At 60.0% G+C, this 56,476-nt stretch carries 50 protein-coding genes and 4 pseudogenes; 19 read left to right on the plus strand and 35 right to left on the minus strand.

Features of this window, described 5'->3' with window-relative positions; all coding sequences use genetic code 11:
• Positions 1–141: 141 nt before the first annotated feature.
• Positions 142–522, minus strand: coding sequence for a hypothetical protein (locus tag PQQ95_RS04680; RefSeq protein WP_408435351.1), 381 nt, complete (start codon positions 520–522; stop codon positions 142–144).
• Positions 523–975: 453 nt separating this feature from the next.
• Here PQQ95_RS04680 and PQQ95_RS04685 point away from each other — a divergent pair, with 453 nt between their 5' ends.
• Positions 976–1,944: a DUF5655 domain-containing protein gene (locus tag PQQ95_RS04685; protein ID WP_408435353.1), complete on the plus strand. Its 969-nt coding sequence runs from the start codon at positions 976–978 to the stop codon at positions 1,942–1,944.
• A gap of 369 nt (positions 1,945–2,313) precedes the next feature.
• On the opposite strand, the gene PQQ95_RS04690 is transcribed toward PQQ95_RS04685, so the two are convergent.
• The 3 genes from PQQ95_RS04690 to PQQ95_RS04700 all read right to left on the minus strand — a co-directional run bounded on the left by PQQ95_RS04690 (position 2,314) and on the right by PQQ95_RS04700 (position 5,374).
• The gene (locus PQQ95_RS04690; RefSeq protein WP_408435355.1) at positions 2,314–2,721 is read right to left on the minus strand and encodes a hypothetical protein; all 408 of its coding nucleotides are present in this window, start codon (positions 2,719–2,721) and stop codon (positions 2,314–2,316) included.
• A gap of 91 nt (positions 2,722–2,812) precedes the next feature.
• Positions 2,813–3,970 carry an FAD-dependent oxidoreductase gene (locus tag PQQ95_RS04695; RefSeq protein WP_408435356.1) on the minus strand — a complete coding sequence of 386 codons (1,158 nt, stop codon included), beginning with the start codon at positions 3,968–3,970 and terminating at the stop codon, positions 2,813–2,815.
• 507 nt (positions 3,971–4,477) lie between these two features.
• Positions 4,478–5,374 carry an AraC family transcriptional regulator gene (locus PQQ95_RS04700; RefSeq protein ID WP_408435358.1) on the minus strand — a complete coding sequence of 299 codons (897 nt, stop codon included), beginning with the start codon at positions 5,372–5,374 and terminating at the stop codon, positions 4,478–4,480.
• Between the two features lie 97 nt (positions 5,375–5,471).
• Here PQQ95_RS04700 and PQQ95_RS04705 point away from each other — a divergent pair, with 97 nt between their 5' ends.
• Positions 5,472–6,215: an SDR family oxidoreductase gene (locus tag PQQ95_RS04705; protein WP_408436093.1), complete on the plus strand. Its 744-nt coding sequence runs from the start codon at positions 5,472–5,474 to the stop codon at positions 6,213–6,215.
• Positions 6,216–6,502: 287 nt separating this feature from the next.
• On the opposite strand, the gene PQQ95_RS04710 is transcribed toward PQQ95_RS04705, so the two are convergent.
• The 4 genes from PQQ95_RS04710 to PQQ95_RS04725 form a co-directional block, all read right to left on the minus strand.
• Positions 6,503–7,252 carry a transporter substrate-binding domain-containing protein gene (locus tag PQQ95_RS04710; RefSeq protein WP_408435360.1) on the minus strand — a complete coding sequence of 250 codons (750 nt, stop codon included), beginning with the start codon at positions 7,250–7,252 and terminating at the stop codon, positions 6,503–6,505.
• A gap of 257 nt (positions 7,253–7,509) precedes the next feature.
• Positions 7,510–7,986: a hypothetical protein gene (locus PQQ95_RS04715; RefSeq protein ID WP_408435362.1), complete on the minus strand. Its 477-nt coding sequence runs from the start codon at positions 7,984–7,986 to the stop codon at positions 7,510–7,512.
• Between the two features lie 301 nt (positions 7,987–8,287).
• Positions 8,288–9,400 carry an NADH:flavin oxidoreductase/NADH oxidase gene (locus PQQ95_RS04720; protein WP_408435363.1) on the minus strand — a complete coding sequence of 371 codons (1,113 nt, stop codon included), beginning with the start codon at positions 9,398–9,400 and terminating at the stop codon, positions 8,288–8,290.
• Positions 9,401–9,522: 122 nt separating this feature from the next.
• The gene (locus PQQ95_RS04725) at positions 9,523–10,269 is read right to left on the minus strand and encodes an SDR family NAD(P)-dependent oxidoreductase (RefSeq protein WP_408435365.1); all 747 of its coding nucleotides are present in this window, start codon (positions 10,267–10,269) and stop codon (positions 9,523–9,525) included.
• A gap of 226 nt (positions 10,270–10,495) precedes the next feature.
• Between PQQ95_RS04725 and PQQ95_RS04730 the strand changes: the two genes are divergently transcribed.
• Positions 10,496–11,404: a LysR family transcriptional regulator gene (locus tag PQQ95_RS04730; protein WP_408435367.1), complete on the plus strand. Its 909-nt coding sequence runs from the start codon at positions 10,496–10,498 to the stop codon at positions 11,402–11,404.
• Positions 11,405–11,797: 393 nt separating this feature from the next.
• Here PQQ95_RS04730 and PQQ95_RS04735 read toward each other — a convergent pair whose 3' ends face one another.
• Positions 11,798–12,559 (minus strand): molybdate ABC transporter substrate-binding protein, encoded by a 762-nt coding sequence (locus PQQ95_RS04735; protein WP_408435369.1) that lies wholly within the window; start codon positions 12,557–12,559, stop codon positions 11,798–11,800.
• A gap of 461 nt (positions 12,560–13,020) precedes the next feature.
• Between PQQ95_RS04735 and PQQ95_RS04740 the strand changes: the two genes are divergently transcribed.
• A complete protein-coding gene (locus PQQ95_RS04740; protein ID WP_408435370.1) occupies positions 13,021–13,590 on the plus strand; it encodes a cysteine hydrolase family protein in 570 nt (189 codons plus the stop codon).
• Positions 13,591–14,318: 728 nt separating this feature from the next.
• Here the strand turns inward: PQQ95_RS04740 and PQQ95_RS04745 are convergent.
• From PQQ95_RS04745 to PQQ95_RS04775, 7 genes and pseudogenes are all read right to left on the minus strand, one after another.
• Positions 14,319–15,032 carry an NYN domain-containing protein gene (locus PQQ95_RS04745; protein ID WP_408435372.1) on the minus strand — a complete coding sequence of 238 codons (714 nt, stop codon included), beginning with the start codon at positions 15,030–15,032 and terminating at the stop codon, positions 14,319–14,321.
• Between the two features lie 167 nt (positions 15,033–15,199).
• Entirely contained in the window at positions 15,200–15,571 is a 372-nt protein-coding gene (locus PQQ95_RS04750; protein ID WP_408435374.1) for a VOC family protein, read from the minus strand.
• Positions 15,572–15,837: 266 nt separating this feature from the next.
• Positions 15,838–17,282, minus strand: a pseudogene (locus PQQ95_RS04755) (IS1182 family transposase).
• Positions 17,283–17,432: 150 nt separating this feature from the next.
• Positions 17,433–17,966 carry a GNAT family N-acetyltransferase gene (locus PQQ95_RS04760; RefSeq protein WP_408435375.1) on the minus strand — a complete coding sequence of 178 codons (534 nt, stop codon included), beginning with the start codon at positions 17,964–17,966 and terminating at the stop codon, positions 17,433–17,435.
• 465 nt (positions 17,967–18,431) lie between these two features.
• On the minus strand, positions 18,432–18,938 hold the full coding sequence (locus PQQ95_RS04765) for a GNAT family N-acetyltransferase (protein WP_408435377.1): 507 nt from the start codon (positions 18,936–18,938) through the stop codon (positions 18,432–18,434).
• Between the two features lie 43 nt (positions 18,939–18,981).
• A pseudogene (locus PQQ95_RS04770) lies at positions 18,982–19,785 on the minus strand (lipid II flippase Amj family protein).
• Between the two features lie 67 nt (positions 19,786–19,852).
• The gene (locus tag PQQ95_RS04775; protein ID WP_408435378.1) at positions 19,853–20,494 is read right to left on the minus strand and encodes a dihydrofolate reductase family protein; all 642 of its coding nucleotides are present in this window, start codon (positions 20,492–20,494) and stop codon (positions 19,853–19,855) included.
• Positions 20,495–20,960: 466 nt separating this feature from the next.
• On the opposite strand from PQQ95_RS04775, the gene PQQ95_RS04780 reads away from it, so the two are divergent.
• From PQQ95_RS04780 to PQQ95_RS04795, 4 genes are all read left to right on the plus strand, one after another.
• Positions 20,961–21,542 carry a sigma-70 family RNA polymerase sigma factor gene (locus PQQ95_RS04780; RefSeq protein ID WP_408435380.1) on the plus strand — a complete coding sequence of 194 codons (582 nt, stop codon included), beginning with the start codon at positions 20,961–20,963 and terminating at the stop codon, positions 21,540–21,542.
• 12 nt (positions 21,543–21,554) lie between these two features.
• On the plus strand, positions 21,555–21,863 hold the full coding sequence (locus PQQ95_RS04785) for a hypothetical protein (protein WP_408435382.1): 309 nt from the start codon (positions 21,555–21,557) through the stop codon (positions 21,861–21,863).
• A 56-nt stretch (positions 21,864–21,919) separates the two neighbouring features.
• A complete protein-coding gene (locus tag PQQ95_RS04790; RefSeq protein WP_408435383.1) occupies positions 21,920–22,636 on the plus strand; it encodes an O-methyltransferase in 717 nt (238 codons plus the stop codon).
• A 136-nt stretch (positions 22,637–22,772) separates the two neighbouring features.
• Entirely contained in the window at positions 22,773–23,336 is a 564-nt protein-coding gene (locus PQQ95_RS04795; RefSeq protein ID WP_408435385.1) for a cysteine hydrolase family protein, read from the plus strand.
• 3 nt (positions 23,337–23,339) lie between these two features.
• Here PQQ95_RS04795 and PQQ95_RS04800 read toward each other — a convergent pair whose 3' ends face one another.
• The 5 genes and pseudogenes from PQQ95_RS04800 to PQQ95_RS04820 all read right to left on the minus strand — a co-directional run bounded on the left by PQQ95_RS04800 (position 23,340) and on the right by PQQ95_RS04820 (position 28,326).
• Entirely contained in the window at positions 23,340–24,794 is a 1,455-nt protein-coding gene (locus PQQ95_RS04800) for a DEAD/DEAH box helicase (RefSeq protein ID WP_408436094.1), read from the minus strand.
• A 26-nt stretch (positions 24,795–24,820) separates the two neighbouring features.
• Positions 24,821–24,913, minus strand: a pseudogene (locus tag PQQ95_RS04805) (histidine ABC transporter permease); the annotation flags it as partial.
• Between the two features lie 23 nt (positions 24,914–24,936).
• A complete protein-coding gene (locus PQQ95_RS04810) occupies positions 24,937–26,091 on the minus strand; it encodes a DUF2817 domain-containing protein (protein WP_408435387.1) in 1,155 nt (384 codons plus the stop codon).
• A gap of 29 nt (positions 26,092–26,120) precedes the next feature.
• Entirely contained in the window at positions 26,121–27,251 is a 1,131-nt protein-coding gene (locus PQQ95_RS04815; protein ID WP_408435389.1) for an FAD-binding oxidoreductase, read from the minus strand.
• A 1-nt stretch (position 27,252) separates the two neighbouring features.
• Positions 27,253–28,326 (minus strand): aromatic ring-hydroxylating dioxygenase subunit alpha, encoded by a 1,074-nt coding sequence (locus PQQ95_RS04820; protein ID WP_408435391.1) that lies wholly within the window; start codon positions 28,324–28,326, stop codon positions 27,253–27,255.
• A gap of 169 nt (positions 28,327–28,495) precedes the next feature.
• On the opposite strand from PQQ95_RS04820, the gene PQQ95_RS04825 reads away from it, so the two are divergent.
• Entirely contained in the window at positions 28,496–29,449 is a 954-nt protein-coding gene (locus tag PQQ95_RS04825) for a LysR substrate-binding domain-containing protein (RefSeq protein WP_408435393.1), read from the plus strand.
• A 39-nt stretch (positions 29,450–29,488) separates the two neighbouring features.
• On the opposite strand, the gene PQQ95_RS04830 is transcribed toward PQQ95_RS04825, so the two are convergent.
• The 4 genes from PQQ95_RS04830 to PQQ95_RS04845 form a co-directional block, all read right to left on the minus strand.
• Entirely contained in the window at positions 29,489–30,652 is a 1,164-nt protein-coding gene (locus tag PQQ95_RS04830) for a porin (protein ID WP_494471475.1), read from the minus strand.
• Between the two features lie 33 nt (positions 30,653–30,685).
• Positions 30,686–31,534, minus strand: a complete 849-nt coding sequence (locus PQQ95_RS04835; protein WP_408435395.1) for a phytanoyl-CoA dioxygenase family protein — start codon at positions 31,532–31,534, stop codon at positions 30,686–30,688.
• Between the two features lie 40 nt (positions 31,535–31,574).
• On the minus strand, positions 31,575–32,351 hold the full coding sequence (locus PQQ95_RS04840) for an ABC transporter substrate-binding protein (RefSeq protein WP_408435397.1): 777 nt from the start codon (positions 32,349–32,351) through the stop codon (positions 31,575–31,577).
• Between the two features lie 78 nt (positions 32,352–32,429).
• Positions 32,430–33,593: a M20 aminoacylase family protein gene (locus PQQ95_RS04845; protein ID WP_408435399.1), complete on the minus strand. Its 1,164-nt coding sequence runs from the start codon at positions 33,591–33,593 to the stop codon at positions 32,430–32,432.
• Between the two features lie 145 nt (positions 33,594–33,738).
• Between PQQ95_RS04845 and PQQ95_RS04850 the strand changes: the two genes are divergently transcribed.
• Positions 33,739–34,689 (plus strand): LysR substrate-binding domain-containing protein, encoded by a 951-nt coding sequence (locus PQQ95_RS04850; RefSeq protein ID WP_408435401.1) that lies wholly within the window; start codon positions 33,739–33,741, stop codon positions 34,687–34,689.
• A 52-nt stretch (positions 34,690–34,741) separates the two neighbouring features.
• Here PQQ95_RS04850 and PQQ95_RS04855 read toward each other — a convergent pair whose 3' ends face one another.
• The 3 genes from PQQ95_RS04855 to PQQ95_RS04865 form a co-directional block, all read right to left on the minus strand.
• Positions 34,742–35,521 (minus strand): ABC transporter substrate-binding protein, encoded by a 780-nt coding sequence (locus tag PQQ95_RS04855; protein WP_408435403.1) that lies wholly within the window; start codon positions 35,519–35,521, stop codon positions 34,742–34,744.
• Between the two features lie 391 nt (positions 35,522–35,912).
• Positions 35,913–37,373 carry an MFS transporter gene (locus tag PQQ95_RS04860; protein WP_408435405.1) on the minus strand — a complete coding sequence of 487 codons (1,461 nt, stop codon included), beginning with the start codon at positions 37,371–37,373 and terminating at the stop codon, positions 35,913–35,915.
• A gap of 136 nt (positions 37,374–37,509) precedes the next feature.
• Positions 37,510–39,540: an aconitase family protein gene (locus PQQ95_RS04865; protein WP_408435407.1), complete on the minus strand. Its 2,031-nt coding sequence runs from the start codon at positions 39,538–39,540 to the stop codon at positions 37,510–37,512.
• Positions 39,541–39,888: 348 nt separating this feature from the next.
• Here PQQ95_RS04865 and PQQ95_RS04870 point away from each other — a divergent pair, with 348 nt between their 5' ends.
• The 5 genes from PQQ95_RS04870 (at position 39,889) to PQQ95_RS04890 (ending at position 46,320) form a co-directional block, all read left to right on the plus strand.
• A complete protein-coding gene (locus PQQ95_RS04870; RefSeq protein WP_408435409.1) occupies positions 39,889–42,246 on the plus strand; it encodes a TonB-dependent hemoglobin/transferrin/lactoferrin family receptor in 2,358 nt (785 codons plus the stop codon).
• Positions 42,247–42,310: 64 nt separating this feature from the next.
• A complete protein-coding gene (locus PQQ95_RS04875) occupies positions 42,311–43,387 on the plus strand; it encodes a hemin-degrading factor (protein ID WP_408435411.1) in 1,077 nt (358 codons plus the stop codon).
• A 29-nt stretch (positions 43,388–43,416) separates the two neighbouring features.
• Positions 43,417–44,325, plus strand: a complete 909-nt coding sequence (locus tag PQQ95_RS04880; protein WP_408436098.1) for a heme/hemin ABC transporter substrate-binding protein — start codon at positions 43,417–43,419, stop codon at positions 44,323–44,325.
• Positions 44,325–45,413 (plus strand): FecCD family ABC transporter permease, encoded by a 1,089-nt coding sequence (locus PQQ95_RS04885; RefSeq protein WP_408435413.1) that lies wholly within the window; start codon positions 44,325–44,327, stop codon positions 45,411–45,413. Before PQQ95_RS04880 ends, PQQ95_RS04885 begins: the two co-directional genes overlap by 1 nt.
• A 31-nt stretch (positions 45,414–45,444) precedes the next feature.
• The gene (locus PQQ95_RS04890; RefSeq protein WP_408435415.1) at positions 45,445–46,320 is read left to right on the plus strand and encodes a heme ABC transporter ATP-binding protein; all 876 of its coding nucleotides are present in this window, start codon (positions 45,445–45,447) and stop codon (positions 46,318–46,320) included.
• A gap of 9 nt (positions 46,321–46,329) precedes the next feature.
• On the opposite strand, the gene PQQ95_RS04895 is transcribed toward PQQ95_RS04890, so the two are convergent.
• The gene (locus tag PQQ95_RS04895) at positions 46,330–47,235 is read right to left on the minus strand and encodes a LysR family transcriptional regulator (RefSeq protein WP_408435417.1); all 906 of its coding nucleotides are present in this window, start codon (positions 47,233–47,235) and stop codon (positions 46,330–46,332) included.
• 385 nt (positions 47,236–47,620) lie between these two features.
• Between PQQ95_RS04895 and PQQ95_RS04900 the strand changes: the two genes are divergently transcribed.
• The 4 genes from PQQ95_RS04900 (at position 47,621) to PQQ95_RS04915 (ending at position 52,873) form a co-directional block, all read left to right on the plus strand.
• A complete protein-coding gene (locus PQQ95_RS04900; protein ID WP_408435419.1) occupies positions 47,621–48,352 on the plus strand; it encodes a gluconate 2-dehydrogenase subunit 3 family protein in 732 nt (243 codons plus the stop codon).
• A complete protein-coding gene (locus PQQ95_RS04905; RefSeq protein ID WP_408435421.1) occupies positions 48,352–50,130 on the plus strand; it encodes a GMC family oxidoreductase in 1,779 nt (592 codons plus the stop codon). Before PQQ95_RS04900 ends, PQQ95_RS04905 begins: the two co-directional genes overlap by 1 nt.
• Before the next feature lie 14 nt (positions 50,131–50,144).
• Complete coding sequence (locus PQQ95_RS04910) at positions 50,145–51,500, plus strand: c-type cytochrome (protein ID WP_408436100.1); 1,356 nt, start codon at positions 50,145–50,147, stop codon at positions 51,498–51,500.
• A gap of 179 nt (positions 51,501–51,679) precedes the next feature.
• Positions 51,680–52,873, plus strand: a complete 1,194-nt coding sequence (locus PQQ95_RS04915; RefSeq protein WP_408435423.1) for a porin — start codon at positions 51,680–51,682, stop codon at positions 52,871–52,873.
• A gap of 6 nt (positions 52,874–52,879) precedes the next feature.
• Here PQQ95_RS04915 and PQQ95_RS04920 read toward each other — a convergent pair whose 3' ends face one another.
• The 6 genes and pseudogenes from PQQ95_RS04920 to PQQ95_RS04945 form a co-directional block, all read right to left on the minus strand.
• The gene (locus tag PQQ95_RS04920) at positions 52,880–53,737 is read right to left on the minus strand and encodes a helix-turn-helix domain-containing protein (protein ID WP_408435425.1); all 858 of its coding nucleotides are present in this window, start codon (positions 53,735–53,737) and stop codon (positions 52,880–52,882) included.
• A gap of 152 nt (positions 53,738–53,889) precedes the next feature.
• Positions 53,890–54,438 (minus strand): carboxymuconolactone decarboxylase family protein, encoded by a 549-nt coding sequence (locus tag PQQ95_RS04925; RefSeq protein WP_408435427.1) that lies wholly within the window; start codon positions 54,436–54,438, stop codon positions 53,890–53,892.
• Between the two features lie 119 nt (positions 54,439–54,557).
• On the minus strand, positions 54,558–54,746 hold the full coding sequence (locus PQQ95_RS04930; protein ID WP_408435429.1) for a hypothetical protein: 189 nt from the start codon (positions 54,744–54,746) through the stop codon (positions 54,558–54,560).
• Between the two features lie 28 nt (positions 54,747–54,774).
• Positions 54,775–54,921: pseudogene (locus PQQ95_RS04935) on the minus strand (SDR family oxidoreductase); the annotation flags it as partial.
• 135 nt (positions 54,922–55,056) lie between these two features.
• On the minus strand, positions 55,057–55,626 hold the full coding sequence (locus PQQ95_RS04940) for a phasin family protein (protein WP_408435431.1): 570 nt from the start codon (positions 55,624–55,626) through the stop codon (positions 55,057–55,059).
• Positions 55,627–55,736: 110 nt separating this feature from the next.
• Positions 55,737–55,934, minus strand: a complete 198-nt coding sequence (locus PQQ95_RS04945; protein ID WP_408435433.1) for a hypothetical protein — start codon at positions 55,932–55,934, stop codon at positions 55,737–55,739.
• Positions 55,935–56,476 lie beyond the last annotated feature (542 nt).

Genomic DNA, 56,476 nt, shown 5'->3' on the forward strand with positions numbered 1-56,476 from the left:
GCGTCTCAAACTGGCCGCACGGAGCCCGACGACAACCGGCTCAGCACGACCCTGAGCGGAAGTGGCGGATACGAGACTCGCAGCCGCAGAGCGGTCAGTCGAGTGGCTCGCGCCGCGTGTGGCCGTCCTAAGGGATAGGACCTACGACGACTCGCCGCCACCGCGAGAGAAAGGCCGGAGCGCGTCTTCTCGGGGCAGTTCTGCAGGAGCATCGCCTGCGAGTCCGTAGACCTCGATGCCACTCAACAAACCGCCGCTCTCGAATATGAATATCCCGGCTGGTTCATCGTCCGGACCAAAAATAAAATCGCCGAGAATGTGTACGCCCGGGGGTGCAGGGTCGCGACCCTTGATCTGAAAATTAATGCACCCACAGCCGCAAGGACAGCGCCATGGCGTTACCTCGGCCGCTGCGAGTTGTTCAAAAAACTCTCGCGCCTTCGGCTCACCGTGCTCAAGCATCCAACGAGCGAGAGACATCTCGGATGCAGACAATGGGCGGTTTTTTTCGAGAGTATCCATGGAGCGAGAGTTCAGTCGGTGCCTGCCAGTTTAACAGCCCGGTATAGGTGGTTATCCGCTCTCACCAGGGACACCCAAAGCGGACGCTGGTGAATGACTCAAACTGGCCGAACCCGGTCCGACGGTGAACCGACAGACTGGGCCGCCGTTGATCGGTCCGCGTCCGGCAGAAATCGACCCGTTGCGGTCCTTCATCGAGTACCGACAAACATCCGCTTTGCATACGGACTGAGATGGTCGCACAACGCTCAGAAGGATTTTGTCTGGCGAGTGCACATGGACGGCTGACCACCGCACTTTGGTCGCTGCTTAACTGCTCACAATTGTGATTGCCGAATCAAGGAGTTGCGCTGGCTGGTCCTCGCGCCACCTAATTGGTTTGCTCCGTGGATCGCCTCGCGCGAATTCGCGATAATGGCAGGCATACTTTCTCGAATAAAAACAGGGAGCCTTATGAGTGACATTCAGCTGTTTCGTCTCGCGAATGGAACGGCGAACGAACTACCGAGCCAAGTCGCGAAGCTGGAGAAGCACCTGCAAAGTTTGATGGAAGCGAACATGCAAACGTTACTTGGCGTGCGCTTCCTCGCCACCGAATACACAACCGGCAAGACCCACCGGGGCCGCATCGATTCTCTGGGCCTGGACGAGAATGGATGCCCGGTCATTGTCGAGTACAAGCGGCATGGTAACGAAAACGTCATCAACCAAGGGTTGTACTACTTGGACTGGTTGCTCGACCATCAAGCGGAGTTCCGCTGGTTGGTAATGGACAAGCTCGGAAAAGATGAGGCCGACAAGATCGAATGGGCAGGCACGCGCCTGTTGTGCATCGCTGCCGACTTCACGCGCTACGACCAGCATGCCGTTCAGCAGATCCCGCGAAACGTCGAACTGATTCGGTACAAACTGTTCGGAGATGACTTGCTGCTACTGGAACTGGTCAACGCGCAAAGCACCCCTGAAAGTGCTGCGAACAAATCAGCGTCGACCGGCGTAACCGCTCCGGCTGAACCGGTCTCTGCGGTGGAAGTAGGCACCATGTCAGACATCGCTAAATCAGCAGGAAAGGACAAGACGGTTGACGAGCAACTCGCGCTTGCTTCTCAGGAAATACGTGATCTCCACGCAAATATCGCCAGTTTTCTGCTGAGCCTGGGTGACGACGTGCAAGAAAAGCGGCTAAAGCTCTATACCGCGTTTCGCCGCCTGAAGAATTTTGCATGTGCGATTCCTTATCCGAACAAGATATTGATGATCCTGAGGCTCGACCCCATCACGGTCGCGTTGGAGGAAGGCTTTTCTCGGGACATCAGCCAGATCGGTCATTGGGGCACCGGGGACGTCGAATTGACGTTGCGCAGTCAAGCCGATTTCGCTCGAGCCACGGCATTGCTCGAGCGCAGCTATACCGAGGCCTGAGCAGCGCCATCACACGCGGTGATTGGTCAATTCCGATCGAATATGAGCTGACCGCTGTTACGGCCAAGTAGTCAAACGCGGCATGGCTGCCACCCTCAGTGCGAATGGCGTTGGTTCGTCGAGCGCGTCAACACGGGTCCTCTTCAAGGTCAGATGTGAGGTGCTTGATTCGTCTACCCGCAGTCTAGCCGTTATCGAAACGACAGCGGCCAGTCGACCAGCGCGAGCGAATGACGCTTCATGGCCGAACCCGGTCCGACGGTGAACCGACAGACTGGGCCGCCGTTGATCGGTCCGCGTCCGGCAGAAATCGACCCACTGCGGCCAGTCGCGGCTTCCCAAAGCGGCCGTTCACGGTCTCGCTCCCTTTCAAGTAGGTAGGAGCTTGCACGCGCAAAAACCACAATCCGTTGGTGAAAAAAACGAGAACCCGAACTCGACGAGCGCAGACCGCAGTCGCTCAGTTAGCGATACGCCATAAACCTCCAGGATCGAATAAGCCGGATCGCGCGAGTGATAATTGTGGTGATCGTCGACAGAATCCAGGATTGCCTCGCACCAGCTTTCTCGATTCACCCCATATTGAATGAACGTGGTAACGCCGCCTTCCGTGTTGAGCCCGGGCGGGTTCGGCGATGCTCTCCAGATTTGCTCGGCAACGGCAACATTCGCAGGAGTAGCAACGACCCATGTGTGTCGCACTCTCGCGGCCACCTCTTGAATACGAGCGCTGAAATCAGGATCTACGATAAGTGCGACCGTGTCGTTCGTCGGCATTCGCCTCTCCCGTTGCTTGCAACTATCCCCTCAGGAACAGGCGGATTGAAAGAATTCGATGGCAATTGTCGACGATCCAGCCAGTACGCGTCTAGCGCGTAGAGAACAAGTCCACCACACTCTGAGGTGCGTCGTTGCCGAAGAAACGCTGATGATTGCGGGCCGTCAGTGCGGCGACAGTGGCGCTCCGAGGAAAGAGAGCGGCTTCATATTCCGCGAGTGCCGCCTCTATATCGCCCGGATGATCACAAAGCGCCCTGCCCAGCATGGCCCCGTCATAGATGGCGAGGTTGGCCCCCTCCCCGGCAAACGGCGACATCAAATGACCGGCATCCCCCACAAGCGTAACGCCCGGTACTCTTTCCCACCGGTGGTTGATCGGCAACGCATGGATGAGCCTCACAATGGGATTTGTATCGCTATTCGTGACCAACGCCCTGAGCTCTGATGCCCAGCCCTCGAATTCGAAGGCAATTTCACGAAGCGCAGCCGTTGGACGGCTAAAGTCGACGGCACCCATCCAAACTTCCGATTTGTTTAATGCGACGTAAGTGTGCAGGGTGCCATTTGCGTACCGGTGCGCCAATATGCCTTTGCCGGGTTCGACGGCCATCAACGTACCACCGCCGATGGCTTTGGCGCTGGCGCTGAATCGCGTGTCCCCATCGAAGAGATTGTTCTCGATGAAGGCCGTCCCGACGTATGTTGGTTTGGCTTGGGACAGCAGCGGACGAACCTTCGACCAAGCTCCGTCGGCACCCACGAGCAGATCAGTCGTCGCCGTCGCCCCGTCGGCGAAGCCCAGTTCATATTGCCCCTCACGAAGCCTTCTGGCCTGCACAAGCTTGTGGCCCCATCTGATCGCTTCGGCCGGCAATGACTGCACCAGAAGCCGGCGCAGCGCGCCACGATCCACCTCAGGCCTGGCCGTGCTGCCGGAGCCAGGCAAGTCGAGCAGGACGTTGCCATGCTTGTCTACTACGCGCTTGGCATCTTCGCCTGGCAGGGCAAGGGCAACGAACTCGTCATGAAGGCGGGCAGCCTTCAAACCGAGTTGGCCGTTGTATTCGTGAATATCCAGCAAGCCTCCTTGCGCTCGCGCTTCGAGCGAGGCCTCAGCTTCGTAAATCGTCGCAGGCACGCCGTTGATGTGCAGGACACGGGCGAGCGTCAGTCCGCCGAGACCGGCGCCGACAATGACGATGCGCGGCTGTGCCGAAGGTGAATGGGAAACGGGGTAGCTGATCATGGTGCGTTCCGATAATCGCGAACATGCGCACTTACGCGCGACAATTCGCAATGAGCCGACAGATGTCGGGGGAAACGCTGGCCAACCTGCTAGGAATGCTGGGTGACGTGTACGCGGCTGTCGAGTGGCGGAGCGGAGCACTGCGCCGATACCGACGGCCGTTTTTCGCGGTCTATGGCAGCGGATGATCGCACAGGTTTGAATCTGCGGCAACATTCGCTCCGACTTGCCAATCGTTGGACTGAGCCAGAAGCCCGAGCTTGGGTTGGCCGCCAATCCCGTCTTCGCACCAGCGCCGACGACCGAACGCTGCGTCCTGGGCGGGAGGCCCACGCTGTATTATTTTGAAACGACGGCGATCGGCTGAAGTTGGATGCAAATGACCGCCGGCCCAAACAACCCTAGGACTGAGTAACTGACCGAAGCCTGTCCGATGCCTGCATCGCATAAACTCGCGGGCCGCGCATAGACCATAAGCAGACGTTATACGCCTCGCACCATGACGCGCTAAACCCCGCGCGCGTATCGGCCTGGAGGCTGGCCGACATGGCGCGTGAACGCGGTGCTGAAGGTGCTGGCCGAACTGTAGCCGACGCGCTCGGCTACCTCGACTAACTTGAGATCACGGCCGCGGAGCAGGTCTTTCGCGACCGCCATGCGCCAAACAAGAAGATACTCCATCGGCGGCAGGCCCACGGCGCGGATGAACCGCTCGAAGAACGCTGAACGCGACAACGCGGCCTTCTTCGCAAGCTGCGCCACTGTCCATGAGCGCGAGGGATCGCCATGCATATGTCGCATCGCTGCCGCGAGTCGCGCATCGGCCAACCCGCGTAACATCCCGGGAGGCGCGCCATCGCCCGGCACTGAGCGCAGGGCCTCGATCAACAGCACTTCTACAAGGCGCGTCAATACGTGGTCGCGGCCGGCCCTTAGCTGATTCGTTTCCTCGCTGATCAGACTCACTAGCACCGAAAGGCGTGCGACATCGCGCACATGCACCAGCGCCGGCAGCAACGTCACCAGCAACGCGGTATCGGGCGAGTCGAACACGAAGTACCCGCCGAGCAAACGCACATCGGGAGGGCCCTTGCGCGTACCGTGGCGAACTTCGGCCGTCGACGCACGCGTCGCCTTCGGGTCAATGCGCTCGGGCGTCACTGGCTTAAAACCAGACAGCGTGAAACCGGGCGTAGCAGGCAGGAACAAAAAGTCTCCCGTCTCCAATGTGACGGGATCCTGCCCGTCGACGGCAAGAAGACAGCGGCCCTCAAGCACCACGCAGAAGCTCGGCTGACCGAAGTCGGTATAGCGCACTCCCCAGCGACCGGCGCCGCTGATTCCCTTCGAGAACACAGCGCGCGGCCGAAGCAGCGTAATGACCTCCGAGAGTGGATCACGCATCTCTGGACTATTGCAAATGAAATGTGGACTCCAGATTGTAGAACGTCCACTCCGGAATCGCTATCGTGACGTCTTCGACACCAGCAAGGGAAACGCAATGAAGACTGTATTGATTACCGGTTGCTCGTCCGGTTATGGCCTTGAGACCGCGCGCCACTTTCATTCTCAAGGTTGGAACGTGGTCGCCACCATGCGGACGCCTCGCGAAAACGTGCTGCCCCGTTCGGAACGGATCCGCGTGCTGTCGCTGGACGTGACGCAGCCAGAGAGCATCGCTGCTGCACTCCAGGCGAGCGGGCCGATCGATGTGCTGGTGAACAACGCGGGCATCGGGATGCTCGGCGCTTTCGAGGCTACGCCGATGGCCACGATCCGCGAGGTGTTCGAGACCAACACCTTTGGCGTGATGTCGATGACCCAGGCGGTCCTGCCCGGGTTTCGGGAACGCAGGTCGGGTGTGGTCGTCAACGTGACCTCGAGCGCCACGCTGGCGCCGATGCCGTTGGTGGCCGCCTACACCGCGAGCAAGACGGCCATCGAAGGCTTTACTGGATCGCTCGCGCACGAACTCCGTGCGTTCAATGTTCGAGTCAAGCTGGTTGAGCCAGGCTATGGGCCCACCACTCGATTCACGCAGAACGGGGAAGCGCGCATGGCGGGGCTAATTCCGGAGGCCTATGCGCCTTATGCGCAGTCCGTCTTCGCTGCCTATACGCAGCCAGCTGAAGTCACGACAGAGACCGACGTGGCCGAGGCAGTGTGGCGCGCCGCGAACGACGCATCGCAGCAGCTCCGCTTCCCGGCAGGTGTCGACGCGATGGCACTGGCTCAATCGAAATAAACGACCGTCGCGCCGTAGCCCGATCCAAGGGCGCGTCGCGAGCACATGGCGAATGTCTCTTCCATGGCTAAATCCTGTCCAATCTCGCTCGCGCTTGATAGCGGACACTCGCAGTCACCTGCTTCGCTGTCTGACGCCCGCTTCGGCCGAGAGGCTCACCTTGGGCATTGGCCAGATTTCGGGGTGGACCTCTGCCGTTCAAGTGACGGCTCTCTGCGATGCGCGAGCGTCAACAATTGGCCGACTCCGGAAGCTGGAAGCTGGAAGCTTTCCGGCATTCGTGCAACTCAGTCCCCGAGTTTCCTGAAGGATTCAGCGACGAGCGCGGGGTCGATCTCCTTGTGCGTGATGCCGAATTTCGACATACGAGCCCGGTGATCGGGAGTGCCACGATATAAGCGAAGTTGCTCGTTCACAGCCCTAAGCAGTTGGCGGTTGTTCTTGTTAAACGAAAATGCTCCCGTCGGGAGAGGTTGCTTGCCATCCTTTCGGGTGTCATGTTCAACGGCCTCCAGCACCGAAGCGCCGATGCGGCCGGCCAGTACGCGATTTCCCACGGCAGTGCTAGCGTAGGCATCGATCGTTCCTACGCAAAGCGCTTCTATTGCGTCGGACTGTTGCTCGAAGATGACGATCTGGTCCTCGCTCACGCCCGACGCTCTGGCCGACGCGTGTTGCACCTGTCCGGCAATGATGCCTAGCCGGGCACCGTGGCACTCGGCAAGCAAGGCATAGCTATTGAGCGCTTTCGGATTTCCCGCCCGGACCAGGAAACCATCGCCGATCGCCCACACGGGTAAGCTGAACGCAACCTTGCTGGCCCGTTCAGGCGTAACGAAGAGTGGAACGTTCATATCCCAGCGCCCAGCCTCGACGCCGGGCAACAGTTCAGCGAACGTAGTCAGGTGATGCTCGATATCGTTGACGCCGATTGCCCGAAGGACGGCTCCCGCCAACTCAACGTCCGCTCCTGTCGCCTGATTTGATTCTGTCCAGCCAAATGGAGGTTCTTCGATGTACGCGATTGTCACCTTCATTGTTTCGCCTCACCAAACGGGAACGACCGGAATGCGGTCCATCAGATCCAAGGTGCCGATTATCGACGATTCTACTTGCATCAGTGAACGTCGACTGTTGGCCGGACGCAGCCAGACAAGAACCGGCCCGAGGCAACCCAGACTGTATAACCGACGATCTGCGGTCGCTGGAGTCACATCTAAAACCGCCGTTCCATGGGGTCGTCTTTTATATCATCCATCGTGATTGGCATGTGAATGTCCGCATGCGGCACTTCTCAAAGGCATGGCTCACCTTGGAAACGGTCAAGGACCTGGCCTTCCTCATTGCGTCTCGCCACGTCGTAGGCCTCAAAGCGCTCCCGGGAATTGAGCATCATCGCGAGAACGACTTTCTGTCTTGCGACGTTTGAATCACCGAACACTTTGATACCGCACTGTATTGCGCGGACGACACCGGCAGCTGCGTGCTTTGCCCCCGCTACTGTGTTCCCACTAACAATAAGCCGCGCATATGCTTGAGCAAACTGGATCATCGCTGCATGCTGTTGCGCATCACGGTAACTTCTATCGATGTAGTCATCGATATCGTCCCGGACCAGATTGTTATTCGCATCGAGACCAATTAGCCGGGTATAACCAGCATCGGCTGATGAACTTATTCCTTCAAAGCCCGGTTCGGCAAACGCATTAACGGAGAGCAAAAGAGCAATTGCCACGAAGGAAATGAGCCCGCGAGCAAACCCGAAAGTCATTGCGTGTGGATCCCTTTACAGATGTCGTAAGAGAATACACTGCCCATGATCACACGATAGTGTCTTAACGCATGAATGTCGCCAATCCGCGCTGCCGTGTCGAAAATCTGTTTTTGGCCGATCACTGCGCCATACTAAAGACATCGACTGCTTGACACTCGCACGACCGCGACCGTCTGCACCCGCCCCCCCAAGAAACTTCAACCGTCTTGTCAGCGGACGGTCGGGCGCGATGACCGTGATTGTTCGCCCGCGCGATCGGAGAACGCGAGGCGAGCCATGTCAGGCATCGAACCACCCTTCATCGTGCACCGTTCACAACTTCGCCGAAAACGGCAGCATGCATCTGCGGGGGCGCGCGCCAGTATTGCCGGGGGGCTTCGACAGTACCGCCGAGAGTCGCCGCCGCGTGCCACGTCCAACGTGGGTCGTAGAGCATGCCTCGAGCGATAGCCACGGCATCCGCCTGGCCACTCGATAGAATTTCCTCAGCCTGCTGCGCGTCCGTTATCAGACCCACACAGATAGTCGTCACGCCAGTTGCGCTTTTGATCTGGTTGGCGAACGGAACCTGATAGCCCGGGCCCAACGTAATTTTCTGCAGGGGAGAAATTCCACCTGAGGATACGTCGATCCAGTCAACTCCACGCGTCTTCAGTGCCTTCGCGAATTCGATGGTCTGCTCTATGTCCCACCCTGCGTCCATCCAGTCCGTCGCCGAAACCTTGACACCAAGCGGCTTGTGCTTTGGCCAAACAGCGCGCACTGCGTCATAGACTTCCAACGGAAAGCGCATTCTATTCACGAGGGTCCCCCCAAACTCATCGGTCCGCCTGTTTGAAATCGGGGAGAGGAATTCATGAAGCAGATAGCCATGGGCACAATGCAATTCAATCGCGTCGATGCCAAGCCGGTCCGCGCGCCGCGCGGCCGAAACGAAAGCATCTCGAATGCGGATCATCCCTGCACGATCCAACTCACGCGGTAACTCCTCGCCTTCTTTCTGCGGCACCGCCGAGGGGGCGTCGGTGATCCAGCCGCCATCAGCCACGGCGATCTGCTGGCCGCCTTTCCACGGCACTTCACTGGACGCCTTCCGTCCCGCATGCCCCAACTGGATGGCCAGACGAATGTTCGAGTGGCGACGCACGGCGTCGACGATCGGTTTCAGCGACATTTCGGTTTCGTCGTCCCAGAGTCCCAGGTCGCCCGGAGTAATACGGCCGCCTGGCTCTACCGCCGTTGCTTCAATGCAAAGCAAGCCTGCACCCGAGTTGGCCAGACCACCAAGGTGAATCATGTGCCACGCGGTAGCTTTACCTTCTTCGGCAACATATTGGCACATTGGCGCAACCATGACTCGATTCGCAAGCTTGAGCTCCCCCAACTCAAGTGGGGAAAACAGGATACTCATTTTCGTTGACCTCCAGTAAGACTGGCCGCAGATGCCTGATCTTTGTTATCGGGCGGCACGGATACCACTCGACGTTATTCGAGTCACGCGCGCAAAAAATGCGTCGCGTGGCTCGTGCAATGTCACGCGCTATATCCACCGTCTACAGGAATAATCGCTCCGGTGACGAAGCTCGCAGCAGGACTGGCGATGAAGGCGACCACCGCAGCGATCTCTTCCGGGCGACCAAAGCGTCCGAGCGCAGTTGCAGCGGCTTGTGCTTCTGCAAAGGGACTATTGTCGGGGTTCATCTCGGTATTGGTCGACCCGGCGCCGATGACATTTACAGTAATGCCCTTCGCGCCGAGATCCCGAGCGACTCCTTTGGTATAGCCCTCGATCGCGCGTTTCGTTGCGCTATAGTCGGCCAGGCCGGGCCAGGTTGATCGCAGCGCGAGGGCCGACGAGATCGAAATAATCCGGCCGCCGCTAACCATCACTCGCGAGGCTTCGCGAATCGCGGTCACCACGGCTTCGTAGTTGATTTGCAGTTGTCGGTCGAAGCCCGATGTATCCACGGTCTCGGCGACCGTGCCCGTTTCGAAAACGCCCGCGTTATTGACCAGAATGTCGATCTTGCCCAAGCGCGTGACGACTTCTGCAATCAATGCCTTGACCGCAGTTGCGTCCGACTGGTCAGCCTTCAGGGCAATAGCCTTGCCACCGGACGCCTCGATTTTCGCGATGACTTCCTTGGCTGCGTCCTCACTATTGGAATAACTGAGTGCTACGGTGGCGCCTTCCGAGGCCAGTTGGATAGCGGTTGCGGCACCGATACCGCGTGAGCCGCCCGTCACAAGAGCGATCTTTCCTTGAAGCGTATTTGCCATGATTTCGTCCAATAGGGTGTGGGTCCGTCGTGTCCGACACCGGCACGCAGGTCGCCCGGATGTTTTTCATGACGCTTGAGACCCAAGTCAAAAGTTGCGGCTAGCCGGAAATTTGCTACCGGCTTCTGCCGTGGTGACTAAAGAGTACTGGCGGCCCATCAGCCCGTCTAATCAATGATTAGAGGGTGTATCATCATTCTGCGTGATGACAAATGACGGGCAAAACATGAAAGACCTCGATCTCCATTTGGTTTCGATATTCGATGCAGTCATGACCGAAGGATCTGTGACCAAGGCGGCGGACCGTCTGGCGCTAACCCAGTCCGCCGTCAGCAACGCAATCGCCCGCATGCGAGTGGTCTGGGACGATCCGCTGTTCACCCGGTACGGCCGTGGCATTAAAGCCTCCGCCAGAGCGCAAGAGCTTTGGCGCGAAATCCAGGAACCGCTTGCGGCAATCCGCATGGCCGCGTCACCCATCCGATTCGACGCGACCACATCGACCCGTGCATTCCGCATCGCAGTGACCGATTACATGTCAGGTTCCCTGTGGCCTTCGCTGCGTCGGCATATTGAGCAGCACGCCCCCGGAATTCGAATCCTCGCAGTGCCCTACACCAGTCAGGAAACGAGTGCCAGGCTACGAGACAACGATATCGACATATGCATTGGTGGACTTCAGCACATGGGGGATGAATTCAAGCTTCAGCGGCTTTTCCTGGAGGGCTGGGTCTGCGCAATGAGGCCGGACCATCCGCTCGCGCAGTCTCCACTGACTGAGAAGAAGTTTCTCGACGCCGAGCACCTTCTCGTATCCCTTTCGGGTAATCCGGTTGGCGTTGCGGATGCAGCGCTGGAGCGCGCCGGAAAGCGCCGTCGAGTCGCGATGACGTTGAACAACTTTTCAGGCGCGCCATCGCTTCTTCTCTCGTCTAACCTGATCGCCGTGCTCCCCGCAGGGGTGGTGCGAACCCATCCCCTCAAAGACCTGATTTACTCATGCGATGTACCGCTGACGATCGCACCGTTCGACTGTCAAATGGCCTGGCATACCCGATACGATCGGGATGCGGCTCACAGGTGGATGCGCGCGCTCGTCGTTCAAACCTGTGATCAGATATGGGAAGCGAGTTAGCCCGGATCAGGACACAGATTATTTTCTCGTTGCTTGTGAAAAGTACCCTCATGCTCTATGACGAACGATGCAGGAAAGTGAGGGAACGCCGCTAGCCGATGAAACGGTATAGGCGAATTGAAAACAATTTCGGGCTGGTACATGGTCGTTGCGTCAGCCTGCTCTCCCGGATGCAGGTTGTCAGATCGTCAGCAATCCAGGTCGCGCAGTTGACTGACCGCTACTAACCGCTACTGGCCGCTTTGAGACGGATGACGATCGCCCCAGTTCGACCCGCTGCCGTCCTTCTACACCGCGCAGACTAAACGACTGGTCCCAAGGACATACCTGCCGTTTGCGCATCGCGTCGGGCGGCTTGTGCCCAGTCGTCGAATTATTCGGTGAGCTGTTATTTCACTTCGCACCGTTTGCGGCGAAAGTTTTCTTTGCCTCTGGTGACGCCAGGAACTGGATGAACCCTTCGGCTGTATCGCGTTGTGAGGTGTTCGCCATGAGCACAGCGGTGTACGTAAGCGTGCTCTGCAAATCGCCGGGCAGCGGACCCAAGAGCTTTATGCCGGGTGTTGTCGCGATGAGCGGTATCGTACCCGCCACCATGTCGTCGCCCTTGCCCTTTAACACAGGCTCAAAAATCCCATTGGGGGCCGTGCGTACAATCTTCGGCTTGAGTGTTTCTGCAATCCCCAGTCGCTCAAGGACGTTTGCAAAGGCCTGCCCCGACTTAACGCTGTTAAAAACAAGAAGGTCTGCACCGAGCAAAGTGTTCCTGAATTTTTCAACAGTTGAAATGTCGTGCGCCGGACCGTCCTTGCGGTTACCGAGGCCGACGCCAACGTGTGCGATTATCGGTCTGTCCCCGGCACTCACCTTGCCCGACTTCGTCAGATCCTCAGCAAAGTCCGGCTGAACGATAACTACGTCGGCCGTTTCGCCGTCTTCAATCCTTTTCTTCACAACGGGCGATGGGTCGAACACCAGGCTGACCTGGTTATGCGTGTGCTGGCGGTAAAGATCGACGACCTTGGTCAACGCTGGTTCAAGGGGACTATCGCTCATGACCTTAATGTCGGCTGCCTGGACTGTCGTCGCCGCGAATATGGACAATGAGCCGATCAGGAAGGTGCTCAGGCCGATACGCTTAAGTTTTGCGTTCATTGGATTCTGCCTCCGGTTGACGGATGCCCGGCGTTGGCCAGGACGCGTAGAAGTTCTGCAAAGGATTCACCTGGACAACCCACAGTCGTCCTCCATCGCTGATCGAGCCAAAACCCAGCATTTGCAAATGCGCTACCGGCGCGCTCCGCGCATCGCGTTCGGGAATACGGCATAGGGTGTCCGACCGGCATCAAGTAACGATAGCCAGCCTACCTGCCACCAACGCAGCCGTGTAAAGGCGGAGACCTTAAATCGCGCGCGATGGACGTTCAATTTCGGCGTTTATCCCCGGGGCCCAGCGATCAGAGGCGATTGATTTTGGGTGCAGGTAGCGTACTCCCGCGTTAAGCGGCTGGCAAACCCATCGGCGTTCGGCGAATGACGGGATGTGGAGCAGCGCTCGCCTGCGCGACCAACTCGGCGACAAACCCCTTAAGATGTGGATTCGCTACGAATGCCACATGCCCATGACTACGCTTGCCGACCGACCCCATACCGCACTCATCGTCATCGATCTTCAAAACGGCGTTGTCGCGAATGCCTATCGACGCCAGGAAGTGCTTTGCGTCGTCAACGCGCTCGTTGAGCGAGCACGCAGCGCCCATGTACCGGTCGTCTGGGTCCGTCACGCCGACGAAGACCTGGAAGCTGGAAGCGATGCGTGGCAGATCGTCGACGAACTTTCGCCAGAACCGGCGGAAATGATTATCGAAAAGCATTACCGCGACGCGTTCGATGCCACCGACCTTGAACAGGCCTTATCGACACTCGGCGTTGGCAAACTTATCGTGACCGGAGCGCAAACGGACATGTGCATTCGCTCGACAGTGCACGGCGCGCTTGTGCGCGGCTATGACGTAACGCTGGTCAGCGATGCGCACACGACCGAAGACATGACTCAATGGGGCGCACCACCGCCGGACAGCGTGATCGCGCACACAAATCTGTACTGGAGCAATCAACGCGCGCCGGGGCGTGTGGGCGGCATAGTGGCGAGCAAAGACGTCGATTTTGGACTCATCGCCGGTTGATGGAAAAACGAACGAAATAAGCTGCCCTGGCATCGAGGGTAGCGGACATTCGCCACGCGCTCCGATGCCCTCAAACCATTGAAGTCACAGCGTGTGCAACGCTAAGCGAATTGAATGACTTGGCATGCCGTTTCCGTGCACATTTTCTTCGGCCGGGATAGAAGAATGCGTAGCAGTTGTCGATATCTGAGTGTACGGTAGAATGGATTAATCTAAAAAAGGAAAAGGCTGATGACAACAGCTCAAAGAAGAATGGGGTTCAGTCTTTACGTTTTGCAGGCCATCGGGGCCATCGGCGTCCTGCTTTCGCTTGCTAGCCACAGATTCACTGGGATTTTTATTTTCGGCATGCTAACGGGACTTAGCGGCATGTTCATTAATCGCATCGCGCGCAAGAATCCTGGCGTGCTTCAAAGGTCTGGATTTATCACCCGGATACAACTTCTATTTTTGTGGTCCGTCATAGGATGCATAGCTTTGCTTTTGATTGGACTGCCCGTGCTCAGACTTCTACATCAGCATCGTTAAGAGCACTGAACTAACCGTCTTATCGAGTGACTGCGACGTTTAGTGTTTGGATCAAGTTGTCAACCATCCCGATCAGTCGGGCGAACGGCCAAACTGAGTCGGACAGCAATCGGCCCAGATCGACCCTGAGCCGTCCTTCAAATCTCCCGAAAACGGTCGTTCATCAGGGGGCCGTGCGCATAAGCCTTTCGCTTACCCTGTCACCTGACTTTAACTTGCAGGTGATGCACGACTCCGGATGCGTCGGGTGTATCTTTACATTCCAAGTAATGTTGCTTACGCACCAACTCACCGAGCTTTGCAAATCCATAGTTTCGAGGGTCGAAAGATGCGTTGTTCTTACCGATAAATGAGCCCACAGCCGATAGCGGTGCCCATTCACCGTCGCGCGACGTTTCATTTATCGCGTGAATCAATAGACCCTTTAAATCCGGCAGATCGGCAACTTTCATCGCAGTAGCCGGTTCCCCGCTCTTCCTCAACACTTCAAAGAAAATGAACTTGTCGCAGGCAGCAATGAACGGCTCAGGTGTCTTTCGCTCCCCGAGCCCGTACACTGCCTTGCCAGATTCCCGGAGGCGGGTCGCGAGTCTTGTGAAATCGCTGTCACTTGAAACGATACAAAATCCGTCAACGCGACCGGCATATAGGAGATCCATTGCGTCGATGATGAATGCTGAATCCGTCGAATTCTTACCTTTTGTGTATGCGAACTGTTGAATGGGTTGGATCGCGTAACGATGTAACTGGTCCTTCCATCCCGCCAAATTCGGCGTGGTCCAGTCTCCATAAGCCCGCTTAATTGTTGCTGTTCCATACCTCGCCACCTCCTCCAAAAGCTCTTTTACAACGGCTGCCGACGCATTATCCGCATCAATCAGCACAGCAAGTCTCTGAAGATCCCCGTTCGCCATACCACTGCCTCTCTGTTTGGACAACGACGTTAATATCTGAGGATGCTTGATTGTCGACGATCTACGAATCTATGTCGAACGGCTGGATGTGGCCGCATTCTGCCTCATGCGATCAGCAGTACGCGATCCACGGGGGGCCGTCGAATCGCGTGATACCGGTTTGTCATCTAATCAGCTTGGGAAAGCTGGAAGACGTTTCCCTCGGGGTCCTCTCCATCACACATCAATTGGGCAAAGCCATCGTAACGTTTCAAGTCACGCATCCGGACACCTGCAGCCAACAATTTCTCGCGCAACTCCGATAGCCCTGATTTCACCGAAAAGACGATTTTTGCATTTGAAGTGTTGGGGTGATTTGGTCGCTCGCGATAGGGCTCACCAACTCTGTGGAAAGCAATCTCAATCTCACCCGCCTTCAGCACAGCCCATTCGCCTTCGATTTCTTCGGCGACCGGAAGCGCGAAATGAGTCTGGTAGAAGAACTTCAGCAACTCAACATCCCGGACGTAAAGTATTAACCTAGACATGGAAACCGGCATTGGACTCTCCGAACATGCTGAGATTGGCGACTCTTCAGAATTGTCGTCGATTTTGATGGACCGGTCGACGGTCCGCTTTATGGCCGATCACGGCCCCATGCTGATTGCCTAGGTTGTTCATCAGAGGTCGACTCGCGTCGGACCGAGCTTGTGTAAGAATGCAATTTCTGACGCTAAATGGCCGGTCTCGGTTCAGCTGGATCAAGTTCGGTCGATCTAGCTTACGCCAGTCGTGTCTCGCGAGCCCGGCAAAGCCCCTCCGGGCTCTAGCTTCCCGCAATCTTCATCGCCTTCATCGTTCCCGCGACACCGAGTATGTTGATGACCCGTTTCAGGTTGTAGGTCAATACCTGAAGCTCATCTCCGTACTCACCCGCGCAAGTGTCCGGGTCAGGAAGTGTGCGGGGCCCATCCATTGTTTGAGCGTACCGAAGACATGCTCAACGGTACTTCGGCGGATCGTCATTGCATCGGGCTTCCTGTCGAGACGGCCCTGCATGGCATGCAGTATATTTTCGTGTTCCCATCGCCGGATGCGACGATAGTCACTGGGCGAACATCGTTCCTTGAGGTGGCAGCGAGGGCAGGCGCTGGGCCAGTAGACCTGCAGGATCATGTCATGCTCAACGGTGTTGAACCGATGAATGGCACGCTCGCCCGCGGGACATCGGTACACGTCGCTGGTTGAATCGTAGATAAAATCGGCCTTCGTGAAGAGACCTTTCTTCCTTGATGCAGAAGTCAGCATTTTGGGAACATACGCAGTGATGTTGCCCAGATCGCACACCCGTATCTCTGGGCCACTGTAATAGCCACGGTCGGCCACCACCTTCAGTCTCGTTTTGCCCATCGCCTTCTTCGCGGACGTCGCCATCTTGCTGAGTTGACCGTAATCGTTTCCAACGTTAGTCACCTCGTGCGCGACGATCAGATGATGCTTCGTATCCACGGCGGTTTGAACGTTGTAACCCACTATGCCGGAGCCTCGTCCGCTTGTTGCCATAGACCATGCATCGGGATCCGTCATAGACAACTGTTTGTCCGGTTGTTTCTTCAACTGCTTCCGGACCAGATCGAGTTCGCGCATCTGCTGGCGCAAGCTGGCAATCTTCTCGTACAGGCGCACCGTCTTCACATCGAACCCGGTCGGGCTTGTCCGGTCTGCGCTTTCAATCAGCTCGAGATATCGCTGAACGCTTTCCTCAATCTGCTGCTGGCGCTTGTCGATTTTTCCCATCGTGTAGTTTCTGTCGCGGCTGTTCGAAGCCTTGAACTTGCTGCCGTCGATGGCCACCATGTCACTCGAGAGCAGTTTCAGTCCGCGACACAGTTCGACGAAACGACGGCATACGTTACGAATAGCCGGCCCGTTGTCGCGGCGAAAGTCGGCGATCGTCTTGAAATCGAGAGCCAGACGCCCCGTCAGCCACATCATCTCGACGTTGCGCTGGCACTCGCGCTCAAGACGCCGGCTGGACGGTATCCGGTTCAGATATCCGTAGATATAGATCTTGAGCATCGCGCCAGGATGATAGGACGGGCGACCTGTGAGCGCTGGTGTTGTACCGTCGAATCCAAGTTCCGCAAGATCCAGCTCTTCTACAAAGGCATCGATGACCCTAACCGGATTGTCCTGTCCGATATAGTCGTCGACGCATTCGGGAAGTAGTGCGACCTTCTTGCGGTCATCACCTTCAACGAATCGCTTCATGAGTCACCCGGTATCAGCGCGTTGATTCAGTTTAGGCGATCAATGCGTTTTCACACGGTCTGGACCGGTTCCGGTCACCCCGAAACGGACAATCGTGTCGCTCGAAAACGGACAATCACCGCTGCCATAGCAGATGCAGGACTACATCCTCTATAACTTTGGCGATCTAACGCTGCTGCCAACAATAGCCATCTGCACGATATCGAGAACTAGATCGCCCTTCTTTAAGGCACCCCGCTTGATCCCTTCAACGCTAAAACCCGCTGCCTGATAGAGATGGATAGCACCCGGATTATTGGCAGTCACCTCAAGCTCGATCCGCTCAATAGCGGGCGTGACGCTCGTCCATCGGAGCGTATGTCGAAGCAGCATACGTCCGATTCCCTGGTTTCGATATTCCTTCGAGACATTGAGGGCAAGCGACACCGAATGTTCGCGATTTGGCTGCTCAATGCGGCCGACGCCACCTCCACCGATGAGCCGTCCCTCGTGTTCAGCAATAAATAAGACAGAGTGATCACTCCTTCGGCGCTTAAAAAACTCTGTCCATTGCTCGTCGGTGGGCCCCATGCCCCGGTCTGGTAGTACTGCTAGCCCCTCAGCAAAAAGGTCGGTCATAAATTGCTTGTATGCGGCTTCGTCGGCAGAGCGGACTACGTGGTATTCGATGTTAGCTACGGACATTATTTTCTCTCCACGAACTGAGATCATTTTCAGTAGGCATACATCCTCTGATCCTTACAACCGACTATCGACAGGACTGTGCGACCGATTGTCGGCGATTTTAGCGGCGGATGTCGAACTGTCGTTTCTGGCCAGCACTGAGCTGGAGGACAATTGACTCAGTCGACCCGTCTCGCCCCCTCGCCCTTCTTGATAGCGGCAGTCATCAATGCCGCTCGCATCGTCTACGCCAGTCCGCCCGCGATAAGCGATGCATAACTTGCACCGACAGGTGGTGGTTCGGCGGTAGCGCCGGATGGCTGAAATTGTCGCTTTCGGAACATCGCATGCCGAGCCGCGGCATTACACGCTGTGAACGGACATTGCTAGACGCGGTAACCGAAAAGGTCTCCTGTTGGCCCCGTACCACCCAATACATCCGACATAAATCAGCCACAACAAATCGCTCAACAAGCAGATATCCAATCAATCTGCTTCGTGCACGAAGCCACGGCTACTGAAGAGTCGTTCGGATGCCTCGTTACCGATGGTAACCATCGCGCAGCATTCGGTGTAGCCGAGTGCTGCGAGCGACAACAGCGCTGCATCGATCAAGGTTCCGCCATCGCCCGACCGTTTGCGCGAAGGTGTTGTAGCGACCACGGCGACGACCGGGCAACCATAGGGTTTGTAGTCGCAGACAAGACACGCGGACCGAAGGCTTCCACCGTCTTCAATCACCCAGGATGCCGCCGGTATCCATTCCCCGTATCGGCCGCCAACAATTGCCCTTGCTTTCGACGCATATTGGGTCTCGGTCTCGCCCGCATCGTCAATCGTCCCAAGGAACGCGCTAAAAAAGAGCGTCCCTAAAGCGGGCGTATCTTTCGGCGTCACCGTGCGCAGGTTGCACAGGCTTACCTCGGCTCTGCGATCGGCCGATAAGGTCAGTTTCCAGAGCTGGGCGTTACGCCCGTACGTCGAATTCGACATTACTTCTGCGTCTCCACAAGATAGCGATGTATTACGCTCCGCTCTAAATCAGCTCTGCAACGCGTACGATGATGAGCGCGGCCGGTACGAGCATTATTTGAGCGCACAGGGTCCCGAGAACACGTGCCCCGGCAAGGGTGGTGATAGCGCGCCGGAAGCTGTTCTCGGAGATTCGACCTTCGATTACGTCGTCCGTCATGACGGAAACCTGCGGGTCGATGACCACCGCCAACACCACGGTCGCAAAGCCGTTAATGACCGACGATAGATTGGCGCATGTCACGCGCAAATCCGGTTTTAGGTATCCCGCGTAGAGCGACGCGAAAACACCGACCGTCCAGATAGCCATCGCGAAGATATTGAGCGCTATCACCGTCCCGGAGACACCGGCACCGCTCGCTAGCTGTGAGATGTTTTAGCGCGACGGAACCCGCGCACCGTCCCGCATATAGTTGATACCGCCACGGCTGAAAATGTGGAGCAAAAGCCGCGGCAATGAACGATTAGCCTGGAAGTGCTCGACGGCGCGACTGAAATAACGCTGGAACGTTGGGATCAGCAACGCGCCGACTATGCTTGCTGCTGTGGCTGTAATCAGGAAGAGCCGAAAATCACCGAGCAGGCCGCCCTCAAGATGCCGGGCAATATCAAGCTCCACGCGCTTGGCTATGAACGGCCCCTGAAAGGAGTTCGCCGTTCGGGACACAAGGGCAATGATTCCGAACAGAGAAAACGACACAGCGATACGTCGAGTGCGAACACCGGCGATCCGCACAGCGTAAGCCAGCGTCGCGATGACATGGATTACAAATGTCAATCCGCAGATAATCAAAAGCTGGGCGTCCATACAATCCCGGCGAGGTGGGGCGAGAGTTGAAGTCTACCGGAGCGTCACAGCCAATTGACCCCCACCCCTACCTCGCGAGAACAATATGCGTGGCTCGCTCCGTCGGCACATGCTCGACTGTCCGATATCCCAGAGCGCGAAGATCCAGGCCGCTAAAAAGCGATTCCCCCTGGCCAAGCGCAATTGGCGCAACGGCGAGATGAATCTCATCCACGTAGCCGGCCTCAATGTATTGCTTCACGGTCTCGACACCGCCGCCAATCTTGACGTCCTTGCCGCCCGCCGCATTACGCGCCCTTTCTAGCGCATCCTCAATGCCGTCAGAAACAAAATGAAATGTCGTTCCGCCTAGCATCTCGATTGGCGGTCGTGGATGATGGGTGAGGATGAAGGTCGGCGCGTGATAAGGTGGATTGTCTCCCCACCAGCCTTTCCACTGATCGTCCGGCCATTCCCCACGAACAGGTCCGAACATGTTGCGACCGAGGATAAAGGCGCCAAAACCTTCCATTGCGCGCTGGGCGAATCTGTCGTCAAGGCCAGTTTCGCCCCCTTCGTTTCCCAGCATCTGACGAAAAGTCCGCGTGGGGAAAAACCACTGAAAGAGCTCCTCGCCTCGCACACCAAGCGGATGATCCAGACTCTGAGCGGTTCCCGCAGCAAAGCCATCAAGCGAAACGCCAAACCCGGCAACTTTTACTTTTGTCATTAACGTCTCCAACTGCGCTGTAAGTGAAGTGATCAGGAAGCCAGTTGATAGCTTGGCCCTCATCCACACGACGCGCGATCAGACAACAAATCGACAATAATTCGACTCGGTGAAAACCCGAATGCGGAATGGGTACCTTCGTATTCCGCAAACCGAGATCGTGCTAACCCGTTTTTAACACCAAAATCACCGGCATGCGTGCACGCGAATCACGCCAACGTCAGCAAACGACCATAAAGTCCCGCCAGCTTTCGACTAGCGAATGGCTGTTTGCAGAGTCGCGCGGTCTGTCGAGTATCGCAGGGGCACGTCGGGCGAACGTTCGTCCCTTGCCGGCTAGAGGCTTAGAGGCTGTCATCCCCGCGCGGATCGTCGGGTAAAGTGAAAGCAGCCGTCGCAACTGCTACCGAACATATTTTTTTCACACCGCCCACAATATTCCCCTTCCTGAAACGTCTTCAGACGCATGGAACCGCCACCCACCCCGGACACGATGACCGATCGAGACAGCGACATCACCGCGACCGTGGTGCGTGAGCGCACGAAGCTCGTCAATTTTATCCGGCGTCGCATACGCGATCCCAACGACGCCGAGGACATCCTGCAGGATGTCTTTCACGAATTCGTGCACGCTTACCGCCTCCCCGCTCCGATTGAACAAGCGAGCGCGTGGCTGTTCCGTGCCGCACGCAACCGCATCATCGACCGTTTTCGCAAGAAGAAGGAGCAGCCGTTACCGGACCTGCCACAGGATGAGGACGACGCGAGCAGTGAGTATCGCCTCGATCTTGCCCTGCCGGCGCACGACGCAGGTCCCGAGGCGCTCTACGCTCGCACTGTGTTGCTCGAAGCCTTGCAGGATGCGCTCGACGATCTGCCGCCTGATCAGCGCGAGGTGTTTATCGCGCACGAACTGGAGGGGCGGTCCTTCAAGGACATGGCGGCGGAAAGCGGCGTCACGCTCAATACGCTGCTCGCGCGCAAACGCTATGCGGTCTTGCATCTGCGTGCCCGATTGCAGGCCATTTATGACGAACTGGATATTTAGAGGAGTCGGCGGATGAATTATCGAATCAGATGTGCAGGCAAAGCGCTGCTCGTGGTGATCGGCATAGGCGTGCTCGGGTGCGCGGTCATGATTTTATGGAACTGGGTGATTCCGCCATTATTCGTGGGTGCCCATACGATCGACTTCGCACGGGCACTTGGCTTGCTGGTTTTAAGCCGCATCCTGTTTGGCGGATTCCGCGGACACGGCGGCTGGCACGGGCGCCGGCACTGGCGCAAATGGGATGCCATGACGCCGGAAGAAAGGGAACAGTTCAAGGCGGCCAGATGGTCACGTCCGACTCGGCCCGCGGAAGATTGAGCATGCGCGAGAATTGAAAACCGGCGACAACCGGCACACGCTACCCCGGAGGACGTATGACATTAAATGCCACAATGCTTCTGCAGCGGCTTCACGAACAGAGTCAGACAGAAGTGATAGCCCGCGCACGGGCGCAGTTCCAGGGATCGAACGAGGAGTTTCTGACGCTCGCGGACGAATACGACACGCTCGCACCTCGACTGCGCGGACGGTTTCTCGAAACGCTCGGGCTATCCAGTGAAGATTTCGAATCCTCGCAAGGCACGCCTCTATCGTTAGCCGTGTCTGCCGAGACTGGGCGATTTTTAAGCAACATGGTGCTTTCGCACAAACCGGCTCGAATTCTCGAACTCGGCAGTTCCTGCGGTGTGTCTACGCTGTATTTCGCCGAAGCCCTTCGCACGTTGGGCAAGGGCACGGTTGTAGCGACTGAACTCGACCCCGCGAAGTGCGCACAACTTCGAGCTCATGTCAGAACGGCGGGCGTAGATGCTTATGTCGACCTTCGGGAGGGTGACGTCTTCCAGACTGTTGCCGAATTGGACGGCGCTTTCGACATGGTATTTATCGACGTATGGGCCAACACGTATCTGAATCTGTTCAAGCAGATTGAGCGCCTGCTACGCCCAGGGTCCATCGTTCTCGCCGACAACATGTACACCGCCGAGGATGCCGTTCGACCATACAAGCAGTACCTTGACGACCATCCGCGCTTTTCGAGCACAACGCTGGACTTTGAATCGGGGCTCGAGTTTACCGTCGTCGTTTCTTGAACTGACGTGAAGTATTATTTTCCCCGGCAGCGGAGTCCCCACAGCAATGCGTCGTTTTGACAATAGATGCTTCGCTGCGTTCTACGTTCTCTGGTTGTGCCTATGAACCGCGTGTCGACGTAAAGGAGACGGGTAAATGGAGGCCATCGCGCCGGCGCAAACCGCGCTTGTCGTCATGCATTATCAGACCGACATTCTTGGGCTCTTTCCAGCGGTCGCGCCCGTCTTGCTCGCCAATACACGCGAGCTATGCGACGCGGCGCGGGCCAAAGGCGTCAGCGTCTATTTCGCCAACCTCCGGTTCAGCCCGGGCTATCCGGAAGTCAACCCATTGAACAGGAATGGGCAGGGAATCAAGCAGCTTGGCCTGTTCATCGACGACGGGATCGCGCCGGAGTTGGGCCGGCAGCCCGATGAAGCGCTCATCATTGCGCATCGCGCCAGCGTGTTCTTCGGCACCGATCTGCAGGCACGACTTGTCGCACAAGGTATCGATTCGCTGATCATGGTCGGCATTGCGTCGACCGGTGTCGTGCTGTCGTCGGTCGCGTATGCGAGCGACGCGGACTTCCGTCTGTACACAGTCAAGGACTGCTGCTACGACCCGGATCAGGTGGTGCATGACCATCTGTTCTCCACCGCATTCGATTCGCGCACCACGGTGCTGTCACTCGTGGATGCGTTGCTGCTGCTCGCCTAGCCATCAGGGTTGGCGTTTGCCGCGGCCCCCAGCGGATTTGCCAGCCGGCTTACGTGGACCCGCAGCTGGCTTGCTGGCGGGTTTGCTGCGTGGCTTTTGCACGCTGAATGGGCTACCGCTGGTAAAGCTTGTGCCACTACCCGCGGCCACAGCGCGTTGCGTCGCAGGCTTGCGTTTGTTTTCGCCACTGTGCGGCTGCGGTTTTTTGCTGAGCACCTGTGTGGCGCCTGGCGCAGCTTGCGGCACTTTGGGCTTCTTGGGCTTCTTGGGCTTTTTGGGTTTCTTGATGATCTGACCCGTCGCGCTGGTTTGCGGCACGCGGTGTTCGGCTTCAAAACCCGGTTCTTCTTCACGGCGCAGCGTTTGCCGGATCAGCGCTTCAATCGCGGCCAGTTGCGGCGCTTCATCGGCACACACAAGGGACACCGCCACGCCGCTGGCGCCCGCACGGCCGGTACGGCCAATACGGTGCACATAGTCTTGCGCCACGATCGGCAGATCGACGTTGATCACCAGCGGCAGGTCGTCGATATCCAGCCCGCGCGCAGCCACATCGGTGGCGACCAGCATATGGACTTCGCCCGTCTTGAAGCGCTCCAGCGCACGCAGGCGCGCGGGTTGCGGTTTGTCGCCGTGGATGGTGTCGACCGAATAGCCCGCTTCATCCAGCATGGCCGCGAGGTACTCCACGCCATTGCGGGTCTTGACGAACACCAGCGCGTGCTGCCAGTTGTTCTCCGCCACAAGGTGCATGAAGAGGTCAGGCTTGTTCTTTTTATCCACCGGCACCACCCACTGCTTGATCTTGCTGGCCATGGCGTTGGGCGGGCTGACGCTGATGTTGACCGGGCCGCGCAGAATGCCCGCCGCCATGGTGCGAATCTCGTCGGAAAAAGTGGCAGAGAACAGCAGGGTCTGGCGCTGAGTGGGCAAGGCAGCAAAAACGGCGTTGAGTTCACGCTCAAAGCCCAGATCCAGCATGCGGTCGGCTTCATCTAGCACCAGCGTTTGTACCTGATCGAACTGCACTGCGTTCTGGCGATGGAGATCCAGCAAACGGCCCGGCGTGGCAACGAGCACATCCACGCCTTTGCGCAACTTCATCATCTGCGGGTTGATACTCACACCGCCGTAGGCGGCCAGAAATCGTAAGTCGAGGCCTTTGCCGTAAGCGATAAAGCTTTGCAGCACTTGTTCGGCCAGCTCACGCGTGGGCACCAGCACCAGAACACGCGCGCGGTTGCTGGACACCGCCGGGCCGTGTTGCACTAACCGTTGCAACAACGGCAGCGCAAAACCCGCCGTTTTGCCAGTGCCGGTCTGTGCCCCTGCCATGACGTCCTTGCCGCTGAGCACAGCAGGAATCGCCTTGGCCTGCACCGGCGTAGGTGTCTGGTAATTGAGATCCTGCACATTACGCAGCAAGGGATCGATCAGGCCAAGCGAGGCAAAAGACATTGGCGTATTCCGGGCTAAAGCCGCAATTCTAGCTGTCCACGCGGCACCGGGGGGAAAGAGCCAAGGAAAGTCTCCGTGAAGTCCACACCAGGAATGAATCCGAGCGTGATAACGCCGGCGCAATGTCTTCGCGAAATACGGTCTATCCGCCGGCTGACGAAGCTGCGTGAATCGCCGGCAGCGCCGTAAGCGCGCGCTCCCAGATCTGACGCGTGCGCCGCCACGCGATCTCGCGCCAGTCGCCATCCGCCGGCAAGAACGACTCGAACAACGCACCGCTGATCTTCTTTCCCAATGCATCGCCAGGATCACCATACAGATGCAGCCAGTGATCGTCGCGCAGCGCCGTGTGCATCGGCGCCTCGGGATACGTGCCGCACTCGATGACAAGCTGCATCAGATGCGTCGTGGGCAGCGCGTCGAGCAAGGCCTGCGAGGTGTAGCCGGTTGCACGCGCCACCACGCCCGTCTCGCTGATCGCGGCGTGCGCGCCGGTCAGCAGGGTGTAAAGCCACGGCCCATAAAGCGCTTCGGCTTCCGCGAGCGCGGGATAGCGTGTCTGCGCGATCGCCATCAGCATCGGATGGCCAAAAGCACCGGCCCCGGTGTGCAGATCGAACGCGACAGCCACTTGCACCGGCTGCAGAAAGTGCGCCGCGATATTCCGCAAAGTCCGGTTGGACCAGGTGGCCTCCGCCCCGCCATAGAACAGGCCGTCCGGATGCACGTATTGGCCAGCGCCAACAATTGCGTGAAATTCAGCCCAGCCGATCGACTCGAGTTGCGCCGCCAGCAGTTGATCCGCGCGCTGCCGCTGCGGGCCGTCAAAGTCGCGACAAGTATAGATTTCGTGGATCGCTTCATAACGCGGATTGAGCGGCAGCGCTGCGCCGAAGTCCAGGTAGTTGCGATTCAGGTCCACGTTGTCTTCATTGACGCGGCGCACCCATGCCGTTCCCCACGGATTGATCAGGTGCACCATCAATACCGCGACACCGTCCGGCAGGTCACGAGCGGCAAACTCGTGCAGCCATTCGCTCTGGCATGTTGATCCGTAATACCCTTCCACGCCATGTGTGCCGGAAATCGCCACCAGCACGCGCCGCGCATCTCGCGAGCCGAGCCATGCGACATCGGTAGCGAGTACCTCGCCGCGGGGACCTTTCAAGGGATGCGGATAAGACGTGACCGTGGCTCCTGCGGCGTCAGCGGCTTGCAGGAACTGCGCGCGCAGCTGGTCAAAGCCGGGTTGATCTGCGAAACCGTATTTCATCTGTTCCTCTGCGATGAAGCGCACGGCATGTTCACCGTGCCTGAATCGATGGATCACGCCCGCAAAGGCTGTAACGCGAGCGTGAGCGGCGTGATGGGCCGCGTGCAGCAAAGCAGCACCTCGCCCTCAGGCGGCGGGGCGAGCGGCTCTTCAATATAGTCGACACTGCCCGCTAGAAGCGGGGTCAAACACGCGCTGCAAATACCGGCCCGGCAATTGAAGGGCGGTGCGTAACCGGCTTGTTCGGCCATTTCCAGCAAAGAATGACAGGACGAGTCCCACGGCAAAGGCTCGGCCTGCGGGTGAAACCGTACGGTAACCGCGCCGTCACTCACAGGCACAAGCATTGCCGCGCCTGGCGCTGACCGAACGGAATCGGATCCATCGCCAGCGTGGTCCTCAAGCACAGTAGCCGGACCGAAGAACTCGTAGTGAATCCGTTCGCGTGCGATACCAAGCCCGCGCAATAGACTCCAGTTCGCCTGCATGAAACCCGGCGGCCCGCACAGATAGACTTCGTAATCATCGAGCGGCAGCAGCGATGGAAGCGTCTCTTTCGTCAGCAACCCGGTGCTGTCATAGGATCCGGTACTTTCGTCGTCGGCAAGGGGGTTGCGATAGCAGACGTGTACGTGAATACCGTCACGCGTTGCGGCGAGCCTGCGTATTTCGTCGCCGAATGCATGCACCATGCCGTTCTCACACGCGTGAATAACGTGCACGCGCCGCGCCGACGCATGCGCCAGACGATGCAGCATGCTCACGTGCGGGGTCACGCCCACGCCGCCGCTCATCAGAAGCACGGGCCGCTCGTTGTCCTCGGCACAGACGAATGCGCCTGCAGGACCGGCCAGTTCCAGTTCGTCGCCCACGCCAATGCATTCGTGAAGATGTGTCGAGCCACGTCCCGGCGGCGCACTTTCCAGTTTGACGGAGATGCGCCAACGCGTGGTATCGGCAGGATCGCCAGACAAGCTGTAATGACGCAGCAATGACTCGCCGTTTTGCAAAGTCAGCCGCACCGCAACGAACTGTCCTGCCGCGAACGCGAGAGAACGTTCAGCGTCGGCGGGAACCAACTCGAACGACACAATGGACTGGCTTTCCTGAATCCGCCGAACCACGCGAAAGAGCTCGAAACCCCGTGTCGAAGCGCCCGTCTCACTCACCACCAAAGCCGTCATATCACTTTCCCGCTCCCTGCCGGCCAACGACATGCACCGGCGCGGATGCCGGCCCCGCTGCCTCTTCGCGCTCGATCATCTGCTGAAGCGCACGCCGGAAGCGCAACGGTCCGGAGTCGATCGCCAGATCGATATTCGGTTTGCGCCGTCGCGCCATGCCCTGATGCACTGCCCTCAGCACGACGCGGTCTTCTTCGAACGCATGGCGCACGTCCTCGTCGAACTGGCGCGAGACGTCCTCGTCGTCCGGATCGAAATTGCGCGTCTGGAACCAGTAGTACCGCGTATGCGCGTCGTCCACGGGCGTCATGAAGTTATACGAGTTCATCAGGAACAGATCGGCGTGCGGCGGGGCGTCGTCACTGCCCGTGCCGGCCGGCGTGAAAATCGCCTTGATGATGGCGTGTGAAGGAAAGCGCACTTCGTAATGCTGCTTGCGATCGCAATGCCCCGCGAACCTGACGAACTTCGCGTAGAACGGCGCGACTTCGACATCGCGCATCCAGCGCGACACGGTCACGCCGTTTTCGGCAACGACGGTCTTGAGCGGTTCCGCCTCGCACGCAGCATTGCCAAACGATGACCGATGCACCCAGGCGACGTGTGAAGGATCGAGCAGGTTGTCGGTGACATACAGGTAATGGCAATCCACCGTCATGGCGTCGCCACGATTGACGCCCCAGGCAGGGTCGCCCCACTCTTCGATCTGCACGATCGCGTCCGGGTCCGCAGCGCTCGCGTCGCCCATCCAGATCCACAAAAGACCATAGCGTTCAGCGAGCGGATAGCTGCGCACTTGCGCGCCGGCAGGAATGCGCGACGAGCCTGGCGCCTTCACGCAGGCACCGGAACAGTCGAACGTAAGACCGTGATAGCCGCACTCAAGCGTGTCGTCGATCAGCCGGCCCATCGAGAGCGGCAACTTGCGATGCGGGCAGGCATCTTCGAGCGCGACAGGCGTGCCATCCGCCTTGCGATAGAGCACGATCGGTTCGTCGAGAATCGTGACGGGCAAGAGGCTCTGCGTCACTTCCGTATCCCATGCCGCCACATACCACGCGTTCTTCAAAAACATGTCCACTGCCTCCGGTTCAGTTCGCCCCGGCTACGCCTCACCGGCTTCGCTATCGAGCATGACCGAAGGATAAAAAGCCAAAACATAAAAGAATAGGTGTCTAAAGCTGGCTGTTATTTTAGAATTTCTAAACTCAGATCCCCCACCCCTCCTCGAAGAAGGAAACGCCATGAGCACGCTACCGCCCCTGCGCGCGCTGCAGGTATTCGAAGCCGTGGGCCGTTGCGGCGGCGTAGCGGAAGCCGCCAGACGTCTCGGCATCTCGGCGGGCGCCGTGAGCCAGCAGATGAAGCTGCTCGAAGACACGCTGGGCCTGAGCCTCCTGCAAAAGGACGGCAAACGGCTGCGGCTCACCACGATCGGCCGCCAGTACCACGAAAGTTGCGCGGCGGCATTCGAGAGCCTGCGCGTCGCGCATGCGGAGATCGAGCGCTCGAAAAACGTCCGCAATCTGAGCATCAGCGCATTACCCTCGTTGCTCTCCAAGTGGCTCGCGGCTCGTGTCATGGAATGGCAGGCGCAGTATCCGGAATTGAGCGTCTATCTCGACGGCACGCATACTGAACCGTCGGCCGAGGGCTACGAGATCGATTTCCGCATTAGCTATGGCGACCGGGTCACCGACGTCGAGAACGCCATCGAATTGTTCCGCGATAGCGTCGTGCCGGTGTGCAGCCCGCAATTGCTGCGCGCGAATGCGCCGCTCACCCAACCCGCGGACATCCTCGCGCATCCGCTAATCGCGGTGGACTGGCTGCCGAAGTTCGCGTCGCCGCCGTCATGGCGTGACTGGTTCGAAGCCAGCAAAGTGGACTGCACCACGCTGCAGAACCCTCGGCACGTATTCTCGTTGTCGAGCGTGGCGATTCAGGCGGCGATCGACGCGCACGGCTTCGTGCTCGCGCAAACTTCGATGATCTGCGACGACGTTGCCGCCGGCCGTCTCGTCATCCCGTTCAATCGCGGCCTCGCCTTGCCGTGGCCTTACTTTCTGACGTGGAAGAAAAGCGCTTTCGACCAGCCCCAATGCCGCAGTTTCCATCGCTGGCTCCTGACGCGGGCGAAAGAGCAGCAGCAGGTCAACGACCAGATGCTGCAGGACGCCGGAGAGGCGGTGCAGTAGCGCCGCCTCACACTGCCACGCTGAACAGCGACAATTCGCTCAGAACTTGTGACGGATCCCGACTCGCGCCACCGCCTGCCGGTCATTCGAAGACGAATCGTCAGCGCCGCCCACATAGGCGTTGTCCAACGCAGTGCCGCTGTTCGCACTCACGGACTTCTGCAGACTCGCCATCGCATACACATCCGTGCGCTTTGACAGGTTGTAATCGGCCATCAAGCCGACGGTGTGCCAGCGCGGCTTGCTGCTGCCGCCGGAAGCATCGAGCTTCGACTGTGTGTAGTCGTACATCGCGCCGAGCATAAAGGCCGGTGTGACCTGGTAGGTCCCGTTGAGTTCGAAGTTATCGAATTTCAACGACCTGACGCTCTGTCCGGATGGCACGATCGAACCGCTGATATACGCATACGCCGTCGGATTTTTCAGGTCAGTGTGGCTGTAGACGAAGCCGAGCATCGCGGAGCCGAACGTATAGTTGAGGCCCGCGCCAAACACCCGCTGCCGGTTCGCAATAAAGCCCGCGTCGTCGGTCGTCACCGCGCCGATCGCGTTCGCCCCCGGATTGGTCACGTTCAGATAAGCCAATGCCACCGAGAGTCCACCGAACGTATAACTGGCGCCGGCACTCTGGGCACTATTGGTCGAGAATTGGCCAGGGTTGTTCGAAAACGCATACGTCGCACCGACCTGAAAGCCACCGAAATTCGCCGAGTAGAACTGCACGGCGTTGTTCAGACGGAAGGAGTTGTCAGTGTTATCGTTATCGTACGGGTGCTCTAAAAGGTAACCGCCCCAGTTGCCGTTCGCGGTCAGCGGCGCAAGAAACTCCACCAGGGAGTCGTATTGGCGTCCGAAAGTCAGCGTTCCTATTGAATCTTTCGACACGCCGACAAAAGCCTGCCGCCCGAATTCGCGGCCGCCCTCCATCAAGCGCCCGCTGTTCACGTCGAAACCGTTTTCGAGCTGGAACACGGCCTTGTAGCCACCACCCAGATCTTCCGCACCCTTCAGGCCCCAGCGGCTGCCTTGTGCATCGCCGCTCGATAGCTTCCATTGGCGCTGACCATCCAGATTACTGTTGAAATCCACGCCTTCGTCGATCAAACCGTAGAGTGTCACGGTGCTCTGCGCGTGCGCCGCCGTTACCGTTACCGCCGATGCCGCGGCACCCACCAGATATAAACCCAGTACAGCCTTTTTCATACTGATCTCCACCTTTGTTCTGTTTTTAATTCGTTATGTATTGCGCTCAGCGTTCTGCCAGACGACGGGAAACAGCGGATGCGCCAGCGGCGCGCCTTCGGGCAGCGTTTCTGCGAGCCCCGGAAAGTCGGGAGAGGTGCGCCACCGGCGTGGCGCATGGCGAATGTCATCGCCAACAAAGCGCACCGAAAACGCGCGCCGGCGTGTCTGCCCGCTCACGCCGCCGGACGCATGGAGCGTCAGCATGTTGAAACACACCATGTCGCCGGGTTGCAATGCCCAACCCACGATCGGAAAAGCCGCGCGATCCGCTTCCACGTCCGGCAAATCGGCGAGGCTGCCTTCGGGAAACCACTTGGCCTCGTTGTCCATGAAGGTGCGAGGCATCAGCCAGGGGCCAAGATGCGAACCCGCGACGAACTCCAGGGTCGACTCGCGCGTGACCGGATCGACCGGAATCCACATGCTCACATTGTCATTGCCGACAATGTTGTAGTACGGCTGATCCTGATGCCAGGGCGTACGCTGCCGTGTATTCGGCTCCTTCACCAGCAGATGATCGTGATGCAATCGCACCGTCTGGCAGTCGAGCAACGCACCGGCCACCGCAGGCGCCGCCGAGTTGAAAATAAACGCGCGATAAGCCTCGTTTTCCTGCCAGTTGCAGAAGTCTTCGAAGAACCAGCCCGGGTCGTCAGGCCGGCTTGCTACCTTTGCGCGCGGGCTCGGCGTTTGCAGATTGCGCTCGATGCCGGAACCCAGCAGCGCGACTTCGTCTTCCGTAAAAATGTTACGGATACATACTGCGCCATCGCGGCGAAAATCTTCGATCAACTGCGGCGTCACCGCTCGCGCGATACGCGCGCTCACACTATCCAACATGCCTGACTCCATTTGAAAGAGGGTCGATGGGACACTGACGTCAGTCGCCGTAGATATTGAAATTGAAGTACTTCGCGGCGACCTTCTGATACACACCGTCGTGACGAATCGTGTCGATCGCCTGATTGATGCGCGCCTCAAGCGGTGCGTCGCCCTTGCGGATGCCGATCGCCACGTCGCCGGACACACGGCTGTCTGTCACCGGCTGGCCTGCGAGAACAAAGCCCTTGCCGCGTGGCGTCTTCAGGAAACTGAAGTCGACTTGCACTGCAGCCTGAAACGCCGCGTCGAGACGCCCGGTCACCAGATCCTGATAGATCTGATCCTGCGTCTGGTACGCGACGACCGTCACCCCCTTCGGCTCCCACTCAGCCTTGGCGAAGTTTTCCTGCGTCGAACCCTGCACGACACCAACGCGCTGTCCCTGGAGCGCCTGTGCCGTGGGCTGCAGCTTCGAACCGGCGCGCGCGATCAACGCAGACGGACCGTTGTAGAGTCGATTCGTGAAATCGATCTGCTGACGCCGCGCTGCCGTGGCAGACATCGCCGAGAGAATCGCGTCGAACTTGCGAGCCTTGAGCGCGGGGATCATGCCGTCGAAATTCTGCTCGACCCAGACGCACTTCTGATGCAGGCTCGCGCAGATCGCATTGCCCAGATCGATATCGAAGCCCACCAGCGAACCATCCGGCGCCTTGGATTCGAACGGCGGATAGCTCGGGTCCACCCCGAAGCGGATTACCTGTTGATCCTGGGCATGGACCGCGGCGGGCAACATCGCCAGTCCGCACAATGCCGAGAGAAGAAGCCGTTTCATAAAGTCTCCTGTTGCTCTGTTGATATCGAATGGACCGGCACGCCGGCGCCAGTGCCGGCGCTTGCCGGGCGATAAAAATCAGGCGAGAAAGCGTTCGACGAGCCGGACCCAGTAGCCCGCGCCGGTCATCAGAATGTCGTCGTTGAAGTCATAGCCCGGGTTGTGCACCATGCAACTGCCTTCACCGTCACCGTTGCCGATGATCAGATAGCAACCGGGGCACTTCTGCAGGAACCACGCAAAATCCTCGCTGCCGGTAAGTGGCTGCAGATCGGCGATCATCCCTTCGTCACCCACCCAGTCGCGCGCCACGCCGCTCGCAAATTCGGTCATCGCGGCGTCGTTGACGAGCACCGGATAGCTCGCTTCGTAGGTCACTTCGGCACGCGCGCCGTACACGGCCGCCTGAGCCTGCACCACGTCGCGAATACGCTGTTCGAGCGCGTCGCGAACCTCGGGGCGTAGCGCCCGCACCGAGATGCTCATGTTCGCCTCGTCGGGAATCACGTTGGACGCTTCGCCCGCGTGAATCGCGCCGATCGTGATGACGGCCATGTCGAGCGGCGCCACGTTGCGCGACACAATGGTTTGAAGCGCAAACACAATGGCGGCGCACACCACGATCGGATCGACAGTCTTGTGCGGCATGGCGCCATGACCGCCGTAGCCGATCACGCGCACCGTGACCTGATCGGCGGAGGCCATGAACGGCCCCGCGCGAAATCCCAGTTTGCCTGCGGGAAAACCCGGCATGTTGTGCATCGCAAACACGGCGTCACACGGGAATTGCGTGAGCACGCCGTCTTCGAGCATGCGGCGTGCGCCGGCCAGGCCTTCCTCCGCGGGTTGGAAAATCAGATTGAGCGTGCCGTTGAAGGCGCGTGTTTTCGCCAGTTGCTTTGCCGCGGCGAGCAGCATCGCCGTGTGGCCGTCATGGCCACATGCGTGCATCTTGCCAGGATGAACGCTCGCATAGGGCAGCCCGGTTTGTTCGTTGACAGGCAGTGCATCCATGTCCGCGCGCAAACCGATGCTGCGCGTGCCGTCACCCGCTTTCAGCGTGCCGACGAGGCCGGTGCCTGCGAGACCGCGCTGCACTTCGTAACCCCACTCAACGAGCCGCTCCGCGACCAGATCACTCGTCATGAACTCCTGATAACCCAATTCAGGATGCGCATGAATGGCCTGGCGCAACTGGATCATTTCCTCGGTACTTGCCTGCATATCGCAATGGGTATTCATTCGCTGCCGTCCCTGGTTTATTTTGAAACGTGTTCGAGTGGCGCTACCGTATCGCGACAGAATGTGACGAGGGAGAGCTAGAATCGTGAACGTGGCAACCCGAAGCGAACACGTCGTTGCAATAGATCCTTACCGTTGAGACCGCATGAAACTCCATCAACTCAGTACGTTGGTTGCCATCGCCGACGCAGGCGGTATTCGCGGCGCGGCGCGGGCGCTGAACGCCTCGCCCGCGGCCATTACTAAAAGCCTCCGTCAACTCGAAGAAAGCGTTCAGATGTCGCTGGTGGTGCGCACGTCCTCGGGGGTTACCCTCACCGCAAGCGGCCACGCGCTGCTGGTCCACGCGCGCCTCATGGTCGGCGAGATGGCGCGCGCTCATGAAGCCATGAATACCCTGCGCGGCGCGCCCCAAGGCAAGCTCGCAGTGGCGGTGACGCCGTGGATCGCCATGACTTTTTTGCCTGAGACGGTGACGCGTTTCTGCGAACGGATGCCCGACATCCGGCTCGAGTTCTTTGAAGGCTTGCTGCCCATTGCCAATCCGCGTCTGCGCGACGGCAGCCTGGATTTCTTCATCGGCAGGCCGACCCCAGGCGCCTTGGGTGTTGAATTCCACTACCGTCCGCTGTTTTCTTCTTCTTGCGCACTCGTGGCGCGCGCGGACCATCCGCGTGCGAATTGCCGCTCACTCGCGGAGTTGACCGATCTGGACTGGATACTGACGTGGGACCCGGCCAACGACAGTCCGCAGGCGGATAATATTTTCACGCGCCATAGCGTGCCCGTGCCCCGAAAAATTCACCTGGCCCATTCGTTTTCGATCGCGGTTGCGCTGCTCAGAAAGACGGACATGGTCAGCGTATTTCCGTGGCCGCTGGTGGAAGTGAGCGCGGTGCGGGAAAACCTCTGCGTCTTCCCGCTGCGTGAGCAGCTTGAAGACGCGATGGTTAGCGTGATCTCGCGCAGCGGCCATCCGTTAAGCGCTGCGTCCGAGTGCTTTATCGAATGCCTGATCGAAACGATTCGTGAAGGGTTCAACTCCACTTCGCCGCAAACGCGCAACGTGCTGCAGTCAGTGGAGTTGTTGATTTGAAGGCGACGAGATCTGGCAATCTGCCGGACACTGCCGGCACGGCGCGAATTGATCAGGGTGCCGCAATATCGAAATCGAAGTAGCGCTGTTCGATTTTCTTGTAAGTGCCGTCCTTGACCATCGAGGCGATTGCGCCGTCGATTTTCTCGCGTAAGGCTGTATCGTCTTTGCGCATGCCGATACCGGCGCCTTTGCCAAGGGTTTTGGCATCGGTCACGGGGTCGCCGAGAAACGCGTAGTCCGCGCCTTGGGGTGTCTTCAGAAATCCCTGATTGCCGGCAATCATGTCGGTCAGCGTGACGTCGATCCGGCCAGAGCGCAGGTCGGTGTAAACCTGCTCCTGATTGGCATACGACACCACGTCAATACCCGCAGGTGCCCAGTAAGCCTTCGCATACGCTTCCTGCGTGGAACCCTGAGCAACGCCGACACGCTTACCGCGCAACGAATCGACCGTCGGCCTGAGGTCACGCCCGCGCCGGCCGATTAACCGGCTCGGCGTATTGAACAAGGGCGTCGAGAAAGCAACCCGGGCCTCACGCTGCGGCGTGATGGACATCGCGGACAGAATCGCTTCGAATTTTCTGCCCTGGAGCGCCGGAATAATGCCGTCGAATGCCGTCTCGACCCACACGCATTTGACATTCAGCCGGCGGCATATTTCATTGCCGAGGTCGATCTCGAAGCCGACCAGTTGTCCGGATGGCGCCTTCGATTCGAACGGCGCATAAGTGGGATCGACGCCGAAGCGAAGCTGCGTCGCATCGCTCGCGTTGGCGTTGGCACAGAACGCGGCCAACAGTAATGCCAGACCAGCAATCGCGTTTTTCATGAGCGCTCCAGTTCGCATGCACAGCAGCGCTCATCGAGGCCAAGGCGGGCTCGGGGGACGCGGCTGTCAGGTTGACGGGTGAAAGAACCACGGCCTCTTGTTGTCATCGACCGTGACCTAGCTTAGAAACTCAAAAAAATGGCGAACAGGGGGGTCTTCCTGTGCCATCGTTAAGTTTTTCTAAAGTCACTCGTCCGCGAATGCCGGTCCAGGTGCAACGCCGGACTTTCGGAAAGAGGCGCTGAATGACGGCCAAGGCCGAAGACGCGGCCCCGTTCTCAGCAATTGACTGACCGCTTGCGGAATGAAGCGGTCTTTCCGATTGTTTGATCCATACGTCGAGCGAAGGTCCCTTCCTGGCTCGTTCCCTGCCCCCTCGCCCCTCACTCGACTACCTGGAAATCTTCTCCAACTCAAGCCCTTTCGTCCGTGGCCCCATCAGCCCAATCGCCAGCATCACGATCAGCATCGCCCCAGCGATGAACACGAACACGCCAGTCGTTCCAAAGTGCTTCAACACGGCCGCGATCAGAAACGCCGTGAAAATCGCCGAAAACCGGCTCCACGAATAAACAAAACCCACCGCGCGCGCCCGGATGCTGGTCGGAAAGAGCTCCGTCTGATACGCATGGTAGCTGTACGAAATGATATTGCCCGCGAGCGTCAGACACACACCGAGACTCACCAGCAACACCGCGCCAGACGCCTGACTAAACCACAACCCACACACGATATTGACAGCCGCCATCACCACGATCACCGTCTTGCGCTCAAAGCGGTCGCCGATAAAGAGACCAATCACCGGACCAAGCGGCGCCGCCAACGCAATCACGCTCGAGTACATCAGGCTCGTCGTAATCGTAATGCCCTGCTTGATCAGCAGCGTCGGCACCCAGTTCGCAAAGCCGTAGAAGCCGACCGTCTGGAAGATATTGAAGATCGTCATCATCAACGTGCGGCTGCGGTACGGCGGCACCCACATATCGCGGAAGCTGCCGCGCGGCGCGACCGGCACCGGCGGTGCGGGCGGCGGCAACTCACGGCCGTATTCGCTGCGCACTTTCGCTTCAAGCTCGCTCATCACGCGATCAGCTTCGGCGAGACGCCCTTGTTGTGCGAGCCAACGCGGGCTTTCCGGCAATGCGCGCCGGATCCACCACACGAACAGCGCGCCGTGTGCGCCGATCAGCACCACCCAACGCCAGCCATCGAGGCCGAGCAACGTGCGCGGCACCAACAGATAAGAGAGGAAAGCCACCACCGGCACGGCCGTGAAACCGACCGCCTGCTCGCACGCGAAAGCGCGGCCGCGAATCTGCTTGGGCACCAGCTCCGAGATATACGTACCGATCGTCACCAGCTCGACGCCGATGCCCACCCCCGCCACGAAGCGCCAGAAGTTCAAACCCGTCGCCGTTTCCTGAAACGCCATCACGACGTTGGCCGCCGTGTACCACAGCAGCGAATACGTGAACACGGCGCGGCGTCCAAAGCGATCCGCCAGAAAACCGCAGGCGATCGTGCCGATGAACAGCCCGCTGAACAAGGCCGCAATGAAACTCGCGACACCGGTCGAACCGAACAAACCGTGCGTCGTCGCGGTCAGCAGGCCGCTTTTGACGAGGCCCGGCGCGACATAGCCCGAGTACAGCAGGTCGTACAGTTCGAAGAAAAAGCCGAGGCTCAGCAGCACCACCAGTTTCCAGATGGAACGCGTGGCAGGCAGCCGGTCGAGGCGCGCGGAAATGCTGCCGGCGTCGAGCGTCGCTGACGTGGTGGACGCCACACTTGCGGCAGATGCTGCGCCGCCGGCGCTGCGCGCGACGGACCCGGCGTGATCGGGGGATGCCATATTGTTTGTCTCCTGGTGATGCGGATCAAGCGGGCGATGCACGATGATGCTCGCCGCGGCCGGTCTTGTGCCGGCCTTTCGTACTTTCGCGTATGACGCGCACCACGATGCCGGGCCGCAAGGTCCGGCCAGCATTCTAGCCGCGTGCGCGCTTCAGTTGTTCGAAGGTGGTAATTTTTCCGGCCAGCGCGCTCGCGGCAACGGTGTACGGACTCGCGAGCCACACATTGCCCGGACCCGAACGACCGGGGAAATTGCGGTTGATCGCGCTGATCGTCACCTCGTTCGCATCGGCCGACTGCCCCGGTCCGCAATTCGCGCACGAACCGCAACCGGGCATTACGAGCGTCACGCCCGCGCGCTCGAAAACCGGCAAATAGCCCTGGTTCTCGCAATAGGCACGCACCGCCATCGTGCCGAACTGCAGGAAGAGGCGCGTGCCCTCGGGCACATGCATGCCCTGCTCCACGCCCCAGCGCAATACCTCATGATAAAAGTCGAAGTCTTCGCGCTTGCCTGCCGTGCACGAGCCGCCGTACGCGATGTCGATCGCGACGTCCTGCTCCAGTTGCGGTGCCGGCACGCCGTTGCCCGGATCGCCTGGACGCGCGAGCATCGGTTCGATTGCGGTAGCGTCGATGCAGATCGTGTCGCGATACGTGGCGCCCGGATCGCTTTTCATCCAGTTTTCAAGAGTGAAATCGACACCGCGGCGCTCCTTCAGAAACGCCACCGTGCGTTCGTCCGGTTCCACGATGCCCGTGAAGCCGCCCAGTTCGGCGACCATGTTGGTCAGCGTGGCGCGCTCGTCGATCGACATTGCGCGCACCGCCGCGCCGCCGTATTCGAACACGAGGCCGATCGCGCCGCCCGAGCGGATCGCGTCCATCTGCAGCAGATGCAGTACGACATCCTTCGCGGTGACACCGTCGCGCAATGCACCGTCGATTTCAATGCGCAAAGTTTCCGGCACTTTGCAGCGCACGTAGCCCGTCACCCAGCTATTGGCGATTTCCGTTGCGCCCGCACCGAACGCGAGGCAGCCGAGCGCGCCTGAATGCGGCGTATGCGAATCGGTGCCGCACGCAACCTGCCCGGGCAATGCGTACTGCTCGGCCATCAGCGCATGACAGATGCCTTCGGAACCCGGCGCGTTGTCGAGCGCGCCGTGCGAGCGCACGGGATAGTCGCGCGAAAACGACGTGTGCCCTTCCATCAGATTGGCAACGCCCGGCAGCAATCCGTCGCGTACATGTGGAATGCTTTGCGATGCGAGCACCAGATGATCCTGGAACGCGATGATGTGATCCGGCGCATGCAGCGGTGCGGGCTTGCCAAACGCGCGATGCATCAGATGCGCGCACATGCCGGTGAAATAGTCGTGGCTGAAACGCCAGTCGGCCGCGATGAACACGCCGTCGCCGCGCTGCGCGCTTTCAATGCCAGGATGAAGATGGCGCTCGATGATCTTTTCGACCAGCGTCTTCGGCTCGGGGGCGTTTGCCACATTCGACGCGTTGGCCGGGTGAGCCGCGCTAGCTGCATTGGCCGTATTAGCCGTATTAGCCGTATTAGCCGTATTAGCCGTATTAGCCATTCTCCTCACACGCGGTGCGGGCCAGTCCGCGAACTTGCTGTACGCGAGCAATCCGCCGCTGCGAATGATCTGTTGCGTGAGCGCGTCGCGGCCTTTGAGAAACTCGTCGATCGGAACCGCCTCTCCCGCGATCAGTCGATCGAGCACGGAGAAATCGGTGGTGGTGAGAATACCGATGTTGTCGCAATTCTGCTGATAGATGCGCTCGAAACTCTCGGCGACGATGAGGCGAATGCCCGCCGATAACTCCGCCAGCGGGCTCGATTCACGCGACGAACCCTTGCCGTAGCGCTTACCCGCTACCGTCACCTGGAAGCCGCCATTCTTGATCGCATTGCGTCCGATCGGCATGCGCTCGCCCGCCTTGAAGCCGACGTACGGATACTGGCCGAGGCGTTCGTCATAGGTGAGCATGACGGTGACGGGCGTGATTTCGTCGGTGGAGACGTTATCGCGCAGCGAACCGGCGCTCGCGAGGGTGAAGTTTTCGCCGGCCAGTTGTGCCTCGATCACCGCGGGGTCCTGAGACAAGTACAGCACACGGCCGTCCAGACGAATCGTATCGCTCATATGCAATCTCCTTGCGCTCACTATACGGCGCGCACGGGCGATGCCGAAGTGCCAGTCGGGCAACGCAGACGTCTCGTTTGGCGATGATCGGCGCCCGATGTTCGCCGTTCAGCTCTCACTGCTCGCCATTCATTGTTCACCGTTCGCACCGCTTCCCGCCTCGCACCTCGCAGAAATTTACGCCCACCCAGTTGACATTGATTCTCATTTGCAATAAATTTGTAAGGCTTTCGTTACCTCCATTTATCCACTTCACATACACAGTCCGCACATCGATGCGAACTGCCAGCCAGGTGCTTCTCGTCACCCAGCCAGCTATACGGGCTTGTTTGATCGGGAGAACCACACGTGCATCACCTCAATACAGCGCGACGTCCGCTGTGCGCCATGCTGTCCGGCGTTTTTGGCGTCGTCGGGTTATGGGCCGCGCAGCCCGCTAACGCAGCAGAGACCACGCAGCCTCAGGACAATGCCGCGCCACAGATAGCGCAAGCCTCACCATCGAATCAATCGAATCAATCGAATCAATCGAATCAATCGAATCAAGCAGCGCAATCGGCCCAGGCACCGCTGCAACTCGCGTCGGCTCGACTGCTTGATCCGTTGACCGTCACCGCCACGCGCACTGCTTCGGCCCAGAGCCGCACGGCCGCAACGGTGTCGGTCATCACCGACGAGGACCTCGAAGAACAGCAGTCCGAAAACATCAAGGACGCGCTGCGCTACGAGCCCGGCGTTACAGTGCGCCGCGCCCCCTACCGGCCCTCCTCAGCGGCCATGGGCGGCGGCCGCGACAACGATTCGAGCATCAACATCCGCGGCCTTGAAGGTAATCGGATTCTGTTGATGGAAGACGGCATCCGCTTGCCCTATTCGTTCACCTTCGGCCCGCTCGAAGCGGGTCGCGGCGACTATGCGGATCTCGGCACGCTCAAGCGTATCGAGATCCTGCGCGGCCCGGCCTCGGCGCTATACGGCAGCGACGGCCTGACCGGCGCGGTGAACTTCCTGACCAAGGACCCGCAAGATCTGCTCGACATCTACAACAAGCGCACCTATTTCTCGCTGCGCCCGAGCTACGACTCGACCGACCGCAGCTTCGGCGCGACGGTGCAGGCAGCCGGCGGCAACGACATGATCCAGGGCATGCTGATCGCCGACGGCCGGCGCGGCCATGAAGTGGACAACCAGGGGAGCAACAACTCCGGCAGCACGAAACGCACCACGGCAAATCCACAGGACACCTACTCCGAAACGCTGCTCGGCAAGCTCGTGGTCAAGCCGACCGCGCACGACACGTTCAAATTCACCGCCGAAACCGTACGCGAGCGGATCGACACGAACGTGCTGTCGGCCATCAATCCGCCCACCACGCTCGCCCTGACCGGCAACGACAAGCTCGAACGCAACCGTTATAGCGTCGACTACGACTTCAATAACGACGCTGCCCGCTTTTTCCAGACCGCGCATGTTCAGGTGTACTACCAGGATGCGTGGCAGGATCAGAATTCGTACGAGACGCGCGGCTCCTCCGCTTCGCGCAGCCGTGTCAGCCAGTATGGCGAGCGTGTCTTCGGCGGCTCGGCGTTTGCGGAGAGCAACTTCCGCACGGGAATGCTTGCGCACAAGCTGCTGTATGGCGGCGACGGCAGCCTCGATCGCGTGACGGCACTGCGCGACGGCACTGTGCCGGGCGTGGGCGAAGCGGCCTTCCCGAACAAGCCGTTCCCCGATACCGACTATCGCCTGCTCGGCGCATTCATCCAGGATCAGATCAGCTATGGCGCGTTGACCGTCACGCCGGGCTTGCGCTTCGACACTTACAATCTGAGCGCTAAAACCGGCGATCCGCAGTATCTGGGCAACCCGGTTTCGTCGAGCGACAACGCGTTGTCGCCGCGGCTGGCGGTACTGTATGAAGTGTCACCCGCGCTGATTCCGTACGCGCAATATGCGCACGGTTTCCGTGCCCCGTCGCCGGACCAGGTCAACAACAGTTTTGCCAATCCGCTCTATGGCTATACGTCGATCGGCAATCCGAACCTGAAACCGGAAACCAGCGACACCATCGAAGCCGGTTTGCGCGGCAAGCTCGGCACCGGACTCGGACCGCTGCGCTACAGCGCGGCGATTTTCGCCGGCCGCTATCGCGACTTCATCTCGCAGCAAACCGTAAGCGGCAGCGGACGTCCCAACGATCCGCTGGTGTTCCAGTACGTCAACTTTGCAAAGGCTTACATTCACGGCCTCGAAGGACGTGCGGAATGGGCGCTGCCACACGGCTTCTCGCTCAAGACCGCGATGGCTTTCACCAAGGGCAGTCTCGACAACGACAATTCCGCCAGCCAGCCGTTGGATTCGATCAATCCGTTTTCAGCGGTGTTCGGCATTCGCTATGAACCGAGCGAGCGCTGGTTCGCGCAAGCCGATCTACTGTTCCAGGCCGCAAAGAAATCGAGCGACATCACGCCGAAGAGCTGTTCTTCCCAAACCTGTTTCGCACCGGGTTCGTCGTTCGTGGTCGATCTGCGCGGCGGCTATCGTTTCAACAAACATGTGGTCGCCTATCTCGGCGTGTTCAATCTGTTCGACCGCAAGTACTGGAACTGGTCGGACGTGCGCGGCATCGCCGATTCGTCACCGGTCAAGGACGCTTATACGGCGCCCGGCCGCAATGTGTCGGTCAGCATGAAGATGGATTTCTGATGCTGCGCACCCGCACCGCTTTCTCCTCTTTCAACCCGCCATCCGGCATTGCGAGGTCCCCATCATGCTGAATTCCGCTCCTAACGACGCCGCTTCATTGCATCAGTTGCGTCATGATTTTCTCAACCTGAAGTCCGCGCAGAAGCTGCGCAACCGGGAAGCCGCGCACGCGCTCGGTATCAGCGAAGGCGAGGCGCTCGCTGCGTTCGTCGGCGCCCACGTCGTGCGGCTCGAGCCGCAATTCGTCGACTTGTTCGAACAGATGCCGCAACTGGGCGCGGTCATGGCTCTCACGCGCAACGAGGCCGCCGTGCATGAAAAAGACGGCACCTATGAGGATATGAGTCACGACGGCACGGTCGGTCTCGTGCTCGGCAGCGCCATCGATCTGCGGGTGTTCTATCACGCGTGGGCCTCGGGTTTTGCGGTGCGCGAGGAAACCGCGCACGGCGTGCAGAAGAGCCTGCAATTCTTCGACGCGCAAGGCCATGCCGTGCATAAGGTGTTTCTACGCGAGCACAGCAATCACGCCGCCTTCGATGCGTTCGTGGAACGTTGGCAAATGCGCGACCAGACGCCGGGGCTCAAGCTCGGAGAACCCTTCACGCCGCCGGCGCAGAATCTTGACAGCGATATCGACGTCCCTGCGTTTCAGGCCGCGTGGCACGCCATGACCGACACCCATCAGTTCTTCGGCCTTCTGCGCAAGTTCGGTCTCGCACGCACCCAGGCGCTGCGGCTGGCTGAACGCCGCTACGCGTATCCGGTCGCCAACGACGCGCTGCAAGGCCTGCTCGAACGCGCGGCCGATAGCACGCTGCCGATCATGGTGTTCGTCGGCAATCGCGGCATGATCCAGATCCATACCGGCCCCGTCAAAAACATCCGTCTGATGGGACCGTGGGTCAACGTGCTCGACCCGGGTTTCAATCTGCATCTGCGGGGCGATCTGATTGCGAGCGCATGGGTCGTACGCAAGCCGACCAGTGACGGCATCGTTACTTCGCTCGAACTGTTCGATGCAAACGGGGAAAACATCGCCATGCTGTTCGGCGCGCGCAAACCGGGCACGCCCGAACTCGAAGGCTGGCGCGAACTGATCGCCGGCATCGCACCGCTCGAGAATGGAGCAGCAGCGTGAGCGGAATGAGCGGCAACGTAAGCGCCAAAATGAGCAGCGGCCAGATCAGCAAACAGCGGCGCCGCCTCATGCTCGGCAGCGGCGCGCTGTTGCTCGGCGCGCTGCAGCCGTACGCGTTCGCCCAGCCGCAGCGGCGCGTGATCGTGGTGGGCGGCGCGCTCGCCGAGATCGTCTACGCGCTGGGCGCAGAAGGTACGCAGGGCAGCGCGCGCAACCTGCTGGTCGGTGCGGATACGACCTGCAATTATCCCGCCGCCGCGCGCGCACTGCCGAAAGTCGGTTATCAGCGCGCGTTGTCGGCGGAGGGTTTGCTGTCGCTGCGGCCCGATCTGATCCTGGCCTCCGCGGAAGCGGGGCCGCCCAACGTCCTCGCACAAGTCAAGCAGGCGGGCGTCACCGTCGTATCGTTCGCCGAGCAGCACGATGCGGACAGCGTGCGCGACAAGATTACCGGCATCGCGCAGGCGCTCGACGCGAAAACGCAGGGTGACGCGCTTCGCGCCCGTTTCGACGACGCGTGGCAGCGCGCCCGCGACACCGTCGCCAGGTCGCCGCTGGCCACACGCAAGCAACCGCTACGCGTGCTGTTCGTGCTGAATCACACCGGCAATGCAGCGATGGTCGCAGGCCAGCACACCGCCGCCGACGCGATGCTCGCGTATGCCGGCGCGCGCAACGCGATGCAGGGCTTCAACGGTTATCGGCCGCTCTCGGCCGAAGCGCTGGTCAGCGCCGCACCCGACCTTGTTCTGACGACCGATGAAGGCCTGAGCGCCGTGGGCGGCGCTCAGGCCATGCTGGCGAGCCCGGGTTTCGCCGCAACGCCCGCGGGACAAAACAAACGCGTCGTGGCGCTCGACGCGCTGTTCCTGCTCGGTTTCGGCCCGCGCCTGCCGGGCGCCGTGACCACGCTGAACCAGCGGCTCCTGGAGGCGTAATGGATACGGATATCGCGGGGCTCGCACCCGCCCCGCCGCGCACGCTCGCCGAACGGCGGCAGCGCACCGCCCGCCTGATGCTGGGCGTGCTCGGCATGACGCTCGGATTGGCGACGCTCGCGGCGATCTGCATCGGCGCTTATCGAATCAGCCCCGCGCTGGTCTGGTCCGCTTTGCTCGCGAACCCCGCCGAGCTGGCGAACGATCCCTCGCTTCAGCAGGCCCGCGCGGTCCTGGTCGAGATTCGTCTGCCGCGCGTCCTGCTGGCCTTGCTGGTCGGCGCGGGTTTCGGCTCGGCGGGCAGCGCGTTGCAGGCGCTGTTTCGCAATCCATTGGCCGATCCCGGGCTGATCGGCATCTCCAGCGGTGCGGCGCTCGGCGCAACCACGCTGATCGTGCTCGGCCCCATGATCGGTGCGTTGAGTCTCGGCTGGCTGCCCGTCGCCGCGTTCATCGGCGCGCTGGTGGTGGCGACGCTGGTGTACCGGCTCGCCGCCGCGCGCGGCAGGCTCGCCTTGCCGCTGCTGCTGCTCGCCGGCATTGCGATCAACGCGTTGGCGGGCGCGGCGATCGGTCTGCTCACCTATCTCGCCGACGATGCGCAACTGCGCTCGCTCACCTTCTGGAGCCTGGGCAGTCTGGGTGGCGCGCAATGGCGCGTGCTCGCCGCGGTCGCGCCATTCGTGCTGATCGGCGCCGCGCTGATCGCACGCAACAGCCACGCCCTGAACGCGCTGCAACTCGGCGAAGCCGAAGCGCAGCATCTCGGCGTACCGGCCCAGGCGGTCAAACGCACGGTGCTGGTGGCGTCGGCGTTAGGGGTGGGCGCGCTGGTGTCGTGCACCGGCGTGATCGGTTTCATCGGTCTCGTGGCGCCGCATTGCGTGCGTCTTGCGTGCGGCCCCGACCAGCGCGTGGTGATGCCCGGTGCAATGCTGCTCGGCGCGACGCTGACTGTCCTCGCGGATTTGGCTGCACGGACCGTCGCCGCGCCCGCAGAAGTACCGCTCGGCATTCTGACCGCACTCATCGGTGCGCCCTTCTTCCTCGCGTTGTTGTGGCGTAGCCGCAGTCAACTCGGTCTGTGAATCATCCAGACTTCATGACGGAGAGCATGCGATGCTCATCACCAGCCACCTTTGCGTCACACGCGGTAACCGGCCCATCCTGCGCGATCTTTCGCTGGCGATCGAACCAGGCCGCCTGACCACGCTGCTCGGCTGCAATGGCGCCGGCAAAAGCACCCTGCTGAAAGCCCTCGCGGGCGAGTTTCACGACAATGGTTCTACCCGTCCACCGCAGCAAAGCGGTTCGACGACGCTCAACGGCGAATCGCTGACGGACATCGGACCGAAGCGTCTGGCGCGCTTGCGGGCTGTGCTGCCGCAGGCGTCGCATCCTGTGTTTCCTTTTACGGTCGAAGAAATCGTGCTGCTCGGCCGCTATCCGCATGCGACGAACGGCGCGGTGTCGCGCGACGATCGCAGGATCGTCGCCGAAGCGCTGACGCTCGCCGGCGCCGGATCACTAGCGGGCCGGGAGATCACCACGCTGTCCGGCGGCGAACTGGCGCGCGTCCAGTTTGCACGCGTGCTTGCACAGATCTGGCCGCATGCGGATGCAGTAAATGCTGCGAATGCGGCGGATCAATCGAACCCATCGGGACACGCGGATCGAACGCTGATTGAAGCGCCACGCTATCTGCTGCTCGACGAGCCGACCGCCGCGCTCGATCTTGCGCATCAGCATCGTTTGCTCGAAACAGTGCGTGCATTGACGCGCCGTTGGCATATCGGCGCTCTGGCGATTGTGCACGATCCGAATCTCGCCGCCCGCTATGCGGATACGATCGCGTTGCTGGCTGATGGCACGATCATCGCGCAAGGAACGCCACGCGACATCATGCAACCCGCGCTGATCGAACAATGCTTTGGATTTGCCGTGCGAATGCTGGATGCGGGGGACGGCTCCGCGCCGGTCGCGGTGCCGGCCTGATCGCAAGCGCTAAGCCCCGCCGCCGAGAAAGCCCACCAGCGCCGCCGCGCTCGCGCTTAACTGATCGCGCGACTTGAAGATCATGATAAGACGCCGCACCGCCCAGGCGTCGCTCAAGGACAGCAGGCGCACGTCGAGCGCATTCACATAGAGCAGCCCAACCTGCTCGGGCACGATCGCTATGCCGAGCCCCGCGTGGACCATCCGGCACAGCGCGTCCAGGCTGCTGACACGGATCTTCACGTCGAGCTGCCGGCCCGCGCTCGCCACCGCCTGCTGCGCAAGCAGCTGGGTCAGCGCGCTCTCGCTGCGCAGGCCGACGAAACTGTCGTCGAGCAAGGCCTCGAACGCCACGCGCGGCGCGTCGGCGAGACGATGCCCCTGCGGCACCAGCACCGCCAGCCGATCCTCCCGATACGGCACCTGCTCGAAGACCTCGCTGCCCGCCACCGAATTGCAGATGCCAAAGTCCGCGCCGTGTTCGCCGACTATGCGCAGCACCTCCGCGCTGTTCTCCTCCTCCAGTTCGATCGACACCTCCGGGAACACGCGCCCGAATGCCGCCACGTCTTCGGGCAAGAACTGCACGATCGACGAAAGATTCGCCACCACCCGCACCCGCCCCTTCGCCCCCGACGAGAAACGCGACAACTCGGCGCTCATCTGTTCGATGCTGCCGATGATCGCCAGCGCATAGCGCAGCACGGTCTCGCCGACCGGCGTCACCGTAATGCCGCGCGACTGGCGCTGAATCACCGGCAAGCCGATTAAGGCCTCGATCTCGGCAATGCGCCGGCTCACGGCGGACGACGCGATGAATTCGCGCTCGGCCGCGCGCGCGATGTTCTGCTCCTGGCAGACGGCCACGAACAGGCGCAGCGAGGTGAGGTCGAGTTTCTTGAGGAGGTTTTCCATGGTGTCGCCTGGCGGGGAATCTCCCGATTGTGACGCGGGTTGCGGGATTCGCCAAAGCGCCGTCCTAAGCCAGCCGACGCGCCGGCGAACTGCGCGCCGCCTGCTGCCGAAAAGACGCATCTTGTCGCTCGCATCCCGAAACGTCGCTTTTTCGCGTCAGTTTCCTGTAGCGCCCCCAGCAACGCTTGCGGACCACCCCGCTTGAAAAACACCTATGATTCAAAAGCGATTTTTCGCAAAAAGCGGGATTTAATCAGTTCAGGAAACAGCTTATTGTAAAAAAGTAGAAACACTTTGGAACCGGTTCCATTTACCATTGCGCCGCAATCCGGACGACTGCCTCGGAGCGTCATGACGTGCTCCCATCTCGTGATAAAGAACAAATATGGCTCAATCTCCCCTTACCTCCCGCCGCGGCTTTCTGCGCACGGCCGTGGCGCTGGTCCCGGCCGGAACCCTCGCCGGCTGTGACGTCAAGCAATCCGCCACGGCCACTCAGGGTTCGACCGGCGCCGCCTCTGCGAGCCCGGCAACCGGCGCCGACTACAAGCCGCGTTTCTTCGACGCGAAGGAATGGGCGTTCGTCCATGCGGCCGTCGATCGCCTGATTCCCGCGGATAGCGAAGGCCCGGGCGCGGTCGAAGCGGGCGTGCCCGAGTTCATCGACCGGCAGATGGACACGCCGTATGCGCACGGCGCGCTCTGGTACATGCAGGGCCCGTTTGCCCAAGGCGCGCCGGAACTCGGCTATCAGTTGAAGCTCGTGCCGCGCGATCTGTACCGCCTCGGCATCGCGGCGGTCAACGCCTACTGCACGAAGACCTATTCGCATCCGTTCGACGCGCTCGACGCACCCACGCGCGACGCCGTGCTCGCGGCACTCGAGACAGGCAAGATCGATCTCGCGGACGTCCCGGCCGGCGTCTTCTTCGGCCAGTTGCTGCAAAACACCCGCGAAGGCTATTTCTGCGACCCGATCCACGGCGGCAATCGCGACATGGGCGGCTGGAAGATGATCGGCTTCCCCGGCGCGCGCGCCGATTTCATGGACTTCGTCAACCAGAACGGCCAGGCCTATCCGTATGGCCCCGTATCCATCGAAGGAAAGCGCACCTGATGACTACCCAAACCAAACCGCACGCCGATGCGGTCATTGTCGGCTTCGGCTGGACCGGCGCGATCCTCGCGAAGGAACTCACCGAGGCAGGCCTCAAAGTGGTCGCGCTCGAACGTGGCGAGTATCGGGACACCTATCCGGACGGCGCGTATCCGAACACGATCGACGAACTGACCTACAACGTCCGCAAGAAGCTGTTCCTCGATCTCTCCAAAACCACCGTGTCGATCCGTCATAACGTCGGCGATACGGCCTTGCCGTACCGGCAGCTTGCTGCGTTCCTGCCGGGCGAAGGCGTCGGCGGTGCCGGACTGCACTGGTCGGGCGTGCATTTCCGCATCACGCCGGAAGAATTGCGCCTGAAGAGCCATTACGAAGAACGCTACGGCAAGCGCTTCATTCCCGAAGGGATGACGATCCAGGATTACGGCGTCAGCTACGACGAACTCGAACCGCATTTCGACTTCGCGGAGAAAGTGTTCGGCACCTCGGGCCAGGCGTATAAGGTCAACGGCAAGGTGGTCGGCGACGGCAACGTATTCGAAGCGCCGCGCAGCGACAACTTCCCGCTCGCCGCGCAATTGAACACGTATTCGGCCGAGCGCTTCGGCAAGGCCGCGCGCGAACTCGGACTGAATCCGTATCGCTTGCCGTCGGCGAATACGTCGGGTCCGTACACGAACCCGTACGGCGTGCAGATGGGGCCGTGCAACTTCTGCGGATTCTGCAGTGGCTACGCGTGCTACATGTACTCGAAGGCCTCGCCGAATCTGAACATTCTGCCGGCGCTGAAGCAGTCGCCGAACTTCGAACTGCGCTCGCGTTGCCACGTGCTGCGCGTCGAACTCGACGATACGAAAAAGCGCGCCAAGGGCGTGACGTATGTCGATCCGGCGGGCAACGAAGTGTTTCAGCCCGCCGATCTCGTGATCGTCGCGGCGTTCCAGTATCACAACGTGCACCTGCTTCTGCTCTCGGGCATCGGCAAGCCGTATGACCCGATCTCGGGTGAAGGCGTGGTCGGCCGCAATTTCGCGTATCAGAACCTCTCGACGATCACCGCCTTCTTCGACAAGGACACCTTCACCAATCCGTTCATCGGCGCGGGCGGCAACGGCGTCGCCGTCGACGACTTCAATGCCGACAACTTCGATCACGGTCCGCTCGGCTTCGTCGGCGGCTCGCCGTTGTGGGTGAATCAGGCCGGCACCAAGCCGGTCAGCGGCATCGCGACACCGGCCGGCACGCCGAACTGGGGCGCGGACTGGAAGAAGTCGGTGAAAGACCACTACGCGCACACGATTTCGATGGATGCACACGGCTCCAACATGTCGTATCGCGACGTGTTCCTCGACCTCGATCCGACCTATCGCGACTCATACGGCCAGCCGCTGTTGCGCATGACCTTCGACTGGAAGGACAACGACATCAAGATGGCGCGTTACGTGACCGGGCAGATGCACAAGATCGCGCAGCAGATGGGGCCGAAGGCGATCAACGTCTATACGCGCGAATTCGGCGCGCACTTCGATTCGCGCCGCTATCAGACCACTCACCTGGTCGGCGGCGCGGTGATGGGCACCGATCCGAAGACCAGCGTGCTGAACCGTTATCTGCAAAGCTGGGACGTGCACAACGTGTTCGTGATGGGGGCGTCAGCGTTCCCGCAAGGCATCGGCTACAACCCGACCGGTCTCGTCGCGGCGCTCGCCTATTGGTCGGCGCGTGCGATTCGCGAGCAGTATCTGAAGAACCCCGGGCCGCTGGTGAGCGTATGAAGAAGAACATCGATATGAAACGCCTGGGTCAGGTATTCAGGCGCGTGGGCGCGGCGTCGTTCTGCGCAATGGCGGCGATGGCGGCGTTATCCGCGCCGTTCGGCGCGCATGCGGCGGCGCCCTCTCAATCCGACGCGGCCCTGATCGCGCATGGTGAATACCTCGCGCGCGCCGGTGACTGTATCGCGTGTCACACGGCGCAATCGGGCAAACCCTTCGCGGGCGGCCTGAAGTTCGACACGCCGATCGGCGCCATCTACTCGACCAACATCACGCCCGATCGCAACACCGGCATCGGCAGCTGGACGTTCGCGCAATTCGATCGCGCCGTACGTGCAGGCGTGCGTCCGAACGGCGACACGCTGTATCCGGCGATGCCGTACCCGTCGTATGCGCGTTTGAGCGAAGACGACATGCACGCGCTGTTTGCGTACTTCACGCAAGGCGTCGCGCCGGTGAACCAGGCAAACCGTGCGGTCGACATCGTCTGGCCGCTGTCGATGCGCTGGCCGCTCGGCATCTGGCGTTATCTGTTCGCGCCTGATCCCGCGACGTTCAGTTCGACGCACTATGCCGACCCGGTCATCGCGCGCGGCGCGTATCTCGTGCAGGGCCTCGGCCATTGCGGCGCCTGTCACACACCGCGTGCGGTGACGATGCAGGAACGTGCGCTGAGCGATCTCGACGGCACCGCGTTTCTCGCGGGCGGCGCGGCGATCGACGGCTGGGTTCCGTCGAGCCTGCGCGGCAATCCACGCACCGGCATCGGTTCGTGGAGCGAAGCCGATCTCGTGCAGTTCCTGAAGACCGGACGCACGCAGCACAGCGCGGCATTCGGCGGCATGACGGACGTCGTTCAGCACAGCATGCAGCACATGAGCGACGCCGATCTCACCGCGATCGCGCGTTACCTGAAGACGCTGCCCTCGACCGATCCGCAGGAAACGTCGTACGTGTACAACGATACGGCGGCGCACGCGCTGCGTACCGGCGACGCCACCGCCCCCGGCGCCGCCGTGTATCGCGACAACTGCACCGCCTGCCACCGCAGCGACGGCCGCGGCTACACACGCGTTTTCCCGGCACTGGGCGGCAATCCTGTCGTGCAGGGTAAGGACGCGACCTCGCTGATTCACGTGCTGCTGACCGGCAACACGCTCGAAGGCACGAAGACCGCACCGTCCTCGTTCACGATGCCGGCCTTCGGCTGGCGCCTGAACGATCAGGAAGTCGCGGACGTCACGAACTTCGTGCGCAATAGCTGGGGCAATACCGGTTCGACGGTCAGCGCCGCGGATGTCGCCAAGGTTCGCAAGACCGTCAAGGTGACTGTACCCGAGATGCCACCCGGTGCTGCACTAAGCCATTAACTCGCGCCAGCCCTTGCAACGCGTCCGCCATCAGGGCGCGTAGCGAGCGTCGCGCAAGCCACCTCCCCCGCTTCACACAGTCCGCTCGGTGGTTCAGGAGCGGACTGCGTGCGGGCGGAAAAAAGAAAGATCGCCATGCAGGCGACCTGAGATAGACGATCCAACCGAGCTATAAAACGATGAAAAAGCAATTGATTGCTGCTCCCCTGCTGTTGTCCTTCGCCGGCCTTGCGTCCGCGCAGAGTTCCGTCGCGCTGTACGGCATCGTCGATGCGGGCATCAGCTATCGCAGCAACGAGCGCACCGGTTCCGCGGGCGCTTACACGGGACACTCGAACGTCGCGCTGACGAGCGGCAACCTCTCCGGCAGCCGCTTCGGCATCAAGGGCCAGGAAGACCTCGGCGGCGGCTGGAACGCGCTGTTCCTGCTCGAAGACGGCTTCGACATCACCAACGGTAAAACCGGTCAGAATGGCGGGCTGTTCGGCCGTCAGGCGTTCGTCGGCATCGGCAGCCAGCAATACGGCACGGTCACGCTCGGCCGCCAGTACACGTCGCTGAACGACTTCGTCGCGCCGGTTGCACCGGTCGCCATGGTCGGCGGTTACGGCGCGCATCCGGGTGATATCGACGATCTCGATCAGACCGCGCGCGTGAACAACTCGATCAAGTACACGAGTGCGAACTACTCGGGCTTTACGTTCGGCGCGTTGTACGGTTTCGGCGGGCAACCTGGCAGCCTCAAGCAGCAGAACACGTGGAGTGTGGGCGGCGCGTACGGCAACGGCCCGCTGCATGTGAGCGTCGGCTATGAACGCTCGGATAACAGCAAGAGCGGGTCGAAAGATTCGACGGTCGGCAAATGGAACGGCACGGACGACGGCCTGTTCAACTCGTCGATCAATGAAGGCTACGCGAGTGCGCAATCGCAACAGATCATCGCCGCGGGCGCTACATACAATTTTGGCCCGGCAATCGTCGGTGTGAACTACAGCAACGTGCAATACCGCTCGGGCGCCGATTCGTTATTCAACGGACACGCGACGTTCAACGTGGCGGGTGTGTTCGGACAGTGGACGATCCAGCCGGCCGTGCAACTGTTCGCGGGCTATAGCTACACGCGCGGCGGCGAAGTGGACGGTGTGAATGAGCGGGCGCAATATCACAACGTGACGCTTGGTGCGCAATACAACCTCTCGCAGCGTTCAACTGTTTATCTGATGGGCGGCTATCAGCACGCGTCCGGTGTCACGCTGGACGCGCTCGGCAATCCGGTCGCGGCAACCGCGTCGGTCGGCGACAAGGGCAACAGCCATTCGTCGGACACGCAGTCGCAGGCTATTGTGAGCATTGGCTTGCGGCACCGGTTCTGATAAACCTCAGGGCTGTTGCGGGACCGCGTTGAGCATCTCGAGATGCCGTGCTTCGGTCTCGTCGTCCGCAGGGAACATGCATTCGATACGCAGTTCCTGCGCGGCGACGGTTTGCGGCGTGCCCACGGTGGCGACCATCGAGAAGTAGTTCAGGACCTTGCCGTCCTTGACGAAGCCGATGGGGATCACCGGCATGCCTACTGCAGCGGCACCCGTTATCAACGGGTTCGAAGCAGCGTTCAGGTCCGTTTGCACATCCGGATAGGCACGCAACGCGGCCAGCAACGCGTGCGTCTGTTCGTCGACCACGCGTCCGACCGACTCGCGATAGACACGCTGAATCAGACTATTCGCCACCGCTTGCCAGTCGGCCACGAATGGACGCATGCCGTCCGGATCGAAAATCAGATGCAGCATGTTGCGCGGCCCCTTGCGCCCGCCCATGTCGATAAAACAATTGAAGAAATGCGGCGCCGATTCATTGGTCATCAGCACGTTCCAGTAGCGATCCATGACGAGTGCGGGAAACGGTTCATGCTGTCGCAACATGCGCCCCAGTGCCTTGGTGACGCTCTGCATTTCCTGTGCGTTCCAGGCACCGTCGGCATACATCGGCGCATAGCCCGCTGCCAGTAGCAGCGTGTTACGTTCACGCAGCGGAATATCGAGCGCCTGAGCGAGGTCGAGCAACATCTGACGGCTCGGCACACTGCGGCCGCTTTCGACAAAACTGATGTGCCGCTGTGAAACGCCCGCGTTGAACGACAGGTCCAACTGGCTGACGCCGCGCATGTCTCTCCAGTGGCGCAACAACGCGCCGAGTTCGTTCGACGGCGGCTTCCTTTCGGGATTCGCGGGATTCATCGGTCTGTTTTTCCGCAGGTTGAGTGAGCGGTGGCGCCGGGGCATCTGTGGGTGTCCGGCGGCACCGGTCGTTCTAAACACGTCGGTCAGCATACTCCTCGTTACTCCCTGTTACTGAGTCCCTGTTATTGAGCGGCTCCGCGAGAGGAGACCTACGCGGTCCAGGCATACTCCTGGAAAGACGCTTCGAGCGCAGGTTTCGTGATGTTGCCGGTGTAGTTCGTAATCGTGGAAGCCGCCAGCACGGTGAGAACCTCGAGCACCTGGTCCTTGCGGAAACCCGCCTCGATAAACTGGTTCACGTCACGGTCGCTCAGATGTCCGCGCTTCTCGATCGCGGTTTTCGTCAAGGTGGAGAGCGCCGCATGCTTGTGGTCGGCGGGCACACGGCCGTCGCGAATCGCGTCGACGTCGGCGGATGAAAGCCCCTCTTTCAGCGCGAGAGCCGTGTGAAATGCAACGGCCCATGAGCACGCATTCGTCACCGCGTTAGTCAGCAACAGGGTCTGGATCTGCGCTTCCGTCAACGTGCCCGAATGGACTTTCTGAAAGATACCGATGAAGCCGCCGATCAACACCGGCGATTCAGCCATGGCTCCCGCAATGTTGGGGATCAGGCCAAAGTTTTGCTGGAGTTGCCGCAGCACCGGCCGGGATTGCTCAGGTGCGGAATCAATTGTATGAATCTGGAACGTCGACATGATATGTCCTCGATCGTATGCGCCGCTCGGGATGAGTTGCGCGATGACCGAAGATTAGGCGTGTGCGTGCGGCTCGCCAATTACCTGCGATGTAATAGGTTCGAGCCGCCGGCACGCCCTCACCTGCCGCGCGCGTGTTGATCGGCGCGATCCGCCCGCGCCTTGCTCCAGTGCGGCCAGTAGTGAAAATAGTCCAGTTGCCTAAGCCGCTTTCGACGCATCTGCTCCCGGTAATAATGAGCGGCGACGAACACGAGCGCCATCGCCAGCACGAACGAACCCATCACGATTCCCACTGCTTCACTCATCGCAACCTCCATGGCGGAACGACCGGCTTCACGGCAAGCGTTGTCCCCCATTGATTACAATGCGGGCGCCGGTCACGAAGCCCGCTTCATGCGAGCACAGGTACAGCACGAGTGCGGCGACTTCATCGGATTGCGCGCGCCGGCCGACCGGAATCAGCTTTGCCATCGAATCGTCATCGTAAAAGCTGGCGTCGTGTCACTACGCTGGAGCGAGACGATCTTCAGTTCGGGCACGAGATTCCATGCCTATCAGGAATCCTTTATATATTGCCTATGCATTCACAGCGGGCATTGCTGCCCGCTGTCAGGCCTAACGCTTTGCGCTCGCGGCGGCAGGAGTCTGCTCCGCGTCGCTTCCCGCTACCTTCGTTGCTGGAGCGATGACTGCATCGAGATTGCTTTCGGCCATCTTCACGGCCTGTTGCCCCGTTTTCTGCAGCGTTTCGCACAGCGTCGTGGTAGCGGCAATGGCGGAATTCCATGCAGCGATCGTGGCTTCGGAGCCCGAGGGCGCACGCTTCACCGCTTCCTCCACGATTGCCTGAACGCGGTTGTTGTACCGCTCGTAGTACGCCTGGGCGAATTGCGTGACTTCAGCCTGCGTGGCCGCTGCGATGTCGAATACCTGCCGGCCGTACGACAGCGATTTTTCCGCGTAAGGCCGGGCGAAATCTGCCTGCAGCGTGAACCACTGTTGCGGTTCCTTCGCACCGGACACCTTCGCCATGTTCTCCTGCGCCTCGGCCAGCGTGGCTTTGACGGCCTGCAGATTCAGAGCGGCCAGCTTTTCAAACCCTTCAAAGATCTTTCCTGTCACGCCGAAGAACGCGTCGACGTTGGTTTTTGCGGCAGCAGCCTGCTCGGGACTCAATAGAGTCATGGTTGAATTCCTCAAATTTTGATCAGACGCGCGAAGCACCGCGCGGATAGATTGCAACGAATCGTGATGGTGAATGAAGGCGGGTGAATCGAAGCAGGTATCGCCGATGCCTAGCGCATCCGGGCAACCGCCTTGAGGATGGAATCCCCTTCGCTGGTGATCTGAGGACGTGAGCGGCCCGACGCGAGGTTTTCCAGCGAGATGAGTTGCCGCTCGAGCAGGGCGTCGAGCTCGGCGCGACCCAGTTCAATCGGGTCCGGCGCGTTCTTGATGAGCATTAAGGTAGCGAATTCATGGGGACTCAACATATCGTCTCCTCGATTTAATCTATCTGCGCGGGAAGCATTAATTACTCCCTCCGGCTTGCATGCCCGGCAAATATTTCTGCCGTCTCCGTAGAGCGATCGTTCGAGAAACCGCATCACGGAGACGCCATCATAACCGCAAAATTTTCAAATGCAATATGCGAGGTACGCTTTATCAAAGCAGCCGTTTTGTCTGTTTAATTCTGTTTTGTCTGCTTAATAACTTTCTGTTTCATCGCCTGCTGAAACGTCATCACAGATCCCGCTGACGACCGCCCCGCATGGCTCACAAGCTGACCCGCCAAGCCCGGAATGTTTGAAAAAACCGCTTAATAACAATATCAACTCATCTCAATCTCATCAAGCCGCCTATTCATACATGAATACTATATTCATGGACCGCCGTCTTAACTTCGACAACCCCTATACCCAGATATTGCGAAATATTTATTACAACGCATATTGAATTTTCGCAATATTCCACATTGCAGTCATAAACAAAGACTTGCTTATTTATCTGACACGACGCCGCAATCCGAAGGTGC

This window comes from Paraburkholderia caffeinilytica (assembly GCF_046030355.1).
GTDB classification, from domain to species: Bacteria; Pseudomonadota; Gammaproteobacteria; order Burkholderiales; family Burkholderiaceae; genus Paraburkholderia; species Paraburkholderia caffeinilytica_B.

Excerpts from the sequence above, each read along its gene's own strand:
- PQQ95_RS04680 (WP_408435351.1), bottom strand. The coding sequence starts at position 522 with ATGGATACTCTCGAAAAAAACCGCCCATTGTCTGCATCCGAGATGTCT.
- PQQ95_RS04685 (WP_408435353.1), top strand. The coding sequence starts at position 976 with ATGAGTGACATTCAGCTGTTTCGTCTCGCGAATGGAACGGCGAACGAA.
- PQQ95_RS04690 (WP_408435355.1), bottom strand. The coding sequence starts at position 2,721 with ATGCCGACGAACGACACGGTCGCACTTATCGTAGATCCTGATTTCAGC.
- PQQ95_RS04695 (WP_408435356.1), bottom strand. The coding sequence starts at position 3,970 with ATGATCAGCTACCCCGTTTCCCATTCACCTTCGGCACAGCCGCGCATC.
- PQQ95_RS04700 (WP_408435358.1), bottom strand. The coding sequence starts at position 5,374 with ATGCGTGATCCACTCTCGGAGGTCATTACGCTGCTTCGGCCGCGCGCT.
- PQQ95_RS04705 (WP_408436093.1), top strand. The coding sequence starts at position 5,472 with ATGAAGACTGTATTGATTACCGGTTGCTCGTCCGGTTATGGCCTTGAG.
- PQQ95_RS04710 (WP_408435360.1), bottom strand. The coding sequence starts at position 7,252 with ATGAAGGTGACAATCGCGTACATCGAAGAACCTCCATTTGGCTGGACA.
- PQQ95_RS04715 (WP_408435362.1), bottom strand. The coding sequence starts at position 7,986 with ATGACTTTCGGGTTTGCTCGCGGGCTCATTTCCTTCGTGGCAATTGCT.
- PQQ95_RS04720 (WP_408435363.1), bottom strand. The coding sequence starts at position 9,400 with ATGAGTATCCTGTTTTCCCCACTTGAGTTGGGGGAGCTCAAGCTTGCG.
- PQQ95_RS04725 (WP_408435365.1), bottom strand. The coding sequence starts at position 10,269 with ATGGCAAATACGCTTCAAGGAAAGATCGCTCTTGTGACGGGCGGCTCA.
- PQQ95_RS04730 (WP_408435367.1), top strand. The coding sequence starts at position 10,496 with ATGAAAGACCTCGATCTCCATTTGGTTTCGATATTCGATGCAGTCATG.
- PQQ95_RS04735 (WP_408435369.1), bottom strand. The coding sequence starts at position 12,559 with ATGAACGCAAAACTTAAGCGTATCGGCCTGAGCACCTTCCTGATCGGC.
- PQQ95_RS04740 (WP_408435370.1), top strand. The coding sequence starts at position 13,021 with ATGCCCATGACTACGCTTGCCGACCGACCCCATACCGCACTCATCGTC.
- PQQ95_RS04745 (WP_408435372.1), bottom strand. The coding sequence starts at position 15,032 with ATGGCGAACGGGGATCTTCAGAGACTTGCTGTGCTGATTGATGCGGAT.
- PQQ95_RS04750 (WP_408435374.1), bottom strand. The coding sequence starts at position 15,571 with ATGCCGGTTTCCATGTCTAGGTTAATACTTTACGTCCGGGATGTTGAG.
- PQQ95_RS04760 (WP_408435375.1), bottom strand. The coding sequence starts at position 17,966 with ATGTCCGTAGCTAACATCGAATACCACGTAGTCCGCTCTGCCGACGAA.
- PQQ95_RS04765 (WP_408435377.1), bottom strand. The coding sequence starts at position 18,938 with ATGTCGAATTCGACGTACGGGCGTAACGCCCAGCTCTGGAAACTGACC.
- PQQ95_RS04775 (WP_408435378.1), bottom strand. The coding sequence starts at position 20,494 with ATGACAAAAGTAAAAGTTGCCGGGTTTGGCGTTTCGCTTGATGGCTTT.
- PQQ95_RS04780 (WP_408435380.1), top strand. The coding sequence starts at position 20,961 with ATGGAACCGCCACCCACCCCGGACACGATGACCGATCGAGACAGCGAC.
- PQQ95_RS04785 (WP_408435382.1), top strand. The coding sequence starts at position 21,555 with ATGAATTATCGAATCAGATGTGCAGGCAAAGCGCTGCTCGTGGTGATC.
- PQQ95_RS04790 (WP_408435383.1), top strand. The coding sequence starts at position 21,920 with ATGACATTAAATGCCACAATGCTTCTGCAGCGGCTTCACGAACAGAGT.
- PQQ95_RS04795 (WP_408435385.1), top strand. The coding sequence starts at position 22,773 with ATGGAGGCCATCGCGCCGGCGCAAACCGCGCTTGTCGTCATGCATTAT.
- PQQ95_RS04800 (WP_408436094.1), bottom strand. The coding sequence starts at position 24,794 with ATGTCTTTTGCCTCGCTTGGCCTGATCGATCCCTTGCTGCGTAATGTG.
- PQQ95_RS04815 (WP_408435389.1), bottom strand. The coding sequence starts at position 27,251 with ATGACGGCTTTGGTGGTGAGTGAGACGGGCGCTTCGACACGGGGTTTC.
- PQQ95_RS04820 (WP_408435391.1), bottom strand. The coding sequence starts at position 28,326 with ATGTTTTTGAAGAACGCGTGGTATGTGGCGGCATGGGATACGGAAGTG.
- PQQ95_RS04825 (WP_408435393.1), top strand. The coding sequence starts at position 28,496 with ATGAGCACGCTACCGCCCCTGCGCGCGCTGCAGGTATTCGAAGCCGTG.
- PQQ95_RS04830 (WP_494471475.1), bottom strand. The coding sequence starts at position 30,652 with ATGAAAAAGGCTGTACTGGGTTTATATCTGGTGGGTGCCGCGGCATCG.
- PQQ95_RS04835 (WP_408435395.1), bottom strand. The coding sequence starts at position 31,534 with ATGTTGGATAGTGTGAGCGCGCGTATCGCGCGAGCGGTGACGCCGCAG.
- PQQ95_RS04840 (WP_408435397.1), bottom strand. The coding sequence starts at position 32,351 with ATGAAACGGCTTCTTCTCTCGGCATTGTGCGGACTGGCGATGTTGCCC.
- PQQ95_RS04845 (WP_408435399.1), bottom strand. The coding sequence starts at position 33,593 with ATGAATACCCATTGCGATATGCAGGCAAGTACCGAGGAAATGATCCAG.
- PQQ95_RS04850 (WP_408435401.1), top strand. The coding sequence starts at position 33,739 with ATGAAACTCCATCAACTCAGTACGTTGGTTGCCATCGCCGACGCAGGC.
- PQQ95_RS04855 (WP_408435403.1), bottom strand. The coding sequence starts at position 35,521 with ATGAAAAACGCGATTGCTGGTCTGGCATTACTGTTGGCCGCGTTCTGT.
- PQQ95_RS04860 (WP_408435405.1), bottom strand. The coding sequence starts at position 37,373 with ATGGCATCCCCCGATCACGCCGGGTCCGTCGCGCGCAGCGCCGGCGGC.
- PQQ95_RS04865 (WP_408435407.1), bottom strand. The coding sequence starts at position 39,540 with ATGAGCGATACGATTCGTCTGGACGGCCGTGTGCTGTACTTGTCTCAG.
- PQQ95_RS04875 (WP_408435411.1), top strand. The coding sequence starts at position 42,311 with ATGCTGAATTCCGCTCCTAACGACGCCGCTTCATTGCATCAGTTGCGT.
- PQQ95_RS04880 (WP_408436098.1), top strand. The coding sequence starts at position 43,417 with ATGAGCAGCGGCCAGATCAGCAAACAGCGGCGCCGCCTCATGCTCGGC.
- PQQ95_RS04885 (WP_408435413.1), top strand. The coding sequence starts at position 44,325 with ATGGATACGGATATCGCGGGGCTCGCACCCGCCCCGCCGCGCACGCTC.
- PQQ95_RS04890 (WP_408435415.1), top strand. The coding sequence starts at position 45,445 with ATGCTCATCACCAGCCACCTTTGCGTCACACGCGGTAACCGGCCCATC.
- PQQ95_RS04895 (WP_408435417.1), bottom strand. The coding sequence starts at position 47,235 with ATGGAAAACCTCCTCAAGAAACTCGACCTCACCTCGCTGCGCCTGTTC.
- PQQ95_RS04900 (WP_408435419.1), top strand. The coding sequence starts at position 47,621 with ATGGCTCAATCTCCCCTTACCTCCCGCCGCGGCTTTCTGCGCACGGCC.
- PQQ95_RS04905 (WP_408435421.1), top strand. The coding sequence starts at position 48,352 with ATGACTACCCAAACCAAACCGCACGCCGATGCGGTCATTGTCGGCTTC.
- PQQ95_RS04910 (WP_408436100.1), top strand. The coding sequence starts at position 50,145 with ATGAAACGCCTGGGTCAGGTATTCAGGCGCGTGGGCGCGGCGTCGTTC.
- PQQ95_RS04915 (WP_408435423.1), top strand. The coding sequence starts at position 51,680 with ATGAAAAAGCAATTGATTGCTGCTCCCCTGCTGTTGTCCTTCGCCGGC.
- PQQ95_RS04920 (WP_408435425.1), bottom strand. The coding sequence starts at position 53,737 with ATGAATCCCGCGAATCCCGAAAGGAAGCCGCCGTCGAACGAACTCGGC.
- PQQ95_RS04925 (WP_408435427.1), bottom strand. The coding sequence starts at position 54,438 with ATGTCGACGTTCCAGATTCATACAATTGATTCCGCACCTGAGCAATCC.
- PQQ95_RS04930 (WP_408435429.1), bottom strand. The coding sequence starts at position 54,746 with ATGAGTGAAGCAGTGGGAATCGTGATGGGTTCGTTCGTGCTGGCGATG.
- PQQ95_RS04940 (WP_408435431.1), bottom strand. The coding sequence starts at position 55,626 with ATGACTCTATTGAGTCCCGAGCAGGCTGCTGCCGCAAAAACCAACGTC.
- PQQ95_RS04945 (WP_408435433.1), bottom strand. The coding sequence starts at position 55,934 with ATGTTGAGTCCCCATGAATTCGCTACCTTAATGCTCATCAAGAACGCG.